This is a genomic window from Tardiphaga sp. 42S5 (assembly GCF_034044155.1).
Lineage (GTDB): Bacteria > Pseudomonadota > Alphaproteobacteria > Rhizobiales > Xanthobacteraceae > Tardiphaga > Tardiphaga robiniae.
This window is the reverse complement of sequence record NZ_CP139027.1, coordinates 2,055,784-2,112,511: the sequence shown is the minus strand read 5'-3', so window position 1 is coordinate 2,112,511 and position 56,728 is coordinate 2,055,784. Positions and strand designations below refer to the sequence as shown.

53 protein-coding genes (2 of these 53 running past the window's edge) are annotated in these 56,728 nt (G+C 61.5%); 12 read left to right on the top strand and 41 right to left on the bottom strand.

Translation table 11 applies throughout. From position 1 onward, the window contains the following. Positions 1-71, bottom strand: partial view of a GlxA family transcriptional regulator gene (locus tag SFY93_RS09815; protein ID WP_320446946.1) — the 5' end (the start) only. The gene continues 889 nt to the left of window position 1, outside the view; 71 of the gene's 960 nt are visible here — the first part of the coding sequence; the start codon lies at positions 69-71; its stop codon lies off the left edge, out of view. Positions 72-243: 172 nt separating this feature from the next. On the opposite strand from SFY93_RS09815, the gene SFY93_RS09810 reads away from it, so the two are divergent. Continuing rightward, positions 244-885, top strand: coding sequence for an HD domain-containing protein (locus tag SFY93_RS09810; protein WP_320446945.1), 642 nt, complete (start codon positions 244-246; stop codon positions 883-885). Here SFY93_RS09810 and SFY93_RS09805 read toward each other — a convergent pair. The 15 genes from SFY93_RS09805 to SFY93_RS09735 all read right to left on the bottom strand — a co-directional run bounded on the left by SFY93_RS09805 (position 857) and on the right by SFY93_RS09735 (position 17,229). Further along, positions 857-2,035, bottom strand: coding sequence for a glycosyltransferase family 87 protein (locus tag SFY93_RS09805; RefSeq protein WP_320446944.1), 1,179 nt, complete (start codon positions 2,033-2,035; stop codon positions 857-859). The genes SFY93_RS09810 and SFY93_RS09805 overlap by 29 nt on opposite strands. A 182-nt stretch (positions 2,036-2,217) precedes the next feature. Then, a complete protein-coding gene (gene ftsH / locus SFY93_RS09800; protein ID WP_320446943.1) occupies positions 2,218-4,134 on the bottom strand; it encodes an ATP-dependent zinc metalloprotease FtsH in 1,917 nt (638 codons plus the stop codon). A gap of 233 nt (positions 4,135-4,367) precedes the next feature. Then, positions 4,368-5,399: a tRNA lysidine(34) synthetase TilS gene (gene tilS / locus SFY93_RS09795; protein WP_320446942.1), complete on the bottom strand. Its 1,032-nt coding sequence runs from the start codon at positions 5,397-5,399 to the stop codon at positions 4,368-4,370. A gap of 47 nt (positions 5,400-5,446) precedes the next feature. Continuing rightward, positions 5,447-6,460, bottom strand: coding sequence for a tol-pal system protein YbgF (ybgF, locus tag SFY93_RS09790; protein WP_320446941.1), 1,014 nt, complete (start codon positions 6,458-6,460; stop codon positions 5,447-5,449). A 164-nt stretch (positions 6,461-6,624) separates the two neighbouring features. Then, positions 6,625-7,119 (bottom strand): peptidoglycan-associated lipoprotein Pal, encoded by a 495-nt coding sequence (pal, locus tag SFY93_RS09785; RefSeq protein ID WP_068733555.1) that lies wholly within the window; start codon positions 7,117-7,119, stop codon positions 6,625-6,627. Between the two features lie 270 nt (positions 7,120-7,389). Next, positions 7,390-8,130 carry an N-acyl amino acid synthase FeeM domain-containing protein gene (locus SFY93_RS09780; RefSeq protein WP_374725695.1) on the bottom strand — a complete coding sequence of 247 codons (741 nt, stop codon included), beginning with the start codon at positions 8,128-8,130 and terminating at the stop codon, positions 7,390-7,392. A gap of 161 nt (positions 8,131-8,291) precedes the next feature. Beyond that, on the bottom strand, positions 8,292-10,619 hold the full coding sequence (locus SFY93_RS09775) for a putative bifunctional diguanylate cyclase/phosphodiesterase (RefSeq protein WP_320446940.1): 2,328 nt from the start codon (positions 10,617-10,619) through the stop codon (positions 8,292-8,294). Between the two features lie 186 nt (positions 10,620-10,805). Next, a complete protein-coding gene (gene tolB, locus SFY93_RS09770) occupies positions 10,806-12,131 on the bottom strand; it encodes a Tol-Pal system beta propeller repeat protein TolB (protein ID WP_320446939.1) in 1,326 nt (441 codons plus the stop codon). Positions 12,132-12,207: 76 nt separating this feature from the next. Then, positions 12,208-13,239 (bottom strand): cell envelope integrity protein TolA, encoded by a 1,032-nt coding sequence (gene tolA / locus SFY93_RS09765; protein WP_320446938.1) that lies wholly within the window; start codon positions 13,237-13,239, stop codon positions 12,208-12,210. A gap of 52 nt (positions 13,240-13,291) precedes the next feature. After that, positions 13,292-13,765, bottom strand: coding sequence for a biopolymer transporter ExbD (locus SFY93_RS09760; protein ID WP_320446937.1), 474 nt, complete (start codon positions 13,763-13,765; stop codon positions 13,292-13,294). A gap of 37 nt (positions 13,766-13,802) precedes the next feature. Next, positions 13,803-14,516 (bottom strand): protein TolQ, encoded by a 714-nt coding sequence (tolQ, locus tag SFY93_RS09755; RefSeq protein WP_089261977.1) that lies wholly within the window; start codon positions 14,514-14,516, stop codon positions 13,803-13,805. 388 nt (positions 14,517-14,904) lie between these two features. Continuing rightward, positions 14,905-15,384 (bottom strand): DUF2852 domain-containing protein, encoded by a 480-nt coding sequence (locus SFY93_RS09750; RefSeq protein WP_089263604.1) that lies wholly within the window; start codon positions 15,382-15,384, stop codon positions 14,905-14,907. Between the two features lie 107 nt (positions 15,385-15,491). Continuing rightward, a complete protein-coding gene (locus tag SFY93_RS09745) occupies positions 15,492-16,196 on the bottom strand; it encodes a TetR/AcrR family transcriptional regulator (RefSeq protein ID WP_089261979.1) in 705 nt (234 codons plus the stop codon). A 163-nt stretch (positions 16,197-16,359) separates the two neighbouring features. Beyond that, positions 16,360-16,785, bottom strand: a complete 426-nt coding sequence (locus SFY93_RS09740; protein WP_320446936.1) for a YciI family protein — start codon at positions 16,783-16,785, stop codon at positions 16,360-16,362. Positions 16,786-16,812: 27 nt separating this feature from the next. Continuing rightward, on the bottom strand, positions 16,813-17,229 hold the full coding sequence (locus SFY93_RS09735) for a YciI family protein (protein ID WP_320446935.1): 417 nt from the start codon (positions 17,227-17,229) through the stop codon (positions 16,813-16,815). A gap of 72 nt (positions 17,230-17,301) precedes the next feature. Here SFY93_RS09735 and SFY93_RS09730 point away from each other — a divergent pair, with 72 nt between their 5' ends. Then, a complete protein-coding gene (locus SFY93_RS09730; protein ID WP_320446934.1) occupies positions 17,302-17,676 on the top strand; it encodes a hypothetical protein in 375 nt (124 codons plus the stop codon). A gap of 75 nt (positions 17,677-17,751) precedes the next feature. On the opposite strand, the gene SFY93_RS09725 is transcribed toward SFY93_RS09730, so the two are convergent. After that, positions 17,752-17,949: a hypothetical protein gene (locus SFY93_RS09725; RefSeq protein ID WP_320446933.1), complete on the bottom strand. Its 198-nt coding sequence runs from the start codon at positions 17,947-17,949 to the stop codon at positions 17,752-17,754. Positions 17,950-18,466: 517 nt separating this feature from the next. Here SFY93_RS09725 and SFY93_RS09720 point away from each other — a divergent pair. After that, positions 18,467-19,588 (top strand): helix-turn-helix transcriptional regulator, encoded by a 1,122-nt coding sequence (locus SFY93_RS09720; protein WP_320446932.1) that lies wholly within the window; start codon positions 18,467-18,469, stop codon positions 19,586-19,588. A 729-nt stretch (positions 19,589-20,317) separates the two neighbouring features. Here SFY93_RS09720 and SFY93_RS09715 read toward each other — a convergent pair. Then, positions 20,318-20,683 (bottom strand): nuclear transport factor 2 family protein, encoded by a 366-nt coding sequence (locus SFY93_RS09715; RefSeq protein WP_320446931.1) that lies wholly within the window; start codon positions 20,681-20,683, stop codon positions 20,318-20,320. Positions 20,684-20,688: 5 nt separating this feature from the next. Beyond that, complete coding sequence (locus SFY93_RS09710) at positions 20,689-21,336, bottom strand: glutathione S-transferase family protein (protein ID WP_320446930.1); 648 nt, start codon at positions 21,334-21,336, stop codon at positions 20,689-20,691. 327 nt (positions 21,337-21,663) lie between these two features. Between SFY93_RS09710 and SFY93_RS09705 the strand changes: the two genes are divergently transcribed. The 3 genes from SFY93_RS09705 to SFY93_RS09695 all read left to right on the top strand — a co-directional run bounded on the left by SFY93_RS09705 (position 21,664) and on the right by SFY93_RS09695 (position 27,184). Beyond that, positions 21,664-23,859 carry a TonB-dependent siderophore receptor gene (locus SFY93_RS09705; RefSeq protein WP_320446929.1) on the top strand — a complete coding sequence of 732 codons (2,196 nt, stop codon included), beginning with the start codon at positions 21,664-21,666 and terminating at the stop codon, positions 23,857-23,859. Between the two features lie 91 nt (positions 23,860-23,950). Then, on the top strand, positions 23,951-24,754 hold the full coding sequence (locus SFY93_RS09700; RefSeq protein ID WP_320446928.1) for an SDR family NAD(P)-dependent oxidoreductase: 804 nt from the start codon (positions 23,951-23,953) through the stop codon (positions 24,752-24,754). Between the two features lie 183 nt (positions 24,755-24,937). Further along, a complete protein-coding gene (locus SFY93_RS09695) occupies positions 24,938-27,184 on the top strand; it encodes a TonB-dependent siderophore receptor (protein ID WP_320446927.1) in 2,247 nt (748 codons plus the stop codon). A gap of 23 nt (positions 27,185-27,207) precedes the next feature. Here the strand turns inward: SFY93_RS09695 and SFY93_RS09690 are convergent, their stop codons facing one another. From SFY93_RS09690 to SFY93_RS09660, 7 genes are all read right to left on the bottom strand, one after another. Beyond that, positions 27,208-27,681, bottom strand: coding sequence for an anthrone oxygenase family protein (locus SFY93_RS09690; protein WP_320446926.1), 474 nt, complete (start codon positions 27,679-27,681; stop codon positions 27,208-27,210). A gap of 49 nt (positions 27,682-27,730) precedes the next feature. After that, entirely contained in the window at positions 27,731-28,930 is a 1,200-nt protein-coding gene (locus SFY93_RS09685) for a multidrug effflux MFS transporter (RefSeq protein ID WP_320446925.1), read from the bottom strand. Between the two features lie 254 nt (positions 28,931-29,184). Further along, entirely contained in the window at positions 29,185-29,592 is a 408-nt protein-coding gene (locus SFY93_RS09680) for a VOC family protein (RefSeq protein ID WP_068733526.1), read from the bottom strand. A 15-nt stretch (positions 29,593-29,607) separates the two neighbouring features. Next, positions 29,608-30,009: a DoxX family protein gene (locus tag SFY93_RS09675; protein WP_320446924.1), complete on the bottom strand. Its 402-nt coding sequence runs from the start codon at positions 30,007-30,009 to the stop codon at positions 29,608-29,610. A 78-nt stretch (positions 30,010-30,087) separates the two neighbouring features. Then, the gene (locus SFY93_RS09670; protein WP_320446923.1) at positions 30,088-31,401 is read right to left on the bottom strand and encodes an RNA polymerase sigma factor; all 1,314 of its coding nucleotides are present in this window, start codon (positions 31,399-31,401) and stop codon (positions 30,088-30,090) included. Beyond that, entirely contained in the window at positions 31,398-31,763 is a 366-nt protein-coding gene (locus tag SFY93_RS09665) for a YciI family protein (protein ID WP_315840736.1), read from the bottom strand. Before SFY93_RS09665 ends, SFY93_RS09670 begins: the two co-directional genes overlap by 4 nt. Before the next feature lie 90 nt (positions 31,764-31,853). Continuing rightward, a complete protein-coding gene (locus SFY93_RS09660; protein WP_309947460.1) occupies positions 31,854-32,516 on the bottom strand; it encodes a TetR/AcrR family transcriptional regulator in 663 nt (220 codons plus the stop codon). A 99-nt stretch (positions 32,517-32,615) separates the two neighbouring features. On the opposite strand from SFY93_RS09660, the gene SFY93_RS09655 reads away from it, so the two are divergent. After that, complete coding sequence (locus tag SFY93_RS09655) at positions 32,616-33,266, top strand: glutathione binding-like protein (protein ID WP_320446922.1); 651 nt, start codon at positions 32,616-32,618, stop codon at positions 33,264-33,266. Here the strand turns inward: SFY93_RS09655 and phnE (SFY93_RS09650) are convergent, their stop codons facing one another. From phnE (SFY93_RS09650) to phnC, 4 genes are all read right to left on the bottom strand, one after another. Continuing rightward, on the bottom strand, positions 33,267-34,115 hold the full coding sequence (gene phnE / locus SFY93_RS09650; RefSeq protein WP_320446921.1) for a phosphonate ABC transporter, permease protein PhnE: 849 nt from the start codon (positions 34,113-34,115) through the stop codon (positions 33,267-33,269). After that, positions 34,112-34,996 (bottom strand): phosphonate ABC transporter, permease protein PhnE, encoded by an 885-nt coding sequence (gene phnE / locus SFY93_RS09645; protein WP_320446920.1) that lies wholly within the window; start codon positions 34,994-34,996, stop codon positions 34,112-34,114. Before phnE (SFY93_RS09645) ends, phnE (SFY93_RS09650) begins: the two co-directional genes overlap by 4 nt. Before the next feature lie 80 nt (positions 34,997-35,076). Then, positions 35,077-36,015, bottom strand: a complete 939-nt coding sequence (phnD, locus tag SFY93_RS09640) for a phosphonate ABC transporter substrate-binding protein (RefSeq protein WP_320446919.1) — start codon at positions 36,013-36,015, stop codon at positions 35,077-35,079. A gap of 113 nt (positions 36,016-36,128) precedes the next feature. Beyond that, positions 36,129-36,938: a phosphonate ABC transporter ATP-binding protein gene (phnC, locus tag SFY93_RS09635; RefSeq protein WP_231077998.1), complete on the bottom strand. Its 810-nt coding sequence runs from the start codon at positions 36,936-36,938 to the stop codon at positions 36,129-36,131. Between the two features lie 224 nt (positions 36,939-37,162). Here phnC and SFY93_RS09630 point away from each other — a divergent pair, with 224 nt between their 5' ends. The 3 genes from SFY93_RS09630 to SFY93_RS09620 are packed head-to-tail and all read left to right on the top strand — an operon-like array spanning position 37,163 to position 39,719. Then, positions 37,163-37,813 (top strand): LbetaH domain-containing protein, encoded by a 651-nt coding sequence (locus SFY93_RS09630; protein WP_320446918.1) that lies wholly within the window; start codon positions 37,163-37,165, stop codon positions 37,811-37,813. Next, a complete protein-coding gene (locus SFY93_RS09625; protein ID WP_320446917.1) occupies positions 37,810-38,997 on the top strand; it encodes an alpha-D-ribose 1-methylphosphonate 5-triphosphate diphosphatase in 1,188 nt (395 codons plus the stop codon). The genes SFY93_RS09630 and SFY93_RS09625 overlap by 4 nt, the downstream gene beginning before the upstream one ends. A 20-nt stretch (positions 38,998-39,017) precedes the next feature. Beyond that, positions 39,018-39,719, top strand: a complete 702-nt coding sequence (locus SFY93_RS09620; protein WP_320446916.1) for a DUF1045 domain-containing protein — start codon at positions 39,018-39,020, stop codon at positions 39,717-39,719. Positions 39,720-39,723: 4 nt separating this feature from the next. Here the strand turns inward: SFY93_RS09620 and zigA are convergent, their stop codons facing one another. Then, positions 39,724-40,935, bottom strand: a complete 1,212-nt coding sequence (gene zigA, locus SFY93_RS09615) for a zinc metallochaperone GTPase ZigA (RefSeq protein WP_320446915.1) — start codon at positions 40,933-40,935, stop codon at positions 39,724-39,726. 179 nt (positions 40,936-41,114) lie between these two features. Further along, positions 41,115-42,263, bottom strand: coding sequence for a diguanylate cyclase domain-containing protein (locus tag SFY93_RS09610; protein ID WP_320446914.1), 1,149 nt, complete (start codon positions 42,261-42,263; stop codon positions 41,115-41,117). Positions 42,264-42,597: 334 nt separating this feature from the next. On the opposite strand from SFY93_RS09610, the gene SFY93_RS09605 reads away from it, so the two are divergent. Continuing rightward, positions 42,598-44,100, top strand: a complete 1,503-nt coding sequence (locus tag SFY93_RS09605) for a sensor histidine kinase (RefSeq protein ID WP_320446913.1) — start codon at positions 42,598-42,600, stop codon at positions 44,098-44,100. A 4-nt stretch (positions 44,101-44,104) separates the two neighbouring features. On the opposite strand, the gene ggt is transcribed toward SFY93_RS09605, so the two are convergent. From ggt to SFY93_RS09570, 7 genes are all read right to left on the bottom strand, one after another. Further along, entirely contained in the window at positions 44,105-45,682 is a 1,578-nt protein-coding gene (gene ggt, locus SFY93_RS09600) for a gamma-glutamyltransferase (protein ID WP_320446912.1), read from the bottom strand. 336 nt (positions 45,683-46,018) lie between these two features. Then, entirely contained in the window at positions 46,019-48,037 is a 2,019-nt protein-coding gene (locus tag SFY93_RS09595; protein WP_320447735.1) for a primary-amine oxidase, read from the bottom strand. 73 nt (positions 48,038-48,110) lie between these two features. Next, positions 48,111-49,721, bottom strand: a complete 1,611-nt coding sequence (locus tag SFY93_RS09590; RefSeq protein WP_320446911.1) for a dipeptide ABC transporter ATP-binding protein — start codon at positions 49,719-49,721, stop codon at positions 48,111-48,113. Further along, the gene (locus SFY93_RS09585; protein WP_320446910.1) at positions 49,718-50,608 is read right to left on the bottom strand and encodes an ABC transporter permease; all 891 of its coding nucleotides are present in this window, start codon (positions 50,606-50,608) and stop codon (positions 49,718-49,720) included. Before SFY93_RS09585 ends, SFY93_RS09590 begins: the two co-directional genes overlap by 4 nt. After that, a complete protein-coding gene (locus SFY93_RS09580; RefSeq protein WP_320446909.1) occupies positions 50,605-51,555 on the bottom strand; it encodes an ABC transporter permease in 951 nt (316 codons plus the stop codon). Before SFY93_RS09580 ends, SFY93_RS09585 begins: the two co-directional genes overlap by 4 nt. 4 nt (positions 51,556-51,559) lie before the next feature. Then, entirely contained in the window at positions 51,560-53,152 is a 1,593-nt protein-coding gene (locus SFY93_RS09575; RefSeq protein ID WP_320446908.1) for an ABC transporter substrate-binding protein, read from the bottom strand. A gap of 35 nt (positions 53,153-53,187) precedes the next feature. Beyond that, positions 53,188-54,387, bottom strand: coding sequence for a serine hydrolase domain-containing protein (locus SFY93_RS09570; protein ID WP_320446907.1), 1,200 nt, complete (start codon positions 54,385-54,387; stop codon positions 53,188-53,190). Positions 54,388-54,593: 206 nt separating this feature from the next. Between SFY93_RS09570 and SFY93_RS09565 the strand changes: the two genes are divergently transcribed. After that, complete coding sequence (locus tag SFY93_RS09565; protein WP_320446906.1) at positions 54,594-55,601, top strand: helix-turn-helix domain-containing protein; 1,008 nt, start codon at positions 54,594-54,596, stop codon at positions 55,599-55,601. A 4-nt stretch (positions 55,602-55,605) separates the two neighbouring features. Here the strand turns inward: SFY93_RS09565 and SFY93_RS09560 are convergent, their stop codons facing one another. Both SFY93_RS09560 and SFY93_RS09555 read right to left on the bottom strand, forming a co-directional pair. Then, on the bottom strand, positions 55,606-56,619 hold the full coding sequence (locus SFY93_RS09560; RefSeq protein WP_320446905.1) for an NAD(P)H-dependent flavin oxidoreductase: 1,014 nt from the start codon (positions 56,617-56,619) through the stop codon (positions 55,606-55,608). 89 nt (positions 56,620-56,708) lie between these two features. Beyond that, positions 56,709-56,728 carry the 3' end of an efflux RND transporter permease subunit gene (locus tag SFY93_RS09555; protein ID WP_320446904.1) on the bottom strand. 3,133 nt of this gene lie beyond the right edge of the window, so 20 of the gene's 3,153 nt are visible here — the last part of the coding sequence; its start codon lies beyond the right edge, outside the window — the gene reads right to left on this strand; its stop codon occupies positions 56,709-56,711.

The following is a 56,728-nucleotide window of genomic DNA, read 5'->3' as shown; positions in this document are numbered from 1 at the left end:
AACACATCAAGCGGACCGGCTACGTCCAGCGACTGGACGCCCGGAAAGATCGCAAGAGCAACGGTCTTCATGGTGATGCTTCATTCCGACGGCGAGGACAGGCCCAAGTCATTCTGAATAGATAGTCGTCTTGCGGCAGGAAATCACGGGCGAATGGCAGCTTTGCAGGGCGCGGCGCGATTGCGAGGACACCGCCCGCCGGCGACAACGGATGCATCACAACACCCCCGCAAGGAGCATCTCATGAGCAAGACCATTGCCGGCATCAAAGTCCCTGACAGCGCCCTCGCCCGCCAGGTCGATCAGCTGGTGCGCGACACCGAAAGCGATCTTCTGTATCATCATTCCAATCGGGTTTTCCTGTTCGGCGCGCTCGCCGGACAGCGCAAGGGTCTCAAGGTCGATTCCGAGTTACTTTATGTCGGCGCGATGTTTCACGACATGGGCTTACAGGCGCCCTATGCGAGCAAGGATGAACGTTTCGAAGTCGATGGCGCGAATGCTGCGGCGGACTTTCTGCGCAGCCACAGTATCGATGAGCGCGACATCGACGATGTCTGGGACGCCATCGCGCTTCACACGACACCGGGCATTCCCAAGCACAAGCGGCCCGTGGTGGCGCTCGTCACGGCTGGTGTCGAGATGGATGTGCTGGGTCTTGAGTACGACGCCTTCACGGCACATCAGCGCCACGAAGTGTGTGCCTGCCATCCGCGCGGCCATGACTTCAAGAACGGGATCATCGATGCGTTCGCTGCAGGGACGATCCACAAGCCGGAGACCACCTTCGGCAACGTCAAGGCTGACGTGCTCGACCTCCGCGACCCCACCTACAAACGCGGGAATTTCTGCAGCATCATCCTGAACTCGGCGTGGAGCGAATAGACTCCCGCACGCGCATGGCGATCAACGCTGCCACCAGCAGCGTTGCGCCAAAGCCCGTGGGAGCGCCGAGAAATGGATAGGCGATCAGCAGCGCAGCAGCGAGACCGAGCACCGGCAGTTCGTGACGGCGAAAGCCTTCCGCGAGACCGATACGGGCGATGAAGCCGATGGCAATCGCAAGCACCATCACGTCGTACAGGAAAAGGTAGGGCGTCGTGAGCAAGGCGCCGACCGCCAGTGCAGCGGCTTTCAATTCATATCGCACGCTGCTGCGCCAAAACGGCACCAGCACCGCTACGACGGCACCAATCATGATCCACTGAAACGTCCAGGCCAGCGGCTCGCTGCCGTCAAAATAGCGCACCAGTGCGAAGATGCTCTGCATCTTGCCCCATGGCGCGCGGCCTTCGGTGAGGAAGGCCTGCGAGAACATCGGCATCCAGTGAATAAAGGCCTGCCAACTTTCGGTGCCGAAAGCGAGCCACGACACCGCGGCCAGCAGCACTGTGGTGATACCTGCGCTGACAAACGCCTTCCATTGTGCCGCCGCGATCAGCATCAGCGGAAACAGAAATCCGTATTGCGGCTTGTAGCTGAGCAGGCCCAGACAGATCCCCGACAGGATCGGCCGGGTCGGCAGCAGCACCAGCATGCCGCCGATCAGCGCCGCTGTCAGAAATCCGTTCTGCCCGACAAGGCCGTTGGTCATCACCACCGGAAAAGCCGCAGCCAATAAAAGGCCGAAGGGACGACCGACGATCGCACGCATCGCCGCCAGATACGGCACGAAGCTGACTGCAGCCCAGCTGGCAAAGGCCACGGCATAAGGCAGCTTTGCGAGCAGTGCCGCGATGAACAGGAACGGCGGCGGATAATGCCAGGCGAAATTGCCGGGATAGCTCTGACCGAGAACCGCTATCTGGACCTTTTTCTGGATGTCCCAGTCATAGGCCCAGGCCGGATGACCATCGAGCACCAATCGCCCGGCAGACCACACATTGACGAAGTCGGTGGGCGAGCGGAGGCCGTCTTCATAGATCCAGCCGCGACCGTAGAAGGTCGGAAAGAAGGCGAGATGCAGCATCGTCAGGATCGTGCAGACGATCAGCAGCGCCGGCGGAACAGGGCCACGCTCAGGTATCGAAGTCATGATGAGCGGCGCTGGCATAGGGTCCCCAATGCGCATCAAGGGCGCCGGGCGACAGTGCCGAGGGAAGTTTGAGGAAGGTTTAAGTGAGACGTGGTCCCCGGATCGTACCTCGCTCCATTCGAGCTACAGATAACAAAAAACGCGGCCTTTCGGCCGCGTTTTGCATGTTTCGTGTGACGACTTTACGCCTGCGGCTGCGGCTCCAGGCCACCGTCCGGACGCGGGCGCGGCTTGCCAGCGGGCGGCACAGCCGAGGTGCGCGGGCCCGATGGTTCCAGCACCGACTCGCGGTTCGGCTTCTTGCCGTTCAGCAAATCCGTGATCTCGTCGCCCGAGAGGGTTTCGAATTCGAGCAAGCCCTTGGCCAGCGTTTCAAGGTCATCGCGCTTCTCGGTGAGAATCTTGGTGGCCTCGTCGTAACCTTCTGCGACCAGGCGCTTCACTTCGGAGTCGATCTTCTGCGCGGTCGATTCCGAAACGTTCTGCTGGCGGTTAACCTGCATGCCGAGGAACACTTCGTCATTGTTCTCGCCATAGGAGACCGTGCCGAGTTCTTGCGACAGGCCCCAGCGCGTGACCATCATACGAGCCAAGCGCGTGGCCTGCTCGATGTCGGAGGACGCACCCGAGGTGACCTTGTTGCGGCCGAAGATCAATTCTTCAGCAACGCGGCCGCCCATCATGATGGCGAGGCGCGAGGTCATCTGCTCCAGGGACATCGACATCTTGTCGCGTTCCGGCAGCTGCATGACCATGCCGAGCGCACGGCCGCGCGGAATGATCGTCGCCTTGTGGATCGGGTCGGTGGCGATGACGTTGAGGCCGACGATGGCGTGACCGCCTTCGTGATAGGCCGTCAGCATCTTCTCTTCCTCGGACATCACCAGCGACTTGCGCTCGGCGCCCATCATCACCTTGTCCTTGGCCTCTTCGAACTCGCTCTGCGTCACCATACGCTTGTTGCGGCGCGCGGCAGTCAGTGCGGCCTCGTTGACGAGGTTCATCAGATCAGCGCCGGAGAAACCGGGCGTGCCGCGTGCGATGGTCTTGAGATTGATATCCGGCGCCAGCGGCACCTTGCGGACATGGACCTTGAGGATCTGCTCGCGACCGACAACGTCCGGATTTGGCACCACGACCTGACGGTCAAAACGGCCGGGACGCAGCAGCGCGGGATCCAGCACGTCCGGACGGTTGGTGGCGGCGATCAGGATCACGCCTTCATTGGCCTCGAAGCCGTCCATCTCGACCAGCAACTGGTTGAGGGTCTGTTCGCGCTCGTCATTGCCGCCGCCGAGACCGGCGCCACGATGACGGCCGACAGCGTCGATTTCGTCGATGAAGATGATGCAGGGCGCATTCTTCTTGGCCTGCTCGAACATGTCGCGCACACGGGATGCGCCGACGCCGACGAACATTTCGACGAAGTCCGAACCCGAAATGGTGAAGAACGGCACATTGGCTTCGCCCGCGACCGCACGCGCGATCAGCGTCTTACCGGTGCCGGGAGGGCCAACCAGCAGCACGCCGCGCGGGATACGTCCGCCGAGGCGCTGATACTTGCCGGGGTCGCGCAGGAATTCGACGATTTCCTGCAGATCCTGCTTGGCTTCGTCGACGCCGGCGACGTCTTCGAACGTCACGCGGCCATGCGCTTCCGTCAGCATCTTGGCGCGCGACTTTCCGAAGCCCATCGCCTTGCCGGCGCCGCCCTGCATCTGGCGCGACAGGAAGATCCACACGCCGATCAGCGCGATGAACGGCAGCCATGAGACGAGCAGCGACACGAACCACGGCACGTTGTCGCCCGGAGCCTTCGCGGTGATCGAGACCTTGGCGTCATACAGACGCTTGATCAGGGTCGGGTCGCTCGGGGCATAGGTCTGGAAGCTGGAGCCGTTGGTGAAGGTGCCGTGAATCTCGGGACCCTGGATTACGACATCGCGGACGTGATTTTGATCAACTTCGGTGAGGAGCTGCGAGAACGAAATGTCCTGCGAGGCGGTGCGCTGACCAGGATTCTGGAAAAGCGTGAACAGCGCCAGCAGCAACAAAACGATAATGACCCAGAGGGCAAAATTGCGCAGGTTCGCGTTCATCGATCTTCCTTCGTCGCCGCGCGAAATCGCGGCCTTATTCCCTTGTGGGTCGCCACAAGGGTTCACCCTGGGTCGGTCGGATACAATCTAGGTGCGACCGAGGGCGCTGCCAAGGGAACTGGGATGGACTATTTAACGCATCTACGCGCATTTCCGGTTCAAATAATGGCAGTGCTGACAGGGTTTTCCCACGGTGGTTAAGGTACTGTGGGGCCACAGGTAGCTCTTTGCACTCAATCGGCGCGGCGACGCCTGGGCGGCGCCGGAACGATTCTCAGGCGGTCCTGCGTCAGCGTGATCATGGCACCGGCGAGCGTCTGCTTCAGCAGAGTACCTTTCCCGCCCGATCGCGTGGCCTGAACGATGGCGAATACAAGCGTTTCGACCTTGCCGAGCTCGGCCGGCCCTTCGTGCCCGACCTGATCGATCATCCGCAGCAACAATCGAACGCGAATTTCCTCCGCCAGCCCCGCAAATGCTCCCGCATCGATGGCTTCGGGCACCCTGCCCGGGCTGCGCAGTGCCAGAAACCGCTCTGCCCCGTCGACCATCAGTTCCAGCGCAGCATCGGCACGCCGCAGCCGCGTCGCCAGCCGGGCGAGATTTCGCGCATCGAAGCCCTCGGACGCCAGCGCCGGCATCAGAGCCCGCAGCCGCGGACGGGTGTAGCTCGGATCGGAGTTACTCGGATCGGTCGCGAAGTCGATTTTCGCTTTGGTCAGCGTCGCAACAAGTTGCGCCTTCGCGATGTGCAAAAAGGGACGCGCGAGCTGGATGCCGTCACGCTCGGTCAGCCGCGCCATGCCTGCGAGCCCGGCGATGCCGCTGCCGCGCGCCATCCGCATCAGCAGGGTCTCGGCCTGATCGTCGCGGGTGTGGGCAGTCAGTACATGGAATGCTCCAACGCTGCGCGCGGCCTTAGCCAGCAGCAGATAGCGCGCATCGCGGGCCGCGGCAGGCAGTCCGGTTTTCGGCTTGGCGCCAGTCCAGCGGAGAGTGCGGTGAGGAATATCGAGAGATGCCGCGAGCCGCTTCACGTCGCGGGCCTCGCGGGCCGCTTCAGGTCGTAAACCATGGTCGATGGTCACGGCAATAAGATCGGGGCCGCGTTTGAGCGCACGCCGCCAACGCGCGGCGAGCCACATCAGGGCGACGGAATCAGGACCGCCGGACACGGCCAGGACCAATGCTGGCGCGGACGCCCAGTCAGCGAATAGCTGTTTCGCCATCTGGGCCGAAATCGGCGACTGGTCGTCGTCGGACATGCGCGTCAGAACCGGTTGCGACCCGGCTGATTGTCCGGGTCGATCACCTAGCACTTAACGCGTTTTTGCTCGCGATCCACGCCCTGTTTCACGCCGGCCGAGGCACGGGGATATTTCCGCGTCACTTCACCGAAGGCGGCACAGGCGGCTTCCTTTTCCTTCAGCGCGGCCAGCGACTGGCCAAGCCGCAGCAAGGCATCGGGCGCCTTGGCGGAGGTGTCGTATTTCGTGGTCACGCCCAGGAATGTCTCGGCGGCATCGCGATATTTCTGGCGCTGGAAGAAGCTCTCGCCGAGCCAATACTGCGAATCCGCAATCATTGGATCGCCAGGATATTTCTGGGCGAAGTTGCGCATAGTCTCTTCGGCCAGCGCATAATCGCGACGCTGCATATAGCCGATGCCGAGATCGAACTCGTCCTTCGGGGTCGCGCCCGGCGGCAACGTCGTCAGTGCTGGCGCAGCTCCGCCCTGGGCGGCATTGCCCAGCGGGAGCGGCTCGCCGGCCCCACGACCGCCCTGTGCACCGACCGGTGCGTTTGCCGGCATCGGCTGCTGCCCGCCACCCAGCGCGCGCGGCACGCCCGGCGCATTGGGGTTCGCATTGGGATCGAACGCATCGTTACGACGGCCTGCGCGAGGAGCTGGCGCGGGATCCTGAGCAATTGGTGCAGGTGCCGCGATCTGCGGCTGTTGCTGATTGTAACCGGGCTGATGCACGGGAGCCTGCTGCATCGGCGGCTGCTGGACCGGCGCGCCAGCGACATTGGGACGGCCTCCTGCGCCCGCTGGGGCGCCGCCGGCCTGCAACTGCCGGAGCTGATCCTCGAGCTGCCGATTGCGGAACTGCAGTTCTTCATTCTGGCCGGTGAGCTGCCGCAGTTGGTTCTGCAACCGCTCGATCTGCAAGCCTTGGTCGGCATCGTCGTCGCCCGATTGCTGGCCGTAGCCCTGCTGACGGGGAGCCGGTTGACCGAACAACTGCGCGGATACGGGCGATGCCGTCACGAGCAGGACAGACAATAACGCAGCGCCGGCTAGCGAATGAGATCTGGATGACATTTGAGCCTGAAAATGACCGGTTTCACGCCCCATTGGCGCGCATCACGATGAGAATTTCACTACGCCAAAAATGTGACTTTCGACAGCGACAAAGGCGCCCGTTGAAAACAAAAACGGCGCCTGCCCCGGGGGCAGACGCCGTTTTGTTTGATATCAGACGTCGCTTACGCGCCGGCGTTCAGCACGGTGACCGCACGGCGGTTCTGCGACCAGCACGAGATGTCGTTACACACCGCGACCGGGCGTTCCTTGCCATAAGAGATGGTGCGCATCCGGCTGGCATCGATACCGCGCGAGGCCAGGAAGGTGCGAACCGACTGGGCACGGCGGGCGCCGAGGGCAATGTTGTATTCGCGGGTGCCGCGCTCGTCCGCATGACCTTCGATGGTGAAGGAATAGCGGTTGTACTGCTGCAGCCACTGCGCCTGCTTGTCCAGGGTCGCGATCGCCTGCGGCGACAGTTCGGTCTGATCGCTCTCGAAGAACACGCGATCGCCGACATTGACGACGAAGTCCTGCTGGCTGCCCGGCGTGGCGGCATTGGCCATCGCGCCATCGGCACCCAAACCGTTCTTGTTGGCGCAGGCGCCCATCGACAGCGCCACGGCCAGCACTGCAGCCAGTTTTAATCCCTGGAGGATACGCATCTGATGCTTCATTCCCGGAGCCTCCACGCTCACGCTTTACCCAACTGTCATTCGGTCTACAGGGCGTTGGTTAAGCGAACGTTCCGTCAACCTTGATGAGGTGTTGCCAAAACCGATCAAAAGCCACAGGCCGCGAAAAAGCAACGACGTGGTTAATGGTTGGCAAATGTGGCGCGACGGTGAAGGTTCTGAGAAAGCAGCTGGTTTTAGGCAGAATCCCGCTGCGGGACTGCCGGGATAGTCAGCAATGACCGGCGACCGGACTGTCGCCCCCCTTCGCCCTCAGGTGCGGGGCAACACCGCGGCCTGGGCGATATGGAACTCGGATGAATGGAGATCCGGCGCCAGGGGCTCGCTCTTGCGCTCGAACAGAGCCCGCTGCTCGAAGAGACTGGAGCGGAAATGTGGGTAGCGCATGAAAATGCGTTCGCGCACCGCGGCGTAGTCGGCCGCCATCAGGCATAGCGGCTTGGTCAGCGTCGGATAGGGCCGCGGCTCGCACATCGGCGTCTGCAGGAAAACCTTGCGATAGAACGCACGATGCTCGGCGCGCACGGTCGCCGTCCCTATATCGGCTTTGAAATAGCCGCAGGCGACATAGCCCAGCCGAACCGTCATATAGGGCAATTCAGGAAACTTGGTGCGGTTGTTCGGGTCGGCCACGAAGCGGTTCGGGTCGACGATGATCTTCCCTTTGTCCAGCTCGGGACGCAACAGGTCTCCGAATGCATCGACGGCAGGCGTTTCCGGATTGTCCGGCGTCGCTACGCTGACGCGCAGCGAACTGGCGAGCTCGCCATCAACGAATATCCCGAAAGTCCATGAATTCGGCAAATCGTCGAAACGGTCGGCGAGACGGCGATCCGCGCGAGGCTCGATGGCCCCCTCATGGAGATAGGCCCTATAGCGCAGGCTATAGATCGCCTCTTTCTCAGCTTCGGTTTCGGCAAGACGGTAGTCAACCCGGTCGAGAATATCGCTGCGCTTCGAAGCCTCAGTCGCTTGATCGGCCGAAGCCATCATTCCGTCTCCTACGCACCAACGCCATGACTACGCGAGTAAGGAAACGTTAAAGCTTTCTTAAAAGTTGTCAAAGGTTCTGCCACAATGTGGTTAACCCTTTTGGCCTATTCGGCGCGCGAAACGAATGGAAATAGAAATTCGAGAGTGTGGCCCGCGGCTGGTCAGGCCGGCGCGCGCGTGGCCTCGACATTGGCGCCGGGCTCGGTCACGCGACGTCCGTGAGACGCGTCCAGGAGCTGCCTAATCCGGGTCGCAGGCACCGGACGGCTGAACAGATAGCCCTGCGCCTCACTGATCGTGCCGTCGGCGCTGATCAGCTCGAGTTGCTCGTTGGTCTCGATGCCTTCGACGACCACGGTCATTCCGAGATCAGCACTGAGGCGCGCCACGCCGCGCAGCAGCGTCAGCGGACGATCCGTATCGATCCCCTCGAGGAACGAGCGGTCGATTTTCACTTTCTGCAGCGGGAAATTGTGCAGATAGCTCAGGCTCGAATAGCCGGTACCGAAATCGTCGAGCGAAATCCGGCAGCCTGCTGCGTGAAGCTGCGCGAGGGCATCGTGGGTCCACTGCGTGTTACGTAGCAGCGACGATTCGGTGATCTCGATCTCGAGACGACGCGCCGGCAGCCCGGACACATCGAGGGCGTAGCGTACCTCGCTCAACACATCGCGCTGATGAAACTGCTGCGACGAGAAGTTGACGGCGACGCTGACCGCGTCCGGCCACTTCATGCATTCGATACAGGCCTTGCGCAGAATCCAGCGGCCAAGATCGACGATCAGGCCCATGTCTTCTGCGACGGGAATGATATCGACCGGCGAAACAGTGCCGCGGACAGGATGATTCCAGCGCAGCAGCGCTTCGCAGGTCGAGATGCGTCCCGACTTCAGATTGACCAGTGGCTGGTAGTAAATCTCGAATTCTTCATTGGCGAGCGCCTGGCGCAGATCCAGTTCGAGCACGCGGCGCGCCTCGACCGTCTGGGCCATCTCGTCGCGGAAGAAGCAGAAGGTGCCACGGCCGGAGGCCTTCGCACGATACAACGCCATATCGGCGTTCTTCAAAAGATTGTCAGCGCTGACATCGGGTTCCGTCAAGGCGATGCCGACGCTGGCTCCGATCTCGACCTGATGATTGTCGACCTCGTAGCGCTCACTGAGCCGTTCGACGATGCGACGCGCCAGATCGGCTGCATCATGATTTGTCTTGATGGCACGTTGGAACACGACAAATTCGTCACCGCCAAAACGGGCCACGAAGTCATCAGCGCGCAACATTTCGCGCAGCCGATCGGCGACCATGCACAACAGCTGATCGCCGCATGGATGACCAAGCGTATCGTTGACCTGCTTGAACTGATCGAGATCGACGAACAGCAGGGCCGACAGCGTGGATTGGTCCGAGCTCTTCAGCATGCGGCCGATTTCGTTCCGGAAACTGACCCGGTTCGGCAGCCCCGTCAATTCGTCAAAACGCGCCATGTGGCTGATACGCGCTTCGGAATTGCGGCGCTCGGTAATGTCTTCAAGCAGAACGACCGTGCCGCCGCCGACCATCGGCTGAAACTTCCACGACAATGCACGTTCACTCTCGTGGGCATGATCAAGGGTCGTGATTTCGGCTGCCTTCGAGCTTTCAATCTCGGTGATGATGGTCATCGCGCTGGCCGACGACACCGTCCCCGCATTGACGCAGAGCGAGACGACTTCGCGCGCAGTCACGCCGCGCTGCACGAGATCCTCTGAAATCTCCATCATTGCGGTAAAGTGATTGTTGAGCACCGCCAACCGACCATCGGCGCCAAACATGCACAGGCCGTTGGGCATGTTGTTCAGCGCCGTATCGAACTGGCCGGCGATGGAGCCGACCCGCTCGGTGGCCAGCAGCGCCTTGACGTAGACGTCATGCAGACGAAGCGTGATCCGGCGCAGGCCGACAAAGAACAGGACGTTCAGAAACGCAAAGCCGATATAGTAGAAGTCACCGTGGATAATCAGAGCCAGCGCCATCGGACCGCACGCCAGCAGCACCTGCAACTGCGCGATCTTCGGACGGCCATAGGTTCGGCCAGCACCGGCCGCGATATAAGCGACCGTCACTGCCGTACCGAGCATATGTGCGACCGGATCATCGCTTCCGAGCAGAACGACCCAACACCACAGGCCCAACGCGGCTGCATAGAGCGAGCCGCCAACCATGTAATTGAATTCCCAGCGGATCGCCTCGTCGGGCGTCAGCGCGGTCTCGCGCTTTTCATAGCGGCTAAGCTGAAGGGCCCGCAAAGCGCCAATGACGATGATCAGGGCGGCGCATGGCCACAGCAAAGGATTGCCGGTCTTCACCGCAGTCATGACTGCGCCGGTTCCGGCACAGACCGCACCGGCCAGCATCGGAATCGGGTTCTCGAACAATGAATCGACGAGCGCCGTGTAGATCGACGGCGACATCGATTTGCTGTTCGTCCGGTTGTGATCGGCGAGCTGCATCGGGCGTAAATGCGTCCTGTTCAGGCGCACATTGGTACCGGGTCCTGATGAAGTCTTTCTGAGGGAAGATCGTTAGCGAACTGTTTACGCATTCGCATAAACAGCAAATCTACTCGTGATTTCAGCACGGTGGGCAAAGTTTGCCGGGAATAGCCGGTAATCCGCCCGTCGCCGCTAATCGTTTATTTACGATAGTAATGGCGACCAGGCCGGGTCGGACGCGAAGCCAGGCGTCGGGACCTTGAGCTCGTTACGGCCGGACACGTCGACCGTAAAGAGCGACGGCCCTCCTCCCATATCGCGGAAGAACATAATCACGCGACCGTTCGGCGCGAAGGTCGGACCTTCGTTGTGATAGCCCGACGTCAGCAGCCGCTCACCGGACCCGTCGGGCTTCATGATGCCGATCGAGAACTGCCCGCCGCCTTGCTTGGTGAAAGCGATGTAGTCGCCGCGCGGCGACCAGACCGGGGTCGAATAGCTGCCTTCGCCGAACGAGATGCGCTGGGCACCGCCGCCGGTTGCCGCCATCGTATAGATCTGCGGCTTGCCGCCGCGATCCGATTCGAAGCAGATCTTCGAGCCATCCGGAGAATATGACGGCGAGGTGTCGATTGCCGGCGTGTCGGTAAGTCGCGTCGTCGATTTCGACCGCAGGTCCATAACGAACAGGTTGGAATTGCCGCCCTGCTGCAGGCTCATGATGACGCGCTGGCCATCCGGCGAGAAACGCGGCGAGAACGACATGCCCGGGAAGTTGCCGACAACCTCACGCTGGCCTGTCTCGATATTGAAGAGATAGACCTTGGGATCACCCTGGCCGAATTCCATATAGGTGATCTCTTGCGTCGACGGCGAGAACCGCGGCGTCAGCACCAGATCGGCACCACGCGTCAGGTAACGCACATTGGCACCGTCCTGATCCATCAGCGCCAGTCGCTTGACGCGGCGCTCCTTGGAGCCCGTTTCGTCAACGAAGACCACGCGGCTATCGAAATAGCCTTTCTCGCCGGTCAGGCGCTCATAGATCTGGTCGGAAATGATGTGGGCGATACGACGCCAGTATTCCGGCGAGGTGAAATATTGCTGGCCGGCCAATTGCTGACCGGTGGCGACGTCCCACAGCCGGAATTCGGCCTTCAGGCGACCATCGCCCTGCCGGGTCATGCGGCCAGTGACTAGCGCCTGTGCATTGACGGTCTTCCAGTTCACGAAGTTCGGCGGCGCGTCGATATTGATGGCCTTCTCGACGAAGGCCGCCGGATCGATCGGCGCGAACAGACCGCTGCGCTTGAGATTGTTGGTAATGACCTGCGAGACGCCGACGCTCACCTCATTGTCCGCGCCAGTGCCAGCGGAGAAATTGGGGATTGCGATCGGCAGCGGCGCGACATTGCCTTCCGTGATCTGCACGCGCGCCTGCCCGAAGGCGGTTCGCGCGCTGGTGCCCATCAGCAGACCGGTCGCCGCCATTCCTGTGATGATCTGTCGGCGGCTTGGGCGAAACAACATCGGGGGCAATCCATTCTTGTCGGTCATTATTGCGGGCTTTGCTCGGTATTCGTGATCGTCACCAGGAGTGACGTGCTCATGACCGTCGTTCGGTGAAAACGGGTTCGAAAAACTTCCACTCGTCAAAAAACGCCGTAGGCAGTTTATACGGCGCGCATTCGATGATCGCACGCAGTGCGCTCTCCTGATAGACGCGGAAATACGGCGTCGATGGATTGCTGATGGCAACCGGCGTCGTTTCCAACGACCCGTCACGCTTCAGCTTGACGCTGAAAATCGACTCGGTCATCTGCGCTTCGATGCCGCCATAGGGCTTCTTCCAGCAGCGCTCTACCTGCGACTTGAACATTGCGCCCCAAGTGGCGACGTTGTGGCTCGCATTGCCTTTCGCCAAACCCAGAGCCTCGTTCGGATTGAGGTCGGACCCCGTCACCGAATTCCGGGTCGGATCGCGCTTGTCGATCAGCGCCGCGATCTTCGACTGATCGAACACGCGCTCGGCCTTCTTGGCCTCTGCTGCCTTGGCCTGTGCTTCCGCCTTGGCCTTCGCGTCGGCGTCAGCCTTGGCTTTGGCCTCAGCCTTCGCTTTGGCTTCTGCTTTAGCCTTGGCTTGCGCTTCGGCCTTCGCCTTGGCTTCTGTTTGCGCCTTGGCGTCAGCCTCGGCCTTCGCTTCAGCCTCTGCCTTGGCGTCGGCCACCGCCGCCGCTTTGGCTTCTGCCTTTGCCTTGGCATCGGCCGCGGCTTTCGCTGCAGCCTCGGCCTTTGCCGCAGCCTCTGCCTTCGCTGCTTCGGCCGCCGCTTTCTCGTCAGTCTTCGGCTGTTCCTTCGGCGCCGTCTCGGTGATCACCGGCGGCTTCTTGTCGTCGATCTTGCCGACGGTATCCTCGACCGGCGGCTTGGCCTCGGCGACCTTCTCCACCTTCGGCTTCGGATTTTCCTTCTTGCCGGTCTTTTGACCGACCATGGACTGGCTTTCGACGCTGATGTCGACCCCGACGGAATCCTCCGGCATCACTTCCAATGCCTTGGAAGAGAACGTGAGAAGTCCCCACCCGATCACGATGACGTGCAGCGCTACCGATGCAATGAGTGTCTTGTCGACCTTCACGATCAGATTTCCAATCCTGCTCCTGCCCAGATCAACCGGCTGTTCCACGAGCTTACGTCCCCTGCTCCGGCAGGATCACGATATTGGCCTTGAACCCGGCCGCCCGCACTGTGCCGAGCAATTTCATCATGTCCGTGTAGCAGACGTCGCGGTCGCCGCGCAGAAACACGGTATTGTCCGTCTCCGACCGCGTGGCCCGGATCGCCGTGATCTTGGCGGCGAGTTCGCTTGCCGGTACCAGAGCATCGCCAACATAGGTTTCGACAGCCGAATTGCAGCCGCCGCCGGTACGCTTCACCGATACGGTGAGCGGCGGCGTATTTGCTGACACCGACTTGCCGCCGCTCGCGATCGGCAGGTCGATATCGATGGTCGAGGTCATCAGCGGCGCCGACACCATGAAGATGATCATCAACACGAGCATGACGTCGACCATCGGGGTGACGTTGATCTCGGCCATGACGGCAGCACGCCGACGCCCGCGCCGGCCTCCGCTACCACCGCCCGAGCCCATATTCATCCCCATGACAGGGTGCTCACTTCAAGGTTCAATTCGTCACCCATCAGACGCGCTCGTCGATCTGGCGCGACAGGATCGCTGAAAACTCGTCGGCAAACCCCTCCAGGCGCTGGGCCTGTTTGTTCACTTCTGACGTGAATTTGTTGTAGAAAATAGTCGCCGGGATGGCGGCGATAAGGCCGATGGCCGTGGCGAACAGCGCTTCGGCGATACCAGGCGCGACCACGGCGAGCGACGTGTTCTTCGAGGCGGCAATCGCCTGGAAGCTCGACATGATGCCCCAGACGGTGCCGAACAGGCCGACGAAGGGGCCGGCCGAACCGACCGTTGCCAGCACCAGAAGGCGGCGCTCAAGGCGCTCGACCTCGCGGGCGATGGAGACGTTCATCACCTTGTCGATGCGCATCTGCAAGCCGGTGAAGGAGCGCGCCTGGCTTTCGAAAGACCGCTTCCACTCGCGCATCGCCGCGACGAAACACGCCGCCATCGACTGCGTCGGCTTGGCGGAGAGCGCGCGGTACAGATCCTCGATGGACTCGCCGGACCAGAAGGCCTGCTCGAACCGGTCCATTGCGCGGCGTGTGCGCGCATACAGGAACATCTTGTCGATCGCGATCGCCCAGACCCACACCGAACAGCCCAGCAGTCCCAACATGACCGCTTTCACGATCCAGTGGGCCTGCAGGAACAGCGCGATCAGCGAAACGTCGGATGAAGCCAGCGGCAGGGCTGACTGCGCCACATCGGCCGGATTCATGAACGGTATCCTCTCAACGCAAAAATCCTCAATTTGCCAGCGACTTGCTCATCGCTGATGCCGCGGCCACGCATCGCGCGCGGCGCGGAACGCCAGTGCAATGTTCTTGTTGTGTCGCATGGAGGGCTTGTCCGAAGCCGAGCCTTAAATTCCCTGCCAACATGTCAAAACAAGGGCTTGCACGCGTTTCTGCGGCTTTTACCAGACGCCAGTCATGGTTAATGCGGAGTTACCAAAGCGTGTTTTGGCCGAGAAATGAAGCGGTATTCGCTTGTTCGTGAAGGGCCCGTGACAAAGCAAAACCGCCCGCCTGAATGATCAGACGGGCGGCGATGTCGGCATCGGGCGAAGGGGGCGCTACCGCCTGACGCCTATCAGTTCCGGGCTGTTAGCCCTGCGGCTGATTGTTATCCGATGGCGGGGTCGGCTTTGGGCGGTGCTGCGCCATGAACTGGTCAAACTCTTCCTTGTCCTTGGCGTGACGCAGGCGATCGAGGAAGTTCTTGAACTCGTGCTGTTCTTCCTCGAGGCGGCGCAGGGTTTCGACGCGATATTCGTCGAAGGCGCGATTGCCGGAGGTCGGCGGGCCGAAGCCGAAGCCCGACCCGAAGCCTGAGCGCTCCATGCGGTTGCGCATGCGCTCCATCTTGTACTGCATCCGCTCCATCTTGTTCTCGAAACGGCCGTTACGATCCCAGCAACCCATTTTTCTGCTCCCGAGTGTGAAGAAGAGAAGTGCGAGGCCAACCGGCCACCAGATGATAAAACCCAGCACGATCAATACGATGTGCCATGGTGAGCGCATCTGGTAGGACACCCGATCATCGGCGGGTGGACCCCATCGATTGTAATCTGCAGCGTTGGCCATTTTCCTCTCCATCAGCGGCACCATGCCGCTTGTGAATGTAAATAACATTTACATACGTAGCTCACGGCCGGATTTTGTCAAGGCGACCGCAAGGGGAGCGCCGCGAATTATTTTGGGGCGGTTCCCCAAGGACCCGATTTGGGCGCTGTAGATGTGTCGGACTTGTGGACGTTTTGGTCGGTTGGAAAGCCCAGTCCGCGCAAATAAATCAGCGCGCCGGCCTCCAGCAGGTCGTCCGGCGACATCGGCAGCTTGCGCCGCGCGGCATCGCCGCGGCCGAACAGCGAGGCCACGCCATGCGCCAGCGACCAGATATGCAGCGCCATCATCATCGCCGGTGGACGCGTCACGCCCGGCGGCGTCAAGGCGGCCAAACGTTCTGCCGCCGCACGGATCACACCGAAGGCACGTTCTCCCGCCGCGGCCAGTTCAGGACTGGAATCTACCGGGATTCCGGATTCGAACATCGCCGAATAGAAGGCCGGTTCAGTGCGGGCGAAAGCGAGATACGCCTTGCCGATCCGCTCGAAGGCCGTGACCGTATTCGGCCGGCCATCGTCCCACGCCGCCGTCAGCACCAGCTCGAACTGCTCGAAGCCACGCTGCGCGATGCTGGCGAGAAGATCGTCGCGATCGCGGAAATGGCGATAGGGCGCGGCCGCGCTGACGCCGGCCGTGCGCGCGGCATCGGCGAAGGTGAAGCCCGCAGGCCCCTTCTCCGCAATCAGCCCCAGCGCCGCCTGCAGCAGGGCCTCTTTCAGATTTCCGTGGTGATAACCGCGCTCGCCGCGGCTGTCTTTGCGCCAGCTCATGTAAAGGGCTTTAACATGAGCCGGGCCAAAAGGTCACACCAAAACGGTGTGACCGGCGCAAATTCCCTCAACAAATCAACGCCCGCCGCATGCGGAAATCCTGCGGCAGGCATGCGGCCGTGTTGCGACACGACCGTTTCATGCCCGTCGCAGTGATTTTGCCTCAGCCGAGCCGCTTCGCAGTGGTCTGCATCTCCTCGAATCCCGAGGCGACGGCCTGCACGTCCTCCGGATAATCGGCCATTTCCTGCACCTGGCGGATCTCGATCACCTCGTTGGGCGTCGCCGGGCAGCGACTGGCCCAGGCGATGGCCTCGTCGCGCGAGGCGACGTCGATCATCCAGTAGCCGCCGAGCACCTCCTTGGATTCCGCAAACGGCCCGTCGGTCACCACCGGCTTGCCGGATGGAAAGGACACCCGCGCGCCCATCGATGGCGGGTGCAGTCCGTCGCAGGTGATGAGCACACCGGCATCCATCAGCGCCTTGTTATAGGCCATCATCGACGCGACGCGCTCGACATCCTCCGGCACGGTGCCCGGCGCCGCTGTCTCATAGCCGCCGGGGATCATCAGCATCATGAATCGCATGGTCACTATCCTCGTTGATCTCGTCGCTTATTTCTTCGCGGCTTGCGCGCGCAGACGCTCTTCCTTCTCGCGCAATTCGGGTGTCAGTGCGTCGCCGAAATCCTCGGCCGCAAACACCTGACGGATCTCGATCTCGTCGCCGGCCGCGAACGGCGCGCGCTTCATCCACGCGATCGCCTCGTCCCTGGAGGCCACGTCGATCAGCCAGAAGCCGGCAATCAGATCGCGCGTTACATCGAACGGCCCTTGCTTCACCACTGGCTCACTGCCGGTAAAGGCGATGCGCGCGCCCCTCGACGTCGGATGCAGCCCCTCGCCAGCCTGCATCACGCCGGCATTGCACATCTCCTCATTGAAGTTGCCCATCGCGGTCAGCAGTTCCGTTGTCGGCATCACGCCGGCTTCGGTGTCCTTGTTCGCATGCACAATCACCATGAAACGCATCGGTCTCTCCCTTGTGGCGCTCACGTCAGCCGGGTGGAGCGAAACGGCCACCCCAAACTCGACTCTGTCAGAATGACGAAGGCGCGCCTGCGAAACCGACACAGCAAGCCAAATATTCTGATAAAAATGCAGACTAATATTCTAAGGGGTGGCATGCGTTATGGTGCACATACTATCCAGCCGAAATCGCTCGGAATTTCTGGCTGTGCCGCAACTGGTGCGCTTTTCCATGCCCCACTCTGGAAATGCGACAGAACCAACGCTGCTTACAAAAACGTTCCGGATATTTTCCTGAAGCTTGGCACCGACGGCCTCGCTTACGGCGTGGAAGTTGCCGACGATAAACGCAACCCCGCCGTCCTTTGGTCAGTGCTTGAACACAACGACGAAAAAAATCGCCCTCGAAGCACTGATCGAGGCTCCTCGCTGCGTCGTTCATCTATTTAACGATATTGTCGTTAATGTCGCATGGACCGAGGTGGAACTCATACTTGCGAACCACCGGTCAGATTTTAAGGGGCGCTATTTCTGATTGCCTCTCATGCAGCGTTCAACGAAAGTTTTGCGCGTGCTGCCCCTTTCAGAAACCATGAAGCCTCGCTGATCTGCAAGCTGCGTGCAGCTTTCGTAGGAGCGCGCCTGGCCTTGCCCTGCCGACGCACTTGAAACAAGTACGCCAATTAACAAAACCGGAAGTGCGGCAATGGCAAAGCGTTTCATAAATAGGCTCCAATGACTCTGGTGTTGCGGCGCGCCATACGAAATTTATCACTTCGTTTAAGCCACGAAAGGGCGATTGCGATTCCGAGGTTATCCAGCGCGGAGACTTCTGCGCATGACCCATTTGGGACTAGTTTTTAATAATTGCGGATTGTCTTCGTGCCGGCGCTTACAAATAACGGCAGGCGACCGCCCAACTTACTACGCCTGCCCTTCCCTTTTCCTTCGATTGGGTTGGTGGAGAAATATCCTTCTCGGCAATAAAGTGTCCCCGCAGCCACTCCGCCATGTATTGAGCCGGTGCCGACCCCGTCCACTCAGGGAATTGACTTGAAGTAAGGTCGAGGTGGCGCATGCCGCGACCTCCTGCGAAGTGAAGGACCTTCGCTGTCAGGCTTCGGTTTCGAGGGAGCATGTCCCGATCTTCGTTCAGAGGTGCCAATGCGACGACGGGCCGCTTGAGCCCTTGGTCAGAACCCATGAACAGTATTGATACATCATGCACTTTGGAGGAACATTGCCCAAGTATGCCGTGGTGGGGCTTGGCGGGATGGATCCTTTTGACCTCGAACGCATAACGGGGGCACTAGCAAGTGCCGCCCTCGATCAGTGGCGCTGGTCTGAAGCAGCGGAAACAGTCGCGAAGTGTACAGGCTCTTATGGTGCCGTGTTACTTCCAGTTGTCGGCCCTCTCCCTTTCGTAGCTGCAACTCCTTCGATGGAAAAGAGCTTCGAGGTTTACTCCGCCGGAGGCTGGCTGGACCGTGATGAGCGATATCTTGGTACGTCTACATTTCTCAGAGAGGGGGTCGCTACCGATGATGATTGCCTGCCTGCGGAACTGAGGAAGCGATCTTCTTTCTACCAAGATTTCTTGGCCCGATGCGGCCTATCCGAATTTGCAGGCGTTCGAGTCGGTCGTGGTGATCGCATCTGGAACCTGAGCATCCAAAGGACACCCCAGCAGGGTGCGTTCTCGAGGAATGAACTCTCCTGGCTGGCACAGTTGTCGCAACGGCTCGATTCAATTGCGGAGATCAGTTGCGCCCTTGAGTTTTCGAGGGGAGAAGCGGCACTCGATGCATTTCAGTTTTCAGACCGAGCTGCTTTGCTTTTGGATAGGGCCGGAAACGTAGTTCACACCAATTCGGCCGCCGATGATCTGATTGGTCCGGATTTGGCTATCTCAGGGCGTCGTGTCCGTTCGTTCGATCGCCGAGCGACAGAACGACTTGAACAGTCGATTAGAGCTTTGCTTTGGACCGGGGTTGCGTCGGTGGTGCCTCCAATAGTCTTTCCAAAGGTAAGTGACGGAAATCTGATCATCTACCCAATGCGATTGCGCGGCCTGACAGCTTCACCATTGTCTGCGTTTCACGCGATTCTGGTGATCGTCGATACACAGGCTCAACGCTCTCCCTTGGCCACGACGCTGCGGATTCTGTTCGGTCTCACACCGGCTGAGGCTCGCTTGGCAACGGCAGTGGCGAACGGCATAGATCTCGCGACATTCGCCATCGGCGCAAACGTATCAAAGGACACCGTTCGCAATCAGCTAAAAGCTGTCTTCGAAAAGACTGGTGCCAGAAGGCAGCCCGAGTTGGCGGTACTCTTGACGACACTTCTTCCGAAGAAATAGCGCGCTGGAAGCAATTATAGCTCAAACGGGTCAAGACATTTCCCGAGCCGAGCAGCACTTTCACGATATCAGAGAAGTAGAGGGCCAATAAGCGGCTGCAGACAAACCGTTGCGCGGACCGAAGCGGCAGCGACAGCAGTCAGACGATTTCGGCGTTCGAGTTACGAAGAAGACTAAATCGGCCGCTTCTACGGTCCTTGGCTCTGATCGGTCCTTGGCTCCGATCGGCGAGTCGCCCGTCAAAAAAGGGGGCGATCCCGGCTTTACTGCACGCGCTAACGCTTATCGCGTCGAATCCTCGAAACTTAATCCTAGTGTGAGCCAGTATGACTAATTTTTCGCGTCCGATCGATCGTCCTCCGTCCATTTTTCGGAAATCGGAAAACTCCTCTCCAGTTCGAGATGTCCCGGATTTGGGGACAGAGTATCATCTGGAAACTGCGCTTCCTTTCTGTTGGCTCGTCCATGACGAGACAACAGAAGAAATAAGTGCGTTCGAAAGCAGTTTCTGGTGGGGCTGAGGTCAAAAATTCAACCGGCTTTCATCCTCTTGGTTTGAGTCTCGTCCCAAAACGTCGCCAAACGCTTGGAGCACAGAAGAATCAATGCCATGCGCCCTGTCCATAAAATTTAAACCGGACAGCCCTGGCCTTGTGCCGGGTATCCACGTCTTTACCGCAAGCGAAGGCGTGGATGGCCGAGACAAGGCCCGGCCATGACGAACTCGGGCTACCCGGTCTGCTTCACAAACACCCCATCTTTATAAGTCGCGCCGAAATACACATCGATCGACCGGATGAGATCGCCCTCCAAGCCGAAGACTTCGGTGTTGCGAAAACTCTTGCCGTCTTTCGCCACGCAACGATAGGTCACGAAAGCCACATCGCCATCGACGGCGATACGCTCAAGATCATGCTGCGCGATCCAGTCGGCGACGCGCCAGCAGCGCGCGAAATAGGTCATCTTGTCGATCCCGTCATCGAACGGGCTCGTAAAGGTGAAGTCGTCCGTGAACGCATCTTCGACGGCCTTGCGGTCATTGCGCAGATAGGCTGCAAACAAGTCTCGGATGATCCTGGCCTTGTCGGCACTCATGATGCTCACTCCTCCGGAAACATGTGTGCGTACGGCTCCGCCTCCTTCACCACCCGTGCGAATGATGGACGCGCCAGCAACCGGCCGAGATAGGCGGAGACGTTGCGATGCGCGTCTCCGAACGGATGCACCTTGTTCGCGTAATAGAGCGCCGGCGCAGCCGCACAGTCGGCGAGCGTGAACGCTGTGCCCATCGCCCACACGTTCGTCGCCATCTGCCTGTCGATCATGCCGTAGGACGTGGTGAGCTGGGCCCGCGCCATGGCGACGCCATGCGGATCCTTCTTGTCAGCCGGCACCAGACGGTCGCCGACGATCTTCTGCGTCGGCGTGTGCACATAGAGATCATAGAAGCGGTCGCGTAACCGCATCTGCAGGCCGGCGTCGCCATCGGGGATGAAACGCGTGCGGCCGGGAAAATGCCGGTCGAGAAACTCGATGACGATGGAGGACTCCGGCACGATCGCGCCGCGCTCATCATCTTCCAGCACGGGGAATTTGCCGATCGGCCACAGTTTCAACAGCGCCGCGCGCTCGGCCTCGTCGCCGAGATTGACCATATGCGGCGTGAACGGCGTGTCGTTCTCGTATAGCGCGACGAGCGCCTTCCAGCAGTAGGACGACAGCGGATGGAAATGCAATGTGAGGGACAAGGGAACCTCCTATCGGTGAACGATATCGCTCGCAAACGACGCCGACAGGTGGCGCCGTGCACAGGACGAACGAGATTTTCTATTGCCGACATCCCATGGCCCTTTTTCGATGTGGCGGACGCAGAAGTCATGCAGCCGGGCCTCGGGAACAATCAAGGAATTCCAAACTGGAGCAATACTAAACTCGCGGTCTGTGGAAACGATGGTTTGCCGTTCACACCGCCTCACGCGCGCGTTACCGCCTTAGCTGAAAATTAGCTAAGGAGCGTAAGCGTGGCCATTTCCCAAACCTCACAGCGACTCTTCGGAGCGTCTATCGCAGTTCTTATGACCTTCGCGATCGAAGCTCCGGCGCAGGCCCAGAGCCAGCTTCCGCCCGTCGTTGTGGAACAGGCCAAACCGCGTGCCACGCCGGCACGTCCGCAGCGGTCGCAGGCGGCACGCTCTACAAGTCGCCGAACGGCGGCGCGCGGCAACACGGCAGCGCCTGCTGCTGCTGTTGTAGCCACAGCACCCGCTGTCCGCGCTGAAACCGGCACGAGTCCGGTACAGGGCTATTCCGCCACGGTCAGCGGAACCGGCACCAAGACCGACACGCCCTTGAACCAGACGGCACAGTCGATCAGCGTCGTCACCGCCGACCGCGTCAGGGATCAGGGCGTCAGCAGCATCCAGGAAACCCTGCGCTATGTGCCCGGCGTATTCGCCGAGCCCGGCGGCGTCGATTCGCGCAACGATTACTTCAAGATCCGCGGCCAGGACCCGAACGTCTATCTCGACGGCACACGCGTCAACAACCGCAACGAGTTCAACGAGTGGCGCGTCGATCCCTATATGCTCGAGCGCATCGAGGTGTTTCGCGGCCCCGCCTCCGTGCTGTATGGCGACACGTCGACCGCAGGCCTCGTCAACCTGATCTCGAAGCGCCCGCAGGCGGAATCCAAAAACGAAGTCGGCGTGTCGTTCGACAATTTCGGCCGCAAGCAGGTCCAGATGGACACGACCGGCAAGCTGACCAAGGACGGCGAGTGGCTGTATCGCTTCGTTGGCCTATTCCGCGACAGCGGCACCCAGGTCGATTTCGTGCCCGACAACCGCATCGTGCTGTCGCCCTCGCTGACCTGGCGCCCGACCACCAATACGAGCTGGACCGTGCTCGGCACCTATCAAAAGGACAAGACCGGCACCACCAACGGTTTTCTGCCACGCGTCGGCACGCTGGTGCCGAGCGCCAGCGGCTACATCTCGCGCGATCGTTTCGTCGGCGATCCCAACACTGATATCTACCAGACCGAAACCGGCGCCCTCAGCAGCCTTTTCGAACATCAGTTCAATGATGCGGTGAAGTTCACGCAGAACCTGCGCTACGCGCATGTCGAAGGCGTCTATCGCAGCGTCTATGCGAACGTGTTCTCGACGGACCCGTTCCTCGATCCCGCACAGCGCACGGTGAACCGCTACACGTCGAACCAGGAGGCGTCGAAGGACAACTTCACCATAGACAATAACATCCAGGTGAAGGCGCTGACCGGCGCGCTGTCGCACAAATTCCTGTTCGGCGTCGATTACCGCGACGTCAAGACGCGCGCGTCTGCCGGGGGTGGTTTCGACGCGGCGCCGTTCGACCTTTACGCGCCTGTCTATACCAGCCTGCCCGTGCCCGACCTGATTGCCGCTCCGGACACGCGGCAAAGCCAGACCGGCATTTACGGGCAGGACCAGATGCGTCTCGGTCCCTGGCTCGCCACACTCGGCATTCGTCAGGATTATGCCAGCACGCGTCGGATCGGGGAGGACAGCGACAGGTCGGCGACGACCGGGCGCGCGAGCCTGATGTATGAAACCGCGTTCGGCTTCAATCCCTATGTGGTGTGGGCGCAGTCGTTCAATCCGGTGTACTTCAGCGCGGCGTATGGCGGCAGCTCCTGCGCCGACGGTCCCTGCAAGGACCAGCGTGGCGAAACCTATGAGGTGGGCTTCAAGTACAACCCGAACTCTGTCCTGGCGATCAACGCTGCGATCTACGACACGGTCGAGAGAAACCGGCTGGCCGCATCCGCCGATATCACCAAATCGAGCCAGATCGGACAGGTCCGCATCCGCGGCGCCGAGCTGGAAGTAATCGGCAAGGTCACGCCCGATTTCGACCTGATCGGCAGCTACTCCTACATCAATGCCAAGGTGGAAAGCGGCGACAATATCGGCAACAGCGTCGAAGGCGTGCCCCAGAACCAGGCTTCGCTGTGGGGCAAGTATCGCCTGGCGGCGCTCGGCTTGCGCGATGTCACGGTCGGTGCCGGCGTACGTTATATCGGCACCTCCTATGACGAGAGCAATCTCGTCAAGATTCCCGACTATACGCTGTTCGACATGATGATCGCCTACGATCCCGGTCCCTTCCGCCTGCAGATCAACGCGAACAACATCGGCGACGAGCGCTATGTGGCGGCGTGCTACGCCCGCGGCGACTGCTATTACGGCCTCGGGCGCACGGTGCTGGGAACCGCGACCTACCGGTTCTGAGAAGAACGCCACAACCAGTTCGCGGCCGGGCTTGTCCCGGCCGTTGTCGTTCTCTAAACAGCCTGCAACGATCAAGACGATAGGGCAGGACATGACCAAGGCTGACGGCAAGGAACAGATTCGCAAGGTTGCACTCGTCACCGGCGCCGCGCGCGGCATCGGCCTTGCCGTGGCCAAGCGCTTTCTCGGCGAGGGCTATCGCGTTGCGCTGCTGGATATCGAACGCGAGCTGCTCGATGCCAGCGTCAAGGCACTGAACGATCCCGACAACACGCTGGCGCTGCATACGGATGTCTCAGACACCGCTGCTGTCGACAAGGCCTTTGCCGCCACGCAGGCCCGCTTCGGCCGGCTCGATGCACTGGTCAACAATGCCGGCATCGCGAATTTCAAGCCTCTACTCGAGACGACGCTGGAGGAATGGGAACGCATCATGGCCGTGAATCTCACCGGCCCGTTCCTGTGCACCAAGGCGGCCGCTCCGCTGATGCGCGAGCATGGCGGCGGCGCCATCGTCAACATCGCCTCGATCTCGGCGCTGCGCGCGTCCACCCTGCGCGTCGCCTACGGCACCAGCAAGGCCGGCATCATTCACTTCACCAAGCAGTCCGCTGTCGAGCTGGCGCTGCTCGGCATCCGCGTCAATGCGGTGGCCCCGGGCCCGGTGGAAACAGCGATGGCCAAGGCCGTGCATACGCCGGCGATCCGTGCCGATTATCACGATGCGATTCCGCTCAATCGCTATGGCGGCGAGGACGAGCTCGCCGACGCCATCTTCTTCCTGTGCAGCGACCGATCGAGCTATATCACCGGCCAGATGCTGGCGGTCGACGGCGGTTTCGACGCCACAGGCATCGGCCTGCCGACGCTGCGGCGCGAGGGCATCAACGGCTAGCGAAGGTCAGCGCCCGGATGACGCGCAGCAGCATCCAATTGCACGACTGCCGATTCGATCGCGCAGCTTTGCCAACTTAGAGAGATACTAATTCCAGACTAATTGTATGACGCCCCGGACGTCTTTCGGCTGCGTCGCTGCGTGATAAGTCGCCTGCATCACTTGGTAATGGGGTGCGGGCAAATGACATTCAAATCTTCCACACATCTGGGATGGCTGGTCGGAACGGCACTGCCGATGCTGGCGCTGATCACGACGCCATCGCAGGCGCAATCGCCGCAAGGCAGCACGGCATTGCCGGCCGTAGTGGTGGATCAACCCGTTCGACCGGCCGCGCGTGCGCGCGCGACCCGCCCATCGACCGCACGCGCGCGTGCAACGCGCCAGGCTGCGGCACGCAACAATGCGCCGGTTGCGGCTGCCACCGCGGCTGCCGGGGTTCGCGCGGAAACTGCCACCGGCCCAGTGCAGGGCTATCTCGCCAATCGCGGCATGGGCGGCACCAAGACCGACACGCCACTCCGCGAAACGCCGCAGTCGATCTCGGTCGTGACCGCCGATCGCATCACCGACCAAGGCGGCCTGTCTGTCCAGGAAACCCTGCGCTATGTGCCCGGCGTGACCGCCGATCCGTTCGGCGGCGATGCCCGCGGCGACTACACATTGATCCGCGGCCAGGAGCCGAGCCGCTATCTCGACGGCATGCAGGGCTCGCGGCTCAGCCAGGTACTGGAATGGCGCCGCGATCCCTACGCGCTGGAGCGCATCGAGGTGCTGCGCGGGCCATCGTCGGTGCTGTATGGCGGTTCGTCCACCGGCGGCGTGCTCAACGAAGTATCGAAGCGCCCGCAGGCCGAATCCCGTAACGAGATCGGCGTGCAGTATGGTTCCTTCGACCGCAAGCAATTGCAGATGGACTCCACCGGCAAGCTGACCAAGGACGGCGAGTGGCTGTATCGCTTCGTCGGCGTGCTGCGCGACTCCAACTCGCAGGTCGACTACGTGCCGAACGACCGCATCCTGCTGGCGCCGTCGCTAACCTGGCGCCCGACCAATGACATCTCCTGGACCGTGCTCGGCAACTACCAGAAGGACAGCTCCAGCTCGTTCAGCGCCTTCCTGCCCATCGAAGGCGTGCTGAAGCCCGGCCCCAACGGCTTCATCCCGGTCAACCGCTTCGCCGGCGAGCCGAATTACGATCGCTACAACATCACCACCGGCGGCGTCACCAGCCTCTACGAGCAAAGCTTCGGCGATGTGCTGAAGATCAAGCAGAGCTTCCGCTACAGCCACACCGACGGCGATTACGCCATCATGTATCCGGATCTGTATTCCAACCCCACCAATCCATTCCTCGACGCCGGCCGGCGTACCGTGCAGCGGATCTATTATGCCCGTCAGGCCGCGAAGGACGCCTTCACCTCCGACAGCAATGCCGAAATCAAACTGCAGACTGGCGCGGTGTCGCACAAGGTGCTGGTGGGCATCGACTATCTCGGCCTGCACGAGAAAACCCGCAGCGGCAGCGGCCTCGATCCGCGGCCATTCGATCTGTATGCGCCGGTCTATAGCAGTTTCTCGGCGTCGCTGACCGACGATCCCCAGGCACAGCAGGGCCAGACCGGCTTCTATGCCCAGGACCAGATGCGGCTGGGCCCGTGGCTGGCGCTGCTCGGCGTGCGGCAGGACTATGTCAGCTATAGTGTCGAGGGACTGCCCACCCAGAACGACAGGGCCACCACCGGCCGCGCTGCGCTGATGTACGAACTGCCGTTCGGCGTGACGCCCTATGTGTCCTGGGCGCAATCGTTCAACCCGGTATTCGGCGCCAACACCTGCGAAAGCGGGTTCTGCAAGCCGGTGCGCGGCGAGCAGTTCGAGGTCGGCTTCAAGTACAATCCGTTTGCCGGCACCGCGATCAATGCGGCGATCTACGACACCACCGAGCGCAACCGGCTGTCCTCCGGACCCGGCGTCTTCTCGATCCAGACCGGCCAGGTGCGGATCAAGGGCCTTGAGCTGGAAGTGCTGACCAGCGTCACACCCAATCTCGACCTGATCGGCGCCTATGCCTATACCGACGCGCGGATCGAGTCCGGCGACAATGCCGGCAAGCGCGTCGCCAGCGTGCCGCAGCAGCAGGCCTCATTGTGGGGCAAATATCGCCTGGCCTCGCTCGGCCTGCCTGAGGTCACCGTCGGCGCCGGCGTGCGTTACATCGGCGAATCCTGGGACGGCATCGACGTGCTGCGCACGCCGGACTACACGCTGTTCGATGCCATGGTGCGCTGGGACAACGGCCCGTGGCGGCTGCAGTTCAATGCGACCAATATTGCCGACACCCGCAACATCGCCACCTGTCTCTCGTTCGGCGACTGCTTCTACGGCATGGGCCGCACGCTGCTCAGCACCGCGACGTATCGGTTCTGAGGCAACGAGGCAGCAGGTCTGCACTAGAGAACGCGCAGACCCAGCATAAAAAAGGCCAGCGCGCCGGTGGATGCCGCCGTGCGCACGTGGTTCCAGCCGGTCCAGACCGACAGATAGCGCGTCCACAGACTTGCAGTCTCGGCGCTGTCGGCAGGCGCGGCAGCGAGCGCGTCGTTCAGTGGCACGTTGAAGACAACGGTGACGAGGAAGGTACCGACGGTATAGAGCAGCGCACCCGTGACGAGATAGGGTGACGCCGGATGCGACCAGTTCAGCACCGCGATCACGGCGATGAGGACGCTGAGCAGCACCGTGCCCATGAAAGCGGTGAGGAACAGCGGACTGAGGATCGTGCTGTTGATCGACTGCATCGCGGCAATACCGGCCGGCGCCGGCAGCTTGCCGAGCGCGGTCATCACCGTGACCGAGAATACGAAGAACAGCCCGGCCATCAAGCCGGAGCCTATTGCTGCCGCAAATGTCAGGCCGAACGACATTCGTCCCATCCTCACCTCGACCCTGTCGGTGCTCAGCCTAGCAGTTTTACTACTCCGCGAGCTGCGGCGAAAGTTCGCGCGGGCGCAGCGTGGCGATACTGACGGCAAGCGCACCAACCGCCGTGCAGGCGATGGTCGCAACCATCGGCAGCGAGGTGCCATCGAAGAACAGCCCGGACACGCCGATCATCACGCCGCCACTGACCATCTGCAGCGTACCGCCCAGCGCCGATGCGATGCCCGCGATGGGGCCATGATTCTCCAGCGACAGCACCATGGTGGACGGGATCACCAGACCGAGGAAGGCGAAGGACACGAACAGCAGCGGGATCAGCACGGCAAGACTGCTGAAGCCGGCCAGTGTCAGCGCCAACAGCACGACTGCGAAAAACGCATAGGCCGACACCGCCGCCATCACCACGCGGCCCATGCCGAAGCGGCCACCGAGATAGCCAGCGAATTGAGAGGCGCCGATGAAGCCGATGGCGTTGACCGAGAAGGCCAGGCTGTATTGCGTCGGCGTCAGGCCGTAGTGACCGATATAGACAAAGGACGATGTCGCCAGGAACGCGAAGAAACTCGCCATGCCGAGGCCACCGATGAAGGTGAGTCCGAGAAAGTGCCAGTCGCGCAGCAGCTCGCCGAAGCTGCCGAGCACATTGCGCACACTGCCCGAGATGCGCTCATGCGCGGGGCGCGTCTCCGGCAGCAACGAGGCCACCAGCACAAGGGCAATGACAGCTGCGATGGTCGTTGCGACGAACACCGCACGCCAGCCGAACGGCACGATCAACGCGCTGCCGCCGAGCGGCGCGAGGATCGGCGATACCGAGAATACCAGCATCACCAGCGCCATGAGTTTCGTCGCCTCAGGGCCGGTGTGCAGATCGCGAATGATGGCGCGCGGGATCACGCCCATGGCGGCGGCGCCGAGTCCCTGGACGAAACGGAACGCGATCAGCCACGCCACACCCGGCGCCAGCGCGCAACCAATCGACCCGGCGATGAACAGCGTCAGACCCGCATAGAGCGGCGCCTTGCGGCCATAGACGTCGGATAGCGGACCATAGGCGATCTGGCACAGGCCGAAGGCGATGAAGAACGCAATCAGCGTCATCTGCGTTGCCGAGGTCGTGGTGTGCAAATCGGCGGTGATCGCCGGCAGCGCCGGCAGATACATGTCGATGGCGAAGGGACCGACGGCGGAGAGCAGGCCGAGCACGACGGCGTTGCGGGTAAAGGCGGACATGGGATTTTCTTTTCTTGTTCAACGTGGCCGCGACGCATCTTCGATCGCTGATCATGACACGCCGGCTGGGATGAGGAGCAAGGCACAGCCTCTCACAACACCAATGATCTGACGGGGCGCCTTGTAGCGGAAGCGAGCTCTACACGCCAATCAAGCGGTTGGCATCGCGCCCCGCCCCTCACCCGCCGCGAAGACGCGGCGACCTCTCCCCGCGCAAGTGCGGGGAGAGGTTAGAAAGAGCGTACGTTGCCCAATCACTCCATCGCGCAGTTGATCATCCAGGGCGCACCGAATTTGTCGACACACATACCAAATCCCTTTGACCAGAACGTGGCGCCGAACGGCATCTTGATGGTGCCGCCCTCGGACAATGCCGCGAAGACCTTGGCGCCATCTGCAGGATCCTGGATCTGCAGACAGACCGACATGCCCTGCATCTTCTCGAAATAATCCGGCGGCGCGTCCGAGGCCATGATGACCTCGCCATCGACCGAGATCTGGCCATGCAGAACCTTCTTGGCCATCGACGGTGGCATCTGTTCCGCCGCGGGCGAGCCTTCCACATGCATGATGACGTCGATCTTGGCCCCGATCGCCTTCACATAGAAATTGAGGGCCTCTTCGCAATTGCCGTTGTAGTGAAGATAGGGATTGACCTGCATCGCTCTTTCCTCCTGTTAAAAACTCTGGTTTCGGATCGGGATCATCGCGCGCATGGCGGGATCGCGCAGGTACAGCCCACCCCATGCCATCACGCCGATGTAAAGGCCAAACAACAGATGCGTGAACAGCGGGCTGTCGACACGCAGATGCGTCGCCATCGCGCCGCCGAGAAGCCAGGTGAGCAGAATGGCGCCGAAAACGGACGTGCGCGGGATCGCGTACAGCAATGCGCAGAGCAGCGTGAGAACGCCAAGGCCGCGCGCCTGCGCCATACTGCCGCTATAGCCGAGCTGCTGCATGGTCTCGGTAACCTCCTTGATCGGCACCAGCTTGATGCCACCATCCATCACGAGAAAGAGAATGACGAGGCCGCTGAGAATGCGGCCGATCCAGAGCGCGGTACGGGAAACGGGCATGAAATGGTCCTGCGGTTCGAATAGCTGCCGATGTCTCAAAGACGAGCGGCATCGACGCAATCCGACACCGCTATGAAATTATTTTGGAGCAGCCGCCTTGTTCTTCGCCTGATTCTTGGCCTTGGTCGCAACCTTCGCCCGCGGCTTGCTCTCCAGCATCAGCCGGTCGAGATGCATCCGGATGTGATCCGCCTCCGTCGAGGTATTAGCCAAAGCGATGGCGCGGTTGAAGCTTTCCCGCGCTTCATCGTTGCGGCCGAGTTGCATCAGATATGCGCCTTGCACGCCGAAAAAGTGGAAATAGTTCGAGAGCTTTGCGGCCAATGGCGCGATCATCTCCAGCGCCGCTTCGGGACCGCGCACTTTCGAGACCGCCACCGAGCGGTTGAGCGTGATCACCGGCGACGGCTGCAGAATTTCCAGCGAGCCATAAAGCAGGTCGATCTGTGCCCAGTCGGTGTGTTCCGGCTTGGCCGCACGCGCATGCAACGCGGCAATGGCCGCCTGGATCTGATAGGCGCCGGTGCGGCGATGGCGCATCGCCTTGTCGATCAACGCCAAGCCTTCGGCGATCATCTTGCCGTTCCACAGCGTGCGGTCCTGATCGTCGAGCAACACCAGCGCGCCATTGGCATCGAAGCGCGCCGCCGAACGGGCATATTGCAGCAGCATGAGCGCTGCGAGGCCCATGATCTCCGGCTCAGCCGGAAACAGCTTGAGCAGCAGCCGTCCCAGGCGGATCGCCTCCTCGCATAATGGCGCGCGCAGATCGATGCTCTCGCCTGACGCCGAATAGCCCTCGTTGAAGATCAGATAGAGCATGGCGGCCACGGCCGCGAGACGCTCGCTGCGTTCCGGCGCGCCTGGCGTCTCGAACGGCACATTGGCCTTGGCCACGGCAGATTTGGCGCGGGTGATGCGCTGTTCCATCGCAGCGTCCGAGACAAGAAAGGCGCGGGCGATCTGCTTCACCGTCAGGCCCGAGACGATCCGCAGTGCCAGTGCGATCTGCTGCGTCGCGGGGAGCTGCGGATGGCAGCAGATGAACAACAGCCGCAGGATATCGTCGCGATAATGCGATCCATCGAGGCGCTCGGCGAGCTCGCTCTCGGCATCGTCCAGATCGGATATCGCGTGGTCGTCCTCCGGCAACGGCTGCTGTTTCGCCCCACGGCGGATATCGTCGATAGCCACGTTGCGACCGACCATGATCAGCCAGGCCGCGGCATCGCGCGGCGGGCCATTTTGCGGCCAAGTCTTCAGCGCGCGCAGGCAGGCGTTCTGGAACGCCTCCTCCGCGGTGTCGAGGTTACGGAAATAGCGCAGCAGCGCGCCAAGCGCCTGGGGACGCGCCGAGGTCAGCGCCGCATCGATCCAGGCGACATCAGTCATGGCTGGAACGCTCCGTGGAAGACGCCGATCGGGCGAATTTCATAGGCGCCGCCGGGATTGGCGCGGCCGAGTTCCCCGGCAATCTCCAGCGCGCCGTCGAGATTTTCTGCCTCGACCACATAGAAGCCGAGCAACTGTTCCTTGGTTTCAGCGAAGGGGCCGTCCAGCACCACCGGCGGCTCGTCCTTGCGCAGCGTTGTCGCCGCGGTGGTCGGCAGCAGTCGCGCAACGGGACCGAGCCGGCCCTGCTGCGCGAGCTTGCCGTGCACAACGGCAAGCTTCGCCATCACGGCGTCGTCTTCGTCCTTCGACCAGCCGCCGACAACGGCTTCATCATGGTAGCAGAGGATGGCGTAAAGCATGGAGTCTCCTTGGATGAAAGACGGTCGGCATCGTGCGATCCCGACAGGTTAGCGGAAATTATTGTTGGGAGCGCGGCGACGTGGAACACGTCATGCGGAGGACCGGCATAACAGGCCGACCGCCTTCTGCAGGAACGCCTCCAGCTCTGCGCGCGGAACACCGGCACGGGACCGGATCGAGAGCATATTCAGTATCGCAGACGCCATCTGCGACAGCGTGGGAACATCGATCGTCTCCGGCAATTCGCCGCGCGCGACGGCGGTCTTGAAACACCAGCCAAAGGCGTCATCGAGCTCGACAAAATTTTCGCGCATCATCGCGCCAATCTCCGGATCGGCGATAGCGTCGGACGCCACCGTCATGACAGCAAAACAGCCGCGCGGCGCGGTATCGCCTGTGGTGTAGATGTCGAGTGCCGCATCGAAGAACCGGCGCAGCCGCTCCCGGATGTCGATATCGGCCTTGAAGATCGCGATGACCCGGACGGTGTAGTCGTCGCGATAGCGCTGGTAGCTCTTGATATAGAGCGCGCGCTTGTCGCCGAAGGCGCCGTAGAGCGACGGCCGGTTCATGCCGGTCACTTCGCTGAGATCGTCGAGCGACGTCGCCGCATAACCGCCTTTGCGAAACAGCGCCAGGGCCTGACCGATCGCCACGTCGGGCTCGTAGGCGCGTGGCCTGCCGCGGCGCTTCGGCTCGGTGGCCACCTCCGGCTTCGCCACGACGACGGGCTTTTTCTTTTTTTGTACCATTTCGCATTAAATCCCTTGACCGAATTTATATTATGCGAGACGGTACGAAAATCAACCGGCGGACAGGTCGTAACAGTCCGCTATCTCAAGGAGGCTTCCATGGATCTGTATTTCTCCCCGATGGCCTGTTCGATGGCCACTCGCATCGCGCTGTATGAGGCCGAAGCCGGCGCCGACGCGCGATTCTTCGAGGTCGATCCACTGAACAAGGAGGTGCGCAACGACGGTTCGGATTTCCGCGACGTGAATCCGCTCGGGCTGGTGCCGACGCTGCGCACCGACGATGGCGTCATCCTCACCGAGAATGCCGCGATCCTGCAGCATGTCTCCGACTGGTTTCCGCAGTCCCCTATCGCCGCGGGTTCGGGCATCGACCGCAGCCGGCTGCAGCAGTGGCTCTGCTTCATCGGCACGGAACTGCACAAGGGGCTGTTCGTCCCGTTGCTGGCCAAGAAGGCGCCCCCGGAGATGAAGGCCTATGCACTACAAAGCGGGTTGTCGCGGCTGACCTATCTCGAAAACCATCTCACCGGACGCGACTTCCTGCTCGACAGGTTCAGCGTCGCCGACGCCTATCTTGTCACGGTGCTGAACTGGACGATGGTGTTGCCGGAGATCGATCTGAACAATTGGCCGGCGATCAAGGCCTATCACAAGCGCCTGCGCGAACGCCCGAGCATCGTGCGCGCGGTCACTGAAGAGTTCGAATTGTTCAAGGCCGAACAGGAACGGCACAAAGCGGCGGCGTGATCACGCCACCGCGCGACGACCGATGATGGCAAAGCGCAATCGGCTGGAAATCCAGTCGATTGCCGCCACGGCGACCAGGATCATCAGGATCAGAAACGAGACCTTCTGCCATTCCAGCACGCGGATTTGCTCGGCGAGCTGAAGACCGATACCGCCCGCGCCGACAATGCCGATGATGGTGGCGGAGCGGGTGTTGGACTCGATGAAATACAGCACCTGTCCGGCGATGACAGGCAGAACCTGCGGCATCAAGCCGAAACGAATCTCGTGCATTGCGCTGCCGCCGGAGGCCCGAATGCCTTCGACCTGCTTCTTGTCGGCGGCTTCAATGGCTTCCGAAAACAATTTGCCGAAGGCGCCGAAATCCGAAATCGCGATCGCCAGCACGCCGGCAAACGGGCCGAGACCGACGACGTTGATCCAGACCAGCGCCCAGATCAGCGTATCGACGCCGCGAATCGAATCCAGAAAACGCCGGACCGGAAAGCGAAGCCACGCGGACGGAATGACGTTCCGTGCCGCTAGCAGACTGACCGGCAGCGCGAACACCGCGGCCAAAGTCGTGCCCAGCAAGGCGATCGACAGCGTCTCGCCCATCGCCTGCAGATAGGCAGGCAGCGACGAACCGGGATTCGGCGGGATCATCATCATGGTGATCCAACCGAGTTCTCGCAGGCCGGTCCACATCCGCGCCGGCGAGAAGTCGAGTTCATTGAGCCCGAAGATGAACAATGCCAGCGCCGCGACCAGGATCGCGGGCACGCCGGCGCGCGAAGCCATCGGGCGGTTGAAGACATCAGGATAGCGCCCGCGCAATGCGGGGGTATTGATGTCAGGCTGCCTGCTCATGATCTGGCTTCCTTGCCGAACAGACGGCCGCGCAGCCAGCCGGTCCCGATGTCGATGATGAAGACCGTGACGATGATCATCAGCAGGATCGCACTGACGTCGGAATAGTAGAACTTTCTGACAGCAACGACGAGTTCCTGGCCGATGCCGCCGGCGCCGACGAAGCCCATCACGGAGGCACCACGCACATTGATCTCGAAGCGCAGCAGCGTGTAGCTCGCAAATCCGGCCGCGACCTGCGGCAGCACCGCAAAGCGCATGCAGTCGATCCAGCCCGCTCCGGTCGAGCGAATTCCTTCCACCGGCTTCATGTCGATATTCTCGACGATCTCGCCATAGAGCTTGCCGAGCGCCCCAACGCAGTGGATCGCAATGGCCAACACGCCGGCCATCGGGCCAAGGCCAAAAGCGATGACGAAGATCAGCGCGAACACGATATCCGGCACGGTCCGGCAGAATTCCATGAAGCGGCGCACGGCAAAGCGCAGCGGCACTGAGGGCGCGGTGTTCTCGGCCGCGAGAAAATTGAGCCCGAAGGCCAGCACGGCACCGATCAGCGTGCCGACATAGCTAATCAGCACGGTCTCGCCGAGCAGCGACAGCCACTTCTTCCAACCCCAGAACCATTCATTGACGTCTGTCCAGACCCGGGTGCCGGCTTCGAGCGTGAAGATGCGATCGAAATAGCTGCCGAAGTTGCCGATCTTCTCGATGAAGGTCCTGAGATTAACCTCGGCGCCCAGCGCCGCGACGAACAGCGCTGCAAAGCAAGCCACCACAACGAACAGCGTGCGCAACCGCCGGCGTGCCACCGCCTTGCGGTAGGCATCGTTCAGCGCAGCGAGCTGCGGAGCCGGAAGGATGGAAACGGCGGTGGACATGATGTGCGGGCCTGTCTGGGATCAAACACAGAAAAGGAGCCGGACCATTGCTGATCCGGCTCCCTTCAATGGTCAGGCAATCAGGATGCCTTCTTCTTGCGAAGCGCGTCGACGAACTTGATCAGGTCGATGGTGGCGTCCCAATCCTTGGTGGTCGCGGCGTGGAAGCCTTTCTTCTGACCGTCCGACAGCTTGTCGAATGCGGCCTTGTCCTTGGTCGGCGCGTCGGTGAAGGCCTTGGCGATGGCGACCTTCAGTTCTTCCGGCAGGTCCGAGCTATAGGCATAGGGGCCGTTGATGATCGGGGCCGACTTGTGGATGATGCGGAAGTCTTCCTTCTTCATCGCTGAACCGTCGGCATTCTTCAGCATGCCCTTGGTCAGCATCTGCTGCAGCGTCGAGTCGTTGTCGTTGGTCCACTGGTTGGCGGCGACATCGACGGTGCCCTGCGACAGCGCCAGCAGCGCATTTTCGTGGCTGCCGGTGAATACGACCTTGCTGAAATAGGTGTCGGCATCCGAGATGCCCATCTTGTCCAGCTCGAAGCGCGGCACGTTGTTGCCGGAGGTTGAATTCGGATCGACCAGACCGAGGTTCTTGCCCTTCAGATTATCGATGGTTTTGTAAGCGCTGTTCGCCTTGACGAAGAACACCGAGTAATAGCCCGTCGAGCCATCGATGTTGATGTCGTTGGCAAAGGCATCGGTCTTCACGCCGGTGAGGCGGGCGCGCGCAAACGAGGCGGAACCATAGCTGGCGATGTGGATGTTGCCGGAGCGCTGGCCTTCGATGACGGCTGCGTAGTCATTGGCGATGCGCAGATTGACCTTCACGCCGAGTTCTTTCGACAGATAAGCGACGAAGGGCGCCCAGCGCTCGGTGACGCCCGAGGCGTTTTCTGCCGGGATGATGGCGAAGGTCAGTTCCGGATACTTGGCCTTGTAATCCTGGGCCGAGGCCGAGGTGGCGGCGAAAGCCAGCGCCGCAGCGCTGAGCAGAATGGAGCGACGGTTGATCATGACAGTCCCTGTTTTGATCTGAGGTGAAACGTTTTTTCTTGGTAGAAGGCGCGTCTATCGCGGCGATGCCATCGTTACGATGACGTCACCGCGATACTTTCAACGCACTGCAATCACGCGACGGCAGCAACACCGTATTCGGGAACGCGGACAGGCGTCGGCATATGCGCCGATCCCATCACCTCATCGGCTTCGAGATCGTAGAGTTCACGGGCGATATGCTCGGTGAGCGCGGACGGCGCGCCATCGAACACGACGCGGCCGGCGGACATGCCGATCAGGCGATCGCAATAGGTGCGCGCCAGATCGAGCGAATGCAGGTTGCACATCACGGTGATGCCGAAGTGCTTGTTGATCCGCAGCAGCGCATCCATGACGATGCGGGTGTTGCGCGGATCGAGCGAGGCGATCGGCTCATCCGCGAGAATAATGTCGGGCTGCTGCACCAGTGCACGCGCGATGGCGACACGCTGCTGCTGACCGCCGGAGAGCTGATCGGCGCGTTGCGAAGCATATTGCGCCATGTCGAACTGTTCCAGCGCCGACATCGCCAGCGCACGGTCGTCCTCAGGCCACATCTGGGTCAGCGAGCGCCACTGCGGCATCTCGGCCAGACGGCCCATCAGCACATTGGTCAGCACGTCGAGACGGCCGACGAGATTGAACTGCTGGAAGATCATCGCCGAGCGCGCGCGCCACTTGCGCAGATCGCGGCCCTTGAGTGCGGTAACATCGGTGCCATCAAATACGATACGGCCTTCGGTCGGCTCGCACAGGCGATTGATCATGCGCAGCATGGTCGACTTGCCGGCACCGGAACGACCGATCACGCCGACGAATGCGCCGGGCTTGATCTCGAACGACGCGTTATCGACGGCAGCCTTGGCGCCGAAACGGCACGTCAGCTTATCCACCACCAGCATGAGGCACTCCAATGACAATAGACATCGCCACCGGTAACGCCCGCGTTTAACAATGATGTGACATGTGCCCTGCGCATACGGGTTATCGTCGTTGCGGGAAAAGGATGTCCGAATTCATGCTGATGTCACGACACCGTCACGAAACCGACCGAAGAGGTGCCCGCGCGCCAGCGCACATTCTGATATATCACCCACCGATTCCTCTTCCGTCGCACGAGCGTCACATGGCCGGAAAACAACTCTCGCTCACGCCAGCGGTCGATCCCACCGCGAAACTCGTCGATACCGAGCTCGGCGCCTATACCGAAGTTGGCGCGCGCACGATCCTCAACGAAGTGGCGATGGGCGACTATTCATATGTCGTGAATGACGGCCAGATCACCTACACGACGATCGGCAAGTTCTGCTCGATCGCGGCGATGATCCGGATCAATCCCGGCAATCACCCGATGCACCGGGCGACACAGGCGCACTTCACCTATCGCGCCAGTGCGTACTTCCCCGGCGAAAGCGACGACGCCGACTTCTTTGCCTGGCGACGCGAACATCATTGCACTATCGGCCACGATGTGTGGCTCGGCCATGGCGCCATCGTGCTGCCCGGCCGCAATATCGGCACCGGCGCGGTGATCGCCGCCGGGGCCATCGTGACCAAGAACGTCGCCCCCTATACGATCGTCGCCGGCAATCCGGCGCGGCCGGTGCGGCGACGATTTTCGGAAGCCGTGGAAGACGGGCTGATGGACCTCGCCTGGTGGAACTGGGACCACGAGATGCTACGACAGGCGCTACCGGATTTCCGCAGGCTCCCGGTCGAGGATTTCTTGAGCAAGTATAAAGGCGTCAAGGCGCCCAGGCAGATGGCAGTGACATGACTGGACTTTTCATCGACGGCGGACGCACTTTGCTCGGCCAGGACATCGCCGAGACTTCGCTGCAGATTGGGGATGGCGTGATTGCGGACATCGGATCGGATGCGCCCCATGGCGCGCTCGGCCTCGATGCCTCCGATCTGCTGGTGCTGCCGGGAATCGTCGACTTGCATGGCGACGCCTTCGAGCGGCAGTTGATGCCGCGCCCCGGCGTCGACTTCCCGGTCGATGTCGCCTTGATCGACAGCGACCGGCAGGCCATCGCCAATGGCATCACCACAGTGTTTCATGGCACCACGTGGTCCTGGGAGCCGGGCCTGCGCGGCGCCGAGAACGCCCGCAAGCTGCTGGATGCCATCGAGACGCTGCGGCCGCAGCTCGCGTCAGACACCCGCTTCCATCTGCGGCAGGAGACGTTCAACCTCGACGCGGAAGACGAGATCCTGGGCTGGCTGCAGGCCGGCCGCATCGATCTGCTCGCCTTCAACGATCACATGGATATTGCCGGCATCTCGAGGCCGGCGAAGCGCGCGCGGATGGTCGAACGCACCGGCCTCACGAGCGAGGCCTTCCATCAACTGGTCGAACGCGTGCTGTCGCGCACCGATGATGTGCCTGCCTCGATTGCCCGCCTCGCCAAGGCGGCGAATGCTGCCGGCGTGCCGACGCTTTCGCATGATGACGCAACCCCTGCGATGCGTAACGACTTCCGCAAACTCGGCGTCAATATCGCCGAATTCCCGATCAATGAAGAGACCGCGAAGGCCGCGGCCGCGGCCGGCGATTTCATCGTGTTCGGCGCACCCAATGTGGTGCGCGGCGGCAGCCATACCGGCTGGACCAAGGCGTCCGACATGATCGCCAAGGGCCTCTGCTCGATCCTCGCATCGGACTATTATTATCCCGCGCAATTGCTGGCCGCATTCCGGCTGGTCGAGGATCGTATCCTGTCACTGCCGCAGGCCTGGGCACTGATCTCGTCCGCGCCCGCAAAAGCCGCCGGACTTATCGATCGCGGCGAGATCGCAGGCGGGCGCCGCGCCGATCTCCTGCTTGTCGATGACAGCGTCGCGCTGCGGCCGCGCATCGTCGCGGTCATTGTGAAGGGCAGGCTCGTGCATCTATCCGATGCCACAAGGCTTCAGCCGGCGCGTGCCCTGCAACGCAAAGCTATTGCCGCGGCGTGACGCGGCTTTATGGTGCGGCCATGAGTGAATTCCCGCGCTACGCGATCTATTACGCCCCCGACGCAGACAGTGCCCTCTCCCGCTTCGGCGCCGAAATCCTCGGCTACGATCCCTTCACCGGCAATGACGTGCTGGTTCCCGGCGACCTCATCATACAGGCACCGGACTGGCCGGCGCTGATCAAAGACCCGCGCAAATACGGCTTTCACGCCACGCTGAAGGCACCGTTCTCGCTGACACTGGAAGCCACCGAAACCGACCTGATCGCGGCCTTCGATGACTTCGCGCGAATGCCCCGCGCCATCCCGGACATCTCACCTGTGGTTCGTATCATCAGCGGCTTCACGGCTGTCGTGCCGAATGCGCCCTCCACTGAGCTCGCCGCATTGGCACAAACCTGTGTCGAAAGGTTCGAGGTGTTCCGCGCGCCGATGACGCCGGAGGATCGCGCACGGCGCAAGCCGGAGAACCTGACGCCGCGGCAGGTCGAGCAGCTGGATCGTTTCGGCTATCCCTATGTGCGCGACGACTTCCGCTTTCACATGACGCTGACCGGACGGCTTGCACCCGAGCGCAGCGCAGCGGTACTGGCGATGCTGCAGCAGCGGTTCGCGACACTTGATCTCACCTCGCTGCGGATCGACCGCATCGGCCTGTTCCGCCAGACATCGGCTACGTCACGCTTCCAGGTGCTGCGTCACGCGCCGCTGACGGCGACTTGACGCGTCACGAGGATGCCATCTCGTCGGCCCGTTTCCAGGCCGGAAACGGATCGGCGAGCTTCGACCAGCCGGCGACATCCATGCCAGGCTTGCCGGTCACGAGACAGGCATCGAGCCGGCGGCGGATATCGCTCTCATCCATGCCGGAGCCGATGAAGACGATCTCCTGCCGGCGATCGCCATAGATCTCGTTCCAGTTCTTCTTCAGCGACTGCCGCCAATATGGATCGTCCGGCCAGCGATCTGCGGGCACATTGGCCCACCAGAAGCCCATGCCTTCGGTACGCACGATGGCACCGGCCTGACTGAGCTCGCCGACCCATTGCGGGCGCGTCGCCAGCCAGAAGTGCCCCTTGCTGCGGATCACGCCGGCCCAGCTCTCGCGCAGGAAGGCCTGAAATTTCACGGGATCGAACGGCCGCCGCGCGCGATAGACGAAATTCGTCACGCCGTATTCTTCGGTCTCCGGCACATGCTCGGCAAAGCCGTACAGCTCCTTGTGCCAGAGTGGATGCTGCTGCGCCTTTTCAAAATCAAATCGTCCGGTATCGAGCACGCGGTCGAACGGCACATTGGCAAAGTTCGCCTCGATGATATCGGCGTCGGGATTGAGCGCGCAGATGATCTTGCGCGCGCCGTTGCATTGCTCGAGCGTGGCGTCATTGACCTTGTTGAGCACGACGACGTCGGCGAATTCGATCTGCTCTACCAGAAGATCGACCAGCGTGCGTTTGTCGCCGTCGAGGGCCTCGCCGCGGTCCTGCAGAAAGTCGGTGGAGGAATAGTCCTTCAACAGGTTCACCGCATCGACCACCGTCACCATGGTGTCGAGCTGTGCCACATCGGAGAGGCTGTCACCGTTCTCGTCACGGAAATCGAAAGTCGCGGCCACCGGCAGCGGCTCTGCAATTCCGGTGGATTCGATCAGCAGGTAATCGAACCGCCGGCTTTCGGCGAGCGCCCGCACTTCCTTGAGCAGATCGTCGCGCAGCGTGCAGCAGATGCAGCCATTGGTCATCTCGACCAGCTTCTCATCCGTCCGTGACAGGTTGGCACCGCCATCGCGAACCAGGTCCGCATCGATGTTCACCTCGCTCATGTCGTTCACGATCACCGCCACTTTCAGGCCGTGACGGTTGTTCAGCACATGGTTCAGCAAAGTTGTCTTTCCAGCCCCGAGGAAGCCGGACAAGACTGTGACGGGGAGTTTTTGCATCGAGATCGAACAGTCTTTTGAGGGTACGGGACATCGGGCTCTTCTTATTTGTAATGTTATAACATTACAAATCTAGTGCCTGTCAACCCACTCGCACCGAGCCCGTCGATGCGGTGTCCGCTTTTTTGATCTGCCGGAAATCATCTGGCGCGGGTCAGCCCACGCTCATTGCGGCGACGCTAGCCTGCCCGTGCCATCGTCTCGGCATCGACGGGCTTGGCAAACGTCACCCGGTTTCGACCGCTGGCCTTCGATGCATAGAGCGCCCGGTCGGCAGCCGGCGTGAGATCGGAGGGATCATCGCCGTCGCGACCAACCGCGATCCCAACGCTTGCGCCAACAGTGAGCTCAAGACCATCGATGATGAACGGCTCCGAGAGCGTCCGAATGATGCGGCGGCCTAGCAACATGGCCTCCTCGCGATTGCCGACGACGGATTGCACAACGACGAATTCGTCACCGCCCATGCGCACCGCGAAATCGCCGTCACGCAAAATTCCGCTGAGCCGGCTCGCGACTGCCTGCAGCAGCGCGTCGCCCACGGGATGGCCATGCATGTCGTTAACCTCCTTGAACCGATCGAGATCGACGCTGTGAACGGCGATGAGACAGCCCGTCGCCCTGGCCCGCGCGGCGATGATCGCGAGGCGTTCCTGAAAGCCAAGCCGATTGGCCAGGCCCGTCAGCGCATCGTGCCGCGCGAGGGTCGAGAATTCGTGCTTGAGCGAGATCTGCTCTATATTCTGCCGATAAATGAAACGCACGGTCTCGAAGCTGCCGAGCAGGAACGCGATCAGGATCACGGCATAGAAAGCCAGATTGCTATCGACGCGGGCCAGCGCAGAGAATGCCGTCGGCAAGGCAACCAGCATCAAGGCAGGCAATGCGATCCCCGGCCGGACGGAAATCCGGCAGACGATGCCGGCCGCGTAGCCGAACACCAACGCCGTTGCGAGAAGTTGATGCGCAGGATTCTTCGCCCAGAAAGTCGCCGCGCCAAGTAAGCCAATCAACCCCGCAAAGACGTAGCTGCTCCACGCGTAAAGCCGTTCCCATCGCTCGGCTGCGGCGATAGTGAAGCTGCGTTGACCTTTACTGCGGTGATAGACGCCCTCGGTGGCCACCCGGAAGATCGTGACGATCGCTCCGGCTGCACTCAACCCGTAGAACCATGGATTTGCAGAACTAATGGCGACGTGACACGAGACGATGGCCAGTGTGAAGCCGGCGATCGAGAGCGGCACGCGCGTCTGGAAGAGCATGTCGATGAGTTCGATCCGGACATGGTCCGGAACGCCTACGAAAATTGATTTCCAGAATCTGACCACGTCGCTTCTCCCCGAAGCACCCGATACCGCCAAAGTCTGAAATTTTCATCGGCGAACTCGCTCAAAATCTAACTGAGTTAACCGGCAGTTACCAAACGCACCGCTCGGTTGCCCACCGACGACGCTAACTACCCCTTGTATCCCTTGGCGCCCGCACTTCCAGCGTCCTTGTACTGCCGCCATCAGCGGTCCCTTAGGCGTTTCAAACGTCCCAATTTCTGGTAGATGAAGCCGTCCCGGCAACCAGCCGAACGACATCCCCCAAATATCCACCCGCCCCGCCGCCAGATCTCTGGCGCAGATCAAGTGCAGACGACCGGGCACAGCTGGCCTCATGAAAGACCTGTTGATCAAATTCGGTCTGCGCTTCGCGAACCCTGAACAGGAAGCAAGCTTTGTCCGACGCTTTGCGCTCGGAGAGCTTCGCCGCGCCCAGGCTGCGATGGTGCTCGGTGCAATCGTCTATTGCGCTTTCGCCATCTGGGACCGGATTCTCGATCCCCTCGCATGGACCACGACATTCGCCATCCGCGCCGCGGTCGCCGCCATCGTTCTGCTGCCCCTCACCGCGGCGCTGTTTCTGCCGCGTGCGCACCGCTGGGCAGAGCCGATCTATCTCCTCTATTGCGTTGTGCCGGGCTGCGTCCTCAGCATCATCTATCTGTTGATCGACCGTGGCTTCGAACATTCCACGGCCGGAATGATCATCGTGATCCTGTTCGTCTCGACGCTCCTGCCGCTTCGCCTGCCGGCCCTGACGATTTTCTGCACCACCACATGGGCCTGCTTCATCTATTGCCAGACCTTCGCGACCTATCTGACGGACGGCCTGCGCTTCATCAATAATTTCGAGATCGGCTTTGCCTATGTGCTCTCGCTCTATGCGGTCGGTGCACGGGAATTTCAGGCGCGGCGCCAGTTCCAGACATCGCAAGCCCTGCAGGACGAGAAAGAGCGCTCCGTTGCCGCGCTGGTTGAACTGCAGAATACGCAATGGCAACTGGTGCAGGCCGAGAAGCTGGCGTCGCTCGGGCAACTGGTCGCCGGTGTCTCGCATGAAGTCAGCACACCGCTCGGCGTCGCCCTGACCACCGCGACCGTTCTCGAAGGCGAGCTGAAGATGCTGACCGCCACAATCGAATCCAGTCAGGTGCGGCGCTCCGCGCTCACGCAGAGCATCGCGCGGCTCAGCGAAGGCATGAAACTGCTGTTCGACAATCATCGACGGGCTGCTGACCTGGTCCACAGCTTCAAACAAGTCGCGACTGACGAAGCCAACCAGGAACGCCGCGCGTTCGAAATGCGTGGCTGGCTCGGCGAAGTCATGAGTACGCTGCAGCCGCTGCTCGACCGCAGCGGCCACACGGTTCGCGTGATATGCGAGGACGGCATCGTGGCCGACACCTATCCGGGTGCGCTCGCGCAGGTTATTCGAAATCTGGCACTGAATGCCGCGGTCCATGGCTTTCCCGATGGCCGCACCGGCGTGATCGAGCTTACCGTCTCGCGACTGGACCATGGCAACATGCGCGTCGTCGTGGCCGACAATGGCGCAGGCATCCCGCCGGACGATCTGCCGAAAGTTTTCGATCCGTTTTTCACGACACGGCGCGACAAAGGCAGCACCGGCCTCGGCCTGCACATCGTCTTCAATCTGGTCGTATCGACCCTGAAGGGACAAATCGATCTGGCCAGCGAACCGTGGCAAGGCACACGGTTCACACTGGACTTGCCGCTGGATCCGGAGAACCCGAACTCACTGGTGTCGAAGACCGGCGAGTTCCAGGTCAGTCACGGCGCGATGGGACCTGAAGCTCGCCATCGCGCCTTGTCCTGATCGATCAGAAGCCGAGTGCGAGGCCGTCCTTGCGGTGGTCCGAGGCGCCGAGCAGCACGCCGCGCTCGTAATCGATCTGGATGGCCTGGCAGCCGCCGATGCCGGTATCCATCATCTGCAGCGTATGGCCGCGGGCGGCCAGATCGTTGCGCACCGCTTCCGGAATGGTCTTTTCAAGCTGCAGCAGGTTGTTGGTCGCGAACGAGCGCGGCGCCTCGGCAGCGGCCTGGATGTCCATCTTGCGGTCGATCACATCGGATATGAACTGGGCATGGCCGGTGGCCTGATAATGGCCACCCATCACGCCGAATGGCATGACCGCGCGACCGTTTTTCATCAGCATGCCCGGGATGATCGTGTGCATCGGACGCTTGCGCGGGCCAAGCGAATTCACATGGCCGGGCTTGGCGCGGAAACTCCAGCCACGATGGTGCAGCAGCACGCCGGACTTCTTCGCATAGATGCCGCTGCCGAACGGGCCGAACAGCGAATTGATCAGTGACACGGCGTTGAGATCGCGGTCGACCACGGTCAGATAGACCGTGTCCTTGTGGATGACCGAGTCCCAATGCTCTTCCGGCGAAGCGTGCTTCATGTCGATCTTGGCGCGGAGGTCGCCGATGAATTTGTCCGACAGGAAGCGCTCGACATCGACCTGCCCGTAAGCAGGATCGCAGAAATAGGCATCGCGCGTGCGATAGGCCGCCTTGGTCGCCTCGGCAAGCACATGGATGCGGTCGGCATCGCTCAGATTGGCCATGTCGTAGCCGGCCAGCACGCGCAGAATCATCAGTGCGGCGAGTCCCTGGCCGTTTGGCGGGCATTCGGCGACATCATAGCCGTGATGATTAGCCGAGATCGGTGTCACATAGTCGGAGCGCTGCTCATTGAAATCATCGGCCTCGTGCACGCCGCCAACGGCACGCAGCGTGGTGATGATGTCGTCGGCCACCTGGCCCTGATAGAAGCCGTTGCGGCCCTCGCGCGCGACCCGGCGCAGCGTGGCAGCGAGCGCCGGCTGGACGCGCTTGTCGCCGACCGCGGGGGCATGGCCGCCCGGCAGGTACTGCGCGGTCGCGTCGGGATGCAGTTCCAGCTTGCGGCGCCATTTGGCCCAGTCGGCGGACACGCGCGGCGTGATGAGGAAGCCGTTCTCGGCGGCATCAATGGCAGCGGCAAACACATCGGCCAGCGGCTTTGAGCCATGATCCTTGCTGAGCGTGCACCAGGCATCGATGGCGCCCGGCACCGTGACGGTTTCGACGCAGGTCTCGGGAATGTCGCGGGCGCCGGACGTCGCATATTTCTCGGAATCGATCTTGGCCGGGGTGCGGCCGGACCCGTTCAGCGCAATCGGCGCACCGCCCTTAGGCGAATAGAGGGCAAAACAGTCGCCGCCGATGCCGGTCATAGCCGGGTCGACCACGCATTGCACGGCGACCGCCGCCAGCGCCGCATCGATGGCATTGCCACCCGACTTCAGCATTTCCACTGCAGCCAGCGTCGCCAACGGATGCGACGTCGCGGCCATCCCGTGCTCGGCAACGGCGACGGAACGGGCAACGGCCATGAAATCACGCATGAGAGTCCTCTATCGGTACGAAGCCGCCTAGCGCAGATTGCGCGATGAGGCGGGAGAGATGCGGTCGAGCGCCGAGCAGATCGGCCCCCAGGCGCGCGGGGATGGCGTGTGGTTTAGCGTGTGAATCGGCAGTGCGGTAGCCATTATGACAACAATGAGACTGGCAGCCGCTACCGCGAATACGATATCGCGCCGCAACCCAGCCGTGCAAATTTGAACGCAATGTGCGCGTGACCCACGACCGGCCTTCAGGCGCCGGATCAGCGCAACGCCGGGCAATGCCGCGAGCAGGGCCAGGAGGCAGCAGATCATGATGCGTGCCTCCCGGTCATGGCCTCAGGACTTGTGGCAGCACGAGCTGGCGACAGTTCCCGTGGGCGTTTCGGAGCTCAGAACGCTGCGGCCGTTGCGCTCCGGCGCGATATCCTGCGCCGGATTCGCCGTGAAGAAGCCATTCGGCTTCAACATGAAACCGGCATACTCCACCGGCATCACCGGAAAATCCTCGGGCTTGCAGACATGGGTGTGGCCGAACGAGTGCCACAACACGATGTCGGTGTTCTCGATATTGCGGTTCTGCTCGATGTAGCGCGGCAGGCCATCGCCGCCGGCATGGACGTTCGGGTAATCGCCGCTGGCGTATTTTTCGGCGGGATCGTAGGCCGTGACCCAGACATGCCTAGTGGCGAAGCCGCCCCGCTCGCGCACAAAGCTGCCTTCCTGCGCCAGCATCAGCGGGCTCGGCATCACGGAGAGCTTGTAACCGGTGGGATTGCCGACGCTGTTCTTGCTGTTCGGGTTGGTGACCTTCCAGTAACGGCCGCTTTGGCCGTCGGCGATCGCTGCCGCATCGCGCTCGCGCGACAGCGTGCGGCTCTTGAGATCGAACGCATTGCCATGGGGATTGTCCGTGCCCCATGGGCGCTGCGCGAATTCATGCTCGGTCACGGTGTTGCCGCCGCCGTCGAGGTCCATATGCATGCGGACATTGAAGAAATGCTGATGCGTCGGACCGCCGAGATTCTCGTCGACCATGCCGCCCCAAGCATATTTCTGGCCGGGCGCCACCGCCGCCGTCTGGATGATGCCGGTGAGCTTGGCCTCGAGCTGAATTGTGCCGTCCTGGTAGAGGTACCAGTAGAAGCCGTAGTCGTAATTGCCGACAGTCGCGAAGAAGCTGATCACCAGACGGCGCGAGCGGCGCACCTCGAACAGGCCGTTGCGGAACTCATAGTGCTTCCAGAGGATGCCGTAATCCTCTTCATGCATGCAGACCGCATTCTTCATCGTGAACGGCTTGCCCTGCTCATCGGCCGCCGGAATATCGAAATAATGGATGTTGCCGAGGCAGTCGCAGCCGAGCTCCAACGCATTGGCCAGCATACCCAGGCCGTATTCGCCGGCATCGAAAGCCGACTTCCAGTAATGATTGGCGCTCGGGTCGGCGTAAGGCACCACCATTTCGGTGACGCTGGCACGATGGATGATGGAGCGCTTCCTGTCGCCGTCCTGATAGGCAAGCTGATTAAGCACCAGACCCTCGCGCGGCGTGAAGCCGACGCGAAAACTCCACTTCTGCCACTCCACGTTCCAACCATCGACCTTGAAGCTCGGCCCTTCCGGCTGCTCGATATTCAGCGGCTTGATGTCGGTGCGCGGATTGGTGTTCTCATGGGCGCCGTAATTGCGCTTCTTCTTCGGGATCGGAATGACCTTTTCGTCATCGAGCAGATCCACCACCTTCTGATGGATCAGATCGACGACGGCCACGACACCCTCGACCGGATGCGCATAGGCATTGTCCTTGATGTCCTCGCGGAAAAACGTGACGGCCCGCACGATGCGGCGGCCACGCTCGAAATCGCGATCGAAGAAGCCCGACGAAAACGGATCGACCTGCGCCATCTCCATATCCTTGTCGGACATGCCACGGCGGCGCATGGCATTGCGCCAGCCCTCATCGGACTTGACGATCTGCTCGCACAGCATGAACTCGCCGATCATCACCGGCGGCTGGCCGTAAGGCGCTTCGGAATTCGGCAGCAACTTGGTATCGACAATCTTGCTGGCCGTGAGATCGACGATGTATTCGGTCGATGCGCCGGTTGCGGAGTCCAGCACCACGATGAAGGCGAGTCGCGGAAGCGGCGTGCCACTGGCATAGGCGCGCAGATCAGCCTTGCTGGGCTCCTCCAGCCGCACGATTGGGAAGCGCGCGCGCACCGATAGCTTGACATCACTCTTCACGAGATCGCAGGCCGCACCGATTTCATCCAGCGACAGCGGATTGAGCGGATGGAACGGCACTGGCGCAGGCGTTGGCTGAACGGTCGCATCGCTCTCGATCTTGGTCATGACCGTCATAGGCAGAACTCCTGAAGGCGCTTGGCGCCGCGAGGGATTGGAAAGCGTCGAGAGCTAAGGGCTCTCATTGGAGGCGCTCGCGACCGGGAGCTGCCGAAAACAAGGCCTGTGTGTAGGGATGCTGCGGATTGTCGAAGATGTCGGCGGTCGGGCCGCTTTCGACGATCTCGCCGGACTTCATCACCATGATGCGGTCGCACAGCTCACCGGCAACGCGGAGATCATGGGTGATGAACAGCATGGCGAGGCCAAGCCGGCTGCGCAGATCGGCGAACAGTTGGAGAACCTGCGCTTGCACGGTGACGTCGAGCGCCGAGACAGCTTCATCGGCAATCAGAATCTGCGGCTCGGATGCCAGTGCGCGCGCAATGCAGATGCGCTGGCGCTGACCGCCAGAGAATTCGTGCGGAAAGCGATCGAGGATCTGCGTGTCCATGCCGACGAGCTCCAGCAAGGTCGCGACCTTCGCGCGCGCCGCTTCGGGTGTCGCTCCAAAATTGACGACTCCTTCGATCAGCGATCGTCCGACCGAGAGGCGCGGATTGAGCGACCGATAAGGATCCTGAAACACGACCTGAATGTAGCGGCGATGCGGACGCAGCGTCTCGTTGGATGCGCGCGCGATATCGGTGCCTAGCAAGCTGATCTTGCCCGATGTCGGCTTCATCAGCCGCGACACGCAACGCGCCAGCGTCGACTTGCCGGAGCCGGACTCGCCGACCACGCCGAGGATTTCGCCGCGGCCCAAAGTGAATGCAGCTTCCTTGACCGCCTGCGTCACCCGGCCCCGGCCGAAGAAACCGCGATGGCCATAGGTCATCTTGAGTGCCTTGACCTCCAGCACCGACGGCATCGGCTCCCGCACCGCGGTCGCCATGCGAATGCCTTTGGGCACGGAATCGATCAGCAGGCGCGTGTAAGGTTGGGCGGGGTTCTTGAGGACTGCATCAGCGCTGCCGCTCTCCACGACCACGCCTTTCTGCATCACCACGACCTGATCGGCAATATCGGCAACGACGCCGAAATCGTGGGTGATGAAGAGCACGCCGATATTCTTGCGTTTCACCAGATCCTTGATCAGCACCAGAATCTGCTTCTGCGTCGTGACGTCGAGCGCTGTGGTCGGCTCGTCGGCGATCAGCAGGATCGGTTCGAGCAGCATGGCCATGGCGATCATCACGCGCTGGCGCTGACCACCGGAGAGCTGATGCGGATAGGCCTGCATCATCTGCGCGGCATTGGGCAGCAGCATGTCTTCCAGCGCCGCGAGAACGCGCTTGTCGACTTCGGCCTTGGGATGCCGCTTTTCGGAATGCCATTCGATCAGCTCGGCAAGCTGTTCGCGCACGGTCATGACCGGATTGAGCGCCGTCATCGGCTCCTGAAAGATCATGCCCATGCGGCTGCCGCGTAGTTCACGCATCCGGTCGGCCGTGGCCGCGATCAACTCTTCACCGAGCAGCTTGATCGAGCCGGCGACAGGCTTCAGCCCTTCAGGGAGCAGGCCCATGACACTGAAAGCCGTAACTGACTTGCCGGAGCCGGATTCACCGACGACGCAGACGATCTGCCCAAGCGGCACGGTGACATTGATATCTCGGACGATACGGCGTGCCTCGGCATCATGAGTTAGTCCGACAGTGAGACCCGTGACTTCCAGGACGGCCTCGCTCATTTGACGCCTCCCACCGAACGCGCCAACCGGGGATCGAGCATGTCACGCAGGCCGTCGCCAAGCCGATTGATGCCGAGCACGGCGAGCGCAATGCAGATACCGGGGAATAGCATCAGGCCGGGCCTGATCTGGAAATACAGCCGCGCATCGGCCATCATGTTGCCCCAGCTCGGAATCTCGTCGGGCATGCCGATGCCGAGGAAGGACAGCGAGGCCTCGATCAAAATCGCCGATGAGGCGATATAGGTGGCCTGCACGATCAGAGGCGCAAGAATATTGGGAACGATATGTCTGATAACCAGCACTGGCAGCCGCGTGCCCATGCTGACGGCAGCTTCGACATAGGCTTCTTCGCGCACGGTCAGGACGACGCTGCGCACCATGCGGGCGACGCGCGGGATTTCGGGAATGGCGATGGCGATACAGATGGTGACGAGATTGGCGCCGAGCCCGCCTATCAGCGCGATGGCCAGCAGGATCGCGGGAATCGCCATCATGCCGTCCATCATGCGCATCAGCACATTGTCGATCCAGCGCACCATGCCGGCGATCAGACCAAGCGCACTACCGACCATAACCGCGATAACGGCCACCACCGCGCCCACAATCAGCGACACACGGCTTCCATAGATCAGTCGGCTCCAGATATCGCGGCCGAGATTGTCGGTGCCGAGCCAGTTAACCGCGCTCGGCGGGCGCAGTCGCAACCGCGGCTTGAGCGCAGCCGGATCCACCGTCCACAAGACGCTGGCAAAGATCGCTACCGACGCAAGCAGGATGAGAACCCCGAGGCCGAACAGGATCGTCTTGTTGCGCAACAGCTTAGAGACGAAGGTCCAGACGCCGACAGGCGAAGACGCTGGCGCGATAACGGTGGTCGCGGTCATTGCGCGCTGATCCTCGGATCGAAGAATGTGTAACTGATATCGACCAGCAGATTGATCGCCACATAGGCGCCGCCGAACACCATGATGATGCCCTGGATTACCGGATAGTCACGCGCCAGAACCGAGTCGACGGTAAGACGACCGAGGCCGGGCAGATTGAACACGCTCTCGGTGACGACAACGCCGCCGATCAGCAGCGCCACGCCTATACCGACGATGGAAACGATGGGCACCGCGGCATTTCCCAGCGCATGTTTGAACACCACGATGCGCTCCGGCAGGCCCTTGGCGCGTGCGGTGCGGACGAAATCCTCGTTCAGAACTTCGAGCAGGCTGGTGCGTGCGACACGGGCGATGAGCGCGACATAGACGAGACTGAGCGTCAGCGTCGGCAGCGCTAGGTGCCAGAGAAACAGACCCACGCCCTGGGACAGCGATGCATAGCCCTGCACCGGGAATAGGCCGAGCTGCATTGACAGCAGATAGATCCAGAAATAACCGATGGCAAAGGTCGGGACAGCGAAGCCGGTCACCGAGGTCCACATGGCGAAACGATCGAACCAGCCGCCGCGACACCATGCTGCGAGTACACCAATCGGCACGCCGACAAGCACCGAGAAAATGATGGTGGTGAGCGAGACGGCGAATGTCGGACCGACGCGCTGCGCGATCAGCGTCGAGACCGGCTGATTTGAGACGATGGAGATGCCGAGATCACCCTGAAGAAGTCGCCACAGCCAGTGCAGGAACTGCACCGGCAATGGTTGATCGAGGCCGAGCCGCGCTCGGATCGCGGCGATCGCTGCCGGATCGGCATTATCGCCGGCAAGCTGCGCCACGGGATCGCCGGACGAGAAGCGCAAAAGCAGGAAAGCAATCAGCGCAACCACCGCAAGCACGGGGACGACCGATACGGATCGCTTCAGGAGAACGCCGGCGACTGCCATCGTGTTATGCCGTCTTCTCGACGTTCCAGAACAGCGGCGCCGGCGCCCTCACGATGTCCTTGAGCGCTTTGCTGTGTGACACCGGCTGGCGGAACTGGCCGCCCGGAATATGCGTCATCACATCATAGGCGCGCTTCTGGATCGCCTCGGCGACGGCCTTCTGCGCATCTGCAGACGGCTCTAGCGCAAATTTGTTGCGCAGGCTTTCGATCTCGGTGTCTTCCGGCCAGCCGAAGAAGCCGCCATTCTTCCCGCGGGTGTCCAGCACCGTGCTGGCCAGCGGGTTCATGAGTTCAGTCGTGGTGGTGACCCAATGGGTCATCGACCAGCCGCCATTGGCGGTCGAATCCTGCTTGACGCGGCGCGCCAGCAGCGAGCCCCAGTCCATGGTCTGTACCTCGACATTCATGCCGATGGCACGGAGTTTCTGCGCGGTGACGGTGCTGGAGCCGGACAGCAACGGGGAGTCCGTACCCTGCAGCATCACAACCTTCTCCCCCTTGTAGCCGCCCTTCTTCAGGAGGTCCTTTGCGCGCGCAATATCCGGCTTGGTGTTCCAGCCAACCTCGCTTGCCAGCGGCGTAGTGACGCCGAACATTGCAGCGGAGGCCTGATAATATTCGGGATTGCCGACCTGCGCATCGAGCCAGTCGGCCTGGTCGCTCGCATACATCACGGCCTGCCGGATTTCTTGCTTATTGAACGGCTCCGTGAGCCAGTTCATGCGCACCACCGACATGAAGCCGAGTGGATTGTAGTCGGCGACGGTAACGTCCTTTGCGGCAATCAGCGACGGTAGGATGTCGTGCGGCGCTGCTTCGAGAAAATCGATCTCCTTGTTGATCAGCGCATTCGCCGCCATCTGGAAGTCCGGCATGCTGATCCATTCATAGCGATCGATCTTGACGATCTTGCCGCCGGCGAGGCCATCGGACGGCTCGTCGCGCGAGACGTAATCCGCGTTGCGCTCATAGACGGCGCGGTTGCCCGGGCGAAACTCCGACGCGATGAATCGGAACGGGCCGGAACCGACGAACTCCGTCACCGGCTGATCCGGCGCCTGCGCCGCTAGGCGCGCCGGCATAATGAAGGGCATGATGCTGGACGGCTTGGCCAGTGTCTGCAGGACCTGACCATAGGGGGACTTCAGCACCATCTGGAAGGTCCGCTCGTCGACAGGCTTCAGCTCCGCGACGAAACCCATCATCCGCGAGCCCATGGTGTCGCGCTTGGCCCAGCGCTGCAGCGACGGGATCACATCGGCCGACGTCACCGGCGCGCCATCATGGAATTTCAGGCCGGGGCGCAGCTTGAATGTATAGGTCAGCTTGTCGGCAGAGACCTCATAAGCCTCGACCATCTGCGGGCGGATCTGGAATTTCGAGTCCGTGGAGAACAGTGTGTCGTAGATGTTGAGGCCGTGGTTGCGGCCAGTCCATGCGGTGTTGATCAAGGGATCGGTAGCGCGGAGCGGCGCGTGCATGACGGCGCGGATGACCTTGCTTGATTGTGCGCGCGCAATGCGCGGCATCATGCCGGCGGCAAGCCCGGCGGCGCTGGCCTTGAGCAACGAACGACGGCTGAAATCATTGAACATGGCGGTCTCCAGGCAATGAGGGTGATGCGCAAACGTCAGATGGAAGATTTGGACAGCGCTTCGCCGATGGCACGGAACGCCGCAAGCCAGCGATGGTCGATGGCGATATCCATCGGCTTTGGTTGTGCCGCGACCTTGACGATCACCGTATCCGTGGTGGGATCGATGTAGATCCACTGGCCATGGATGCCGACGGCCGCCAGATCGAGCCGTGCGGGATCGATGGTGTACCAGCAGGCGCGATAGCGACCGCTCGGGAAAACGAAAGCGAGATCGCCATTGGCGAAAGCCTGCGTATCGCCATTGAGATGGATGTCATCAACCCAGCTGCCCGGTACCACCTGCGTTCCATTGGCGAGGCCGCGATTGCGGATCATCTCGCCGAAGCGTGCGAGATCGCGCAACGTCGCACAGATGCCACCTGCGGAGCGCGACGCGCCATGTGTATCGAGCGTGACATAGGCGTCGTCTTCCGCGCCCATCGGCGCCCAGATATATTCTGAGAGGATCTGTGCATAGGGCTTGCCGCAGGCCTTCTCATAGACCCAGCCCAGCACGTCGGTATTGGTGGACACGTAGTGAAACACCTTGCCGTGCGGTCCGCCATTGGGCCGCAGCGTCGCAAGGAAGCTGCGCTGGTCGCCCTGCGCAGTACCATTCGGCAGAACATCCCAGCCGTTGCAGAGGCGATATTTGACGACATCTCCTTCCGGATCGTCGTAGTCCTCGTCGAATTTGATCGCGACCGTCATATCGAGCAGATGACGAACAGTGCATTCGCCGTAAACCGATGAGGCTACTTCAGGAACGTAGTGGGCGATCGGCTTATCGGGATCGAGCAGACCGCGCTCGACCAGCACGCCTCCCAGCGTGCCGCAAATCGATTTGCTGACCGAGCACACCAGATGAGGCGTATGCGGGGTCATGCCCTCGCCGTACCATTCGCTGACGATCTTGCCGTGCTGCATCACCAGCAATCCGTCCGCGTAGGTCTGCGCCAGCGTTTCGGCGACCGTTGTCTGCTTTCCGTCGGCAACAAAGGCCACCGTGGTGAGATCGCGAACCGACGACGTCAGTGCGCTCGGCGTTGAGGAGCGTCGGATATCCGCCGTCGGCAGCACCTGCCGCGTATTGCGAAAGCTCCACTGGCTGTGGGGGTACTTCCGCCAATTAAACCGGGTCACCAGCGCCTCGGTCGAAGGAGGCGCACCCTTCATGACGTCACTTGGCTTCATCTCGACCTCGTATGGCACTGCAGCATGATGGCGAACCGACCCGGCGGGCAGTTCGGACGTGGGATCATCTGCGGAGGTCGGTTCGGCCGTTATCAAGAATCGGCAAATCTTCCGAAAATCAGCCCATGCCTTTCCGGCGGGACTGGCATAGGCTTTGCTTAGATTAACATCTGCACCCTGATTGAGCGGCCAAGAGTGGATCCGGCATGTTGTTGTCTCCTGATGTCTCTGCTGGTGGAAGCGCTGCAATAGCTGCGGATTCTTGGCTATTCGACACCGCGAGCGATGACGTCGATACGCATTGCGCCAATCTCGGCCGCTGGCGGCTGGATTACGATCAGATCAGTTGCGGCGCTTTTCGCGGCACTTTCACCGAGGTACGGCTGCCCGGACTTCAGGTGTTCAGGGAAACCACAAGCCAGAAAGTGCGCCAATACGGACTACTCGGCTCCGACAGCTTCGGCATCGCGCTACCGTGGAATACCCAGACCGACATCAATTTCAACGGCGCCTGCATGTCGCCGGGCAACGTCATCACGTGCTTCGATGCAGAAGTCGACATGTGCACACCGCCGGAGTTCGAGTTGCGTGGCGTCGTGATGGACGCAGCGCTGATGGAAAAGACGCTGGCTGCTTTGCAGATCGAACTGCCCGAGGGTCTCTGGCATCAGTTGAGGGAATTGAAAACGGACCCGGATGCGATCGACCGCGTCCGGCGGTTGCTGATTTACGTGCATCAGATCGTCGCGCAGACACCGCAGATTCTCGACGACGTTGCCGCCCGTCAGCATCTCGAAGACAATTTGCTATCAGAGATCATCGATCTGTTGCCGACGCTGCAGCCCTGCGACGACCTGCGTGGTGGCAATGCACGGAAGCGTCTGGTCGAACGCGCCTGCGCCTTGATGCTCGCGCGGCCGGACGAGCCGATGTCGATCCTCGATGTCTGCAAGGGCGTCGGCGCCAGCCGCCGCAAGCTGAACTACTGTTTTCAGGACGTGCTCGGCAGCAATCCGATCCACTATCTCCGAGCGGTGCGGCTCAACCGCGTCCGCCGCGAACTCAAGCAATGCATCGATGAGCAGATCGGTGTGTACGATATCGCGGTGAAGTGGGGCTTCTGGCACTTCAGCCAGTTCTCGCTCGACTACAAGCGCCACTTTGCGGAATTGCCGTCCGAAACCCTGCGCCGGGCGCGGATGCTTCACTCCTAGCGCGCTAGCCGCCGAGCGAGTAACGCGTCGCTGCACGCGCAGTCTCATATTCATCGCGCGTGCGGGCGACCAGCGTAGCTACGGGCTCGATTGCAGCAACACCAGAGACAGAGTGGCCTGCGCTCCAGACGTCGCGCCATCGCTTGACCCCGGACGTCGCCTGCCGGCCATAGAGCGCATCGGCGCGTTCTTTGGTCATGTCCGTCGGCAGATCTTTCGGATCAAGGCCCGCGGCGACAATCGAGGGAACCAGCGTATTGGTTTCCAGGCCTGTGAAAGCCCGTGACAGCAGGACATCGTCAAGCTCGGACGTGACGAGCATCCGCTTGTACTCGTCCACTGCCATGCTCTCCTCGGTGGCAATGAACTTGGTACCCATATAGCTGAGATCGCAGCCGAGCACCTCGGCGGCAAACACCGCCTGCCCGTCCGACACACCGCCGGCCAGCACGACCGGCCCCTCCCAGAACGAGCGAACCGCACGCACGAAGGAAAAGCCGTTGACCCAGCCCGTTTGCCCGCCGGCACCGGCGGTCAGCAAGACGAGACCGTCGACTCCCGCTGCAATGGCCTTCTTGGCATGACGGATCGAAGCGACATCGGCAAAGACCATGCAGCCTGCCTCATGCAGCGGACCGACGACCGCATCCGGCGGTCCGACGCTGGTGATCACCATCTCGCAGCCATGCCGGATCACCGTCGCCAGATCATCCTGCAAGCTCTCGCGGCGGATGATGAGATTCGGACAGAACGGCGCGTCGTCCGGCTCGAGCGCGCCGAGAATGCGCGCTATCCAGCCATCGAGTTCATCATCGGTTCGGCAATTCGCCGTTGGAAACGAGCCAATCACACCGGCCTTGCACGCCGCAATAACGAGTTCCGGACCTGACACGCGAAACATCGGCGCCGCGACCAAAGGCACCGACAGACGCGGTCGAATTATTTTCGCAAATCGCGCACCACTCGCTTTGCCACTGGGGTCGTTGATCACGCGGCGGTCACCCGAAGTCAGTGGCATTTGTTTCCATCCCTCTCATTTTATCGGGAGGATAGCCGGAATCCTCCGGCGACCGCCATAAGCCGGGCGGAATGGCCGGCATGACACGGCTACTCCGCGGGCGATGCCA

Excerpts from the sequence above, each read along its gene's own strand:
- ftsH (WP_320446943.1), bottom strand. The coding sequence starts at position 4,134 with ATGAACGCGAACCTGCGCAATTTTGCCCTCTGGGTCATTATCGTTTTG.
- SFY93_RS09745 (WP_089261979.1), bottom strand. The coding sequence starts at position 16,196 with ATGAGCTGGCGCAAAGACAGCCGCGGCGAGCGCGGTTATCACCACGGA.
- SFY93_RS09685 (WP_320446925.1), bottom strand. The coding sequence starts at position 28,930 with ATGTCCGCCTTTACCCGCAACGCCGTCGTGCTCGGCCTGCTCTCCGCC.
- SFY93_RS09585 (WP_320446910.1), bottom strand. The coding sequence starts at position 50,608 with ATGACCGCGACCACCGTTATCGCGCCAGCGTCTTCGCCTGTCGGCGTC.
- phnE (WP_320446921.1), bottom strand. The coding sequence starts at position 34,115 with ATGAGCAGGCAGCCTGACATCAATACCCCCGCATTGCGCGGGCGCTAT.
- pal (WP_068733555.1), bottom strand. The coding sequence starts at position 7,119 with ATGAAGCATCAGATGCGTATCCTCCAGGGATTAAAACTGGCTGCAGTG.
- SFY93_RS09730 (WP_320446934.1), top strand. The coding sequence starts at position 17,302 with ATGACGAAGGCGCGCCTGCGAAACCGACACAGCAAGCCAAATATTCTG.
- SFY93_RS09630 (WP_320446918.1), top strand. The coding sequence starts at position 37,163 with ATGGCCGGAAAACAACTCTCGCTCACGCCAGCGGTCGATCCCACCGCG.
- SFY93_RS09570 (WP_320446907.1), bottom strand. The coding sequence starts at position 54,387 with ATGAAGCCAAGTGACGTCATGAAGGGTGCGCCTCCTTCGACCGAGGCG.
- SFY93_RS09810 (WP_320446945.1), top strand. The coding sequence starts at position 244 with ATGAGCAAGACCATTGCCGGCATCAAAGTCCCTGACAGCGCCCTCGCC.
- SFY93_RS09605 (WP_320446913.1), top strand. The coding sequence starts at position 42,598 with ATGAAAGACCTGTTGATCAAATTCGGTCTGCGCTTCGCGAACCCTGAA.
- SFY93_RS09715 (WP_320446931.1), bottom strand. The coding sequence starts at position 20,683 with ATGAGTGCCGACAAGGCCAGGATCATCCGAGACTTGTTTGCAGCCTAT.
- SFY93_RS09750 (WP_089263604.1), bottom strand. The coding sequence starts at position 15,384 with ATGGCCAACGCTGCAGATTACAATCGATGGGGTCCACCCGCCGATGAT.
- SFY93_RS09740 (WP_320446936.1), bottom strand. The coding sequence starts at position 16,785 with ATGCGATTCATGATGCTGATGATCCCCGGCGGCTATGAGACAGCGGCG.
- SFY93_RS09670 (WP_320446923.1), bottom strand. The coding sequence starts at position 31,401 with ATGACTGATGTCGCCTGGATCGATGCGGCGCTGACCTCGGCGCGTCCC.
- phnE (WP_320446920.1), bottom strand. The coding sequence starts at position 34,996 with ATGTCCACCGCCGTTTCCATCCTTCCGGCTCCGCAGCTCGCTGCGCTG.
- tilS (WP_320446942.1), bottom strand. The coding sequence starts at position 5,399 with ATGTCCGACGACGACCAGTCGCCGATTTCGGCCCAGATGGCGAAACAG.
- SFY93_RS09805 (WP_320446944.1), bottom strand. The coding sequence starts at position 2,035 with ATGACTTCGATACCTGAGCGTGGCCCTGTTCCGCCGGCGCTGCTGATC.
- ggt (WP_320446912.1), bottom strand. The coding sequence starts at position 45,682 with ATGCGTGATTTCATGGCCGTTGCCCGTTCCGTCGCCGTTGCCGAGCAC.
- SFY93_RS09560 (WP_320446905.1), bottom strand. The coding sequence starts at position 56,619 with ATGCCACTGACTTCGGGTGACCGCCGCGTGATCAACGACCCCAGTGGC.
- SFY93_RS09625 (WP_320446917.1), top strand. The coding sequence starts at position 37,810 with ATGACTGGACTTTTCATCGACGGCGGACGCACTTTGCTCGGCCAGGAC.
- SFY93_RS09565 (WP_320446906.1), top strand. The coding sequence starts at position 54,594 with ATGTTGTTGTCTCCTGATGTCTCTGCTGGTGGAAGCGCTGCAATAGCT.
- SFY93_RS09575 (WP_320446908.1), bottom strand. The coding sequence starts at position 53,152 with ATGTTCAATGATTTCAGCCGTCGTTCGTTGCTCAAGGCCAGCGCCGCC.
- phnD (WP_320446919.1), bottom strand. The coding sequence starts at position 36,015 with ATGATCAACCGTCGCTCCATTCTGCTCAGCGCTGCGGCGCTGGCTTTC.
- SFY93_RS09620 (WP_320446916.1), top strand. The coding sequence starts at position 39,018 with ATGAGTGAATTCCCGCGCTACGCGATCTATTACGCCCCCGACGCAGAC.
- SFY93_RS09590 (WP_320446911.1), bottom strand. The coding sequence starts at position 49,721 with ATGAGCGAGGCCGTCCTGGAAGTCACGGGTCTCACTGTCGGACTAACT.
- tolQ (WP_089261977.1), bottom strand. The coding sequence starts at position 14,516 with ATGAATCCGGCCGATGTGGCGCAGTCAGCCCTGCCGCTGGCTTCATCC.
- SFY93_RS09705 (WP_320446929.1), top strand. The coding sequence starts at position 21,664 with ATGACCTTCGCGATCGAAGCTCCGGCGCAGGCCCAGAGCCAGCTTCCG.
- SFY93_RS09695 (WP_320446927.1), top strand. The coding sequence starts at position 24,938 with ATGACATTCAAATCTTCCACACATCTGGGATGGCTGGTCGGAACGGCA.
- phnC (WP_231077998.1), bottom strand. The coding sequence starts at position 36,938 with ATGCTGGTGGTGGATAAGCTGACGTGCCGTTTCGGCGCCAAGGCTGCC.
- SFY93_RS09690 (WP_320446926.1), bottom strand. The coding sequence starts at position 27,681 with ATGTCGTTCGGCCTGACATTTGCGGCAGCAATAGGCTCCGGCTTGATG.
- SFY93_RS09580 (WP_320446909.1), bottom strand. The coding sequence starts at position 51,555 with ATGGCAGTCGCCGGCGTTCTCCTGAAGCGATCCGTATCGGTCGTCCCC.
- SFY93_RS09665 (WP_315840736.1), bottom strand. The coding sequence starts at position 31,763 with ATGCTTTACGCCATCCTCTGCTACCATGATGAAGCCGTTGTCGGCGGC.
- SFY93_RS09595 (WP_320447735.1), bottom strand. The coding sequence starts at position 48,037 with ATGACCAAGATCGAGAGCGATGCGACCGTTCAGCCAACGCCTGCGCCA.
- SFY93_RS09655 (WP_320446922.1), top strand. The coding sequence starts at position 32,616 with ATGGATCTGTATTTCTCCCCGATGGCCTGTTCGATGGCCACTCGCATC.
- SFY93_RS09775 (WP_320446940.1), bottom strand. The coding sequence starts at position 10,619 with ATGCAGCTCGCCGATCACAACCGGACGAACAGCAAATCGATGTCGCCG.
- SFY93_RS09780 (WP_374725695.1), bottom strand. The coding sequence starts at position 8,130 with ATGATGGCTTCGGCCGATCAAGCGACTGAGGCTTCGAAGCGCAGCGAT.
- SFY93_RS09725 (WP_320446933.1), bottom strand. The coding sequence starts at position 17,949 with ATGAAACGCTTTGCCATTGCCGCACTTCCGGTTTTGTTAATTGGCGTA.
- SFY93_RS09675 (WP_320446924.1), bottom strand. The coding sequence starts at position 30,009 with ATGCCCGTTTCCCGTACCGCGCTCTGGATCGGCCGCATTCTCAGCGGC.
- tolB (WP_320446939.1), bottom strand. The coding sequence starts at position 12,131 with ATGTTGTTTCGCCCAAGCCGCCGACAGATCATCACAGGAATGGCGGCG.
- SFY93_RS09760 (WP_320446937.1), bottom strand. The coding sequence starts at position 13,765 with ATGGGGATGAATATGGGCTCGGGCGGTGGTAGCGGAGGCCGGCGCGGG.
- SFY93_RS09680 (WP_068733526.1), bottom strand. The coding sequence starts at position 29,592 with ATGCAGGTCAATCCCTATCTTCACTACAACGGCAATTGCGAAGAGGCC.
- ybgF (WP_320446941.1), bottom strand. The coding sequence starts at position 6,460 with ATGTCATCCAGATCTCATTCGCTAGCCGGCGCTGCGTTATTGTCTGTC.
- SFY93_RS09700 (WP_320446928.1), top strand. The coding sequence starts at position 23,951 with ATGACCAAGGCTGACGGCAAGGAACAGATTCGCAAGGTTGCACTCGTC.
- SFY93_RS09660 (WP_309947460.1), bottom strand. The coding sequence starts at position 32,516 with ATGGTACAAAAAAAGAAAAAGCCCGTCGTCGTGGCGAAGCCGGAGGTG.
- SFY93_RS09735 (WP_320446935.1), bottom strand. The coding sequence starts at position 17,229 with ATGCGTTTCATGGTGATTGTGCATGCGAACAAGGACACCGAAGCCGGC.
- zigA (WP_320446915.1), bottom strand. The coding sequence starts at position 40,935 with ATGCAAAAACTCCCCGTCACAGTCTTGTCCGGCTTCCTCGGGGCTGGA.